Origin of the sequence: Flavobacterium sp. RSP15, from assembly GCF_003968755.1 — a bacterium.
In the GTDB taxonomy this organism is placed as follows: domain Bacteria; phylum Bacteroidota; class Bacteroidia; order Flavobacteriales; family Flavobacteriaceae; genus Flavobacterium.
Window position 1 is genome coordinate 1 of sequence record NZ_RYDL01000007.1, and the last position, 57671, is coordinate 57671.

The window sequence follows — 57671 nt, forward strand, 5'->3', positions numbered from 1 at the left end:
CTGAAAAGACTGGGGTTCTTTTGTTTATAGATACCACGTGTTCGCCATGCGGGCTCGGTTCGTCGCCTTTCTTTATTTGAACCCCAGTCTGAAAAGACTGGGGTTCTTTTGTTTATAGGTTCGACGTGTTCGCCATGCGGGCTCGGTTCGTCGCCTTTCTTTATTTGAACCACAGTCTGAAAAGACTGGGGTTCTAAAAACTCTTTAACGAGTGATCCTTACGATCAAACCCAAAAATCATGCTAACCGTCATAAACTCAAAGCTACCCATGCGCAACAAAGCGATTACAAGGAATTTCTATGTGAACCACTTGGGTTTTCAAGAATTGGGTAGTGCTGACTTTGACGGGTATTGGATGGTGCAAAAAGACACGATTGAAATTCATTTTTTTGAGTTTATAACCATTGATTCTGTTGAAAATTACGCTGGAGTTTACATTCTGGTGCAGGATTTGAAATTGTATATAAAAACTTCTTGAACAATGGCGTTGCCATTCATCCCCAAGGTCCTTTGGAAATCAAACCTTGGAAACATAAGGAATTTTCAATATTGTATCCAGATTATAATTTATTGACTTTTGGGTAAAGTTTGTAGTGAATCTGCAGTCGTAAAAAAGCAATTTAGTATTTTTACACTTGAATTAAGGAAATAAAAAAATGAAAATACTACTCCTCGGCTCAGGCGAATTAGGAAAAGAATTTACAATCGCAGCACAACGCATTGGGCAAATCATAATTGCGGTGGACAGTTACGAAAATGCACCCGCCATGCAAGTTGCCCATGATTTTGAAGTGATCAACATGCTCGACGGAGAAGCCCTAGACCGCATCGTTGCCAAACACCAACCTGATTTCATTGTTCCCGAAATAGAAGCCATCAGAACCGAGCGTTTTTATGACTATGAAAAGCAAGGAATTACCGTAGTTCCTTCGGCGAAAGCGGCAAACTTCACGATGAACCGGAAAGCGATTCGGGAATTAGCATGTAAAGAATTAGGATTAAAAACCGCAAATTACCGCTACGCCACTACTGCCGCGGAATTACGGAAAGGCGTTATAACCGTTGGAATGCCGTGTGTCGTCAAACCATTAATGTCTTCGTCCGGAAAAGGACAATCCACCATAAAAACCGAAGCCGATATCGAAAAAGCATGGAAGTATGCCGTGGAAGGTTCCCGTGGCGATGTCGTAGAAGTGATTGTAGAAGCATTTGTCAAATTCAATTCGGAGATTACTTTATTAACGGTGGTACAAAACAATAATCCGACACTTTTTTGTGCGCCAATTGGCCATAGACAAGAACGTGGCGATTATCAGGAAAGCTGGCAACCCGCCAGAATTTCCGACAAGGATTTGTACGAAGCGCAAGACATGGCCGAAAAAGTAACCGAAGCTTTGGGCGGCGCAGGACTTTTTGGAGTCGAATTTTTCTTGACTGATGACGGCGTTTATTTCTCAGAATTATCGCCTCGACCACATGATACCGGAATGGTAACTTTAGCCGGAACACAAAACTTTAATGAATTTGAATTGCATTTACGCGCTATTTTAAGTTTGCCTATTTTTGAAATCACATTAGAAAAAGTGGGAGCCAGTGCAGTCATTTTAGCTTCGGAAAACTCTACAAACCCAACGTACTCCGGTATCGAAAAAATTGCGGCTTTACCTAAAACGGATTTCAGAATCTTTGGCAAACCAACTTCAAGACCCTACCGCAGAATGGCAGTGGCTTTAGTAAGTGATACCGTAGAAACTCCAATTGAAGAAGTGGTAGAAAAAGCAAAAAATGCAGCAAGGTTGATTACCGTGCATTCGTAATTACATTTAATAAACTTCCAATATTATACCGAAAACAAGATGAAAAAAAATTCGCTAAATCAGTGTTATCAGCGTTCCTTTTTATCATCTTGTGAATTATCACCTAACCATTCGAAAGTTCTTCCGGAACCTTTAAATACCTTTGATAAAAAAATACCGATGTCTAATTCTATCGTAGACATCCTGAATAATGATTACCCACACTGCCTTCAAGGGAAAGTTTGCAAAGGAAAAAAATATTTGCTTACACATAGGATTTCCAAAAATGAATGAATACTGCCTCCATGGTCACAATAAATTCGAGAAAGAACCGGGTTATTTTCATGGTGCAATGTATGTTAATTATTGTCTGGCGGTAGCGCAAAGTATTGCCACATTTGGCCTTGCTCAATTCTTTTTTGCTGAAAGTTTTGATTGACGAATCATTTCAATTATTGCAGTTGTCATTATTGAAATGGCTTCTATTAACATTCCTCTTTCCAGATTAATATGAATTTACATGTTTAAAAATTATTCGATGTAAAAAACGAGTATCTTAGCTAAAGCAAAAAATAATCAATTATGAAAAAGTTATTATACTTAACCCTTTTGTTCGTTGTAACATTAGCAAGTGCTCAGGATAAAGATAAAAAAGAAGAACCAAAACCACAAATTGTTGAGGCTGCTTGTGGTCAATGCCAGTTTGGAATGGAAGGACACGGTTGTGAATTAGCCGTTCGTGTGGATGAAAAATCTTATTTTGTTGATGGTAGTTCAATCGATTCGCACGGAGATGCACACGCCAATGACGGTTTTTGTACAACAATACGAAAAGCCGAAATTGTTGGTAAAATTGTAGACAATCGATTCAAAGTAACTTCTTTTAAATTACTGCCAAAAAAATAAAAAAAGGGCCTTAAACATTTGTTTTAGGCTCTTACTATTTATTTCGATTTCATACTCGATTTTAGATTGACATTCTCAAAACTCGAAATGTCTATTACTTCCTCCAAATCAACATCAAAAGAAATTTTCACACTGTCACCCACAATTGTTACCGGCAATTGATTGGATATTTGTGACGAACCCACAAAAATATTAGGATAATCTTTCACCTTAAAATAATAAAAACTATTACCGTTTTTTACATCATTTTGGTTTCGGGTCACTACGGAATTCAATACTTTTTTATTGGAAACACTATTCGAATTTATTTTATTATCTGCCATATTATATACGTTTTTAAACGAAGTCAAGGTTTCCCGCATTGTATTGCCGACGCCTACAATCGTGTAATCTGAAATAGCCACCATCGCAAACATTTTAACTAATCCGCCATCATCTTTCAGTGTCATCACATAGGTAGGAATGTTATTAATATTGTACGGAATAGACAACGACGCTTTATATCCTTTCTCCTGAACTTTCCCTTGTGCCGAACTTTGAGCAGCAAATTCTGTTGCGCCGCCTTGTTTGTAAAAGGTAGTTTCCTTGGTTCTGGTATCTACCAATACAAAACCTACAGCAGATTCTTCTTTGCCCACCGAAGTCAATCCGGTGTACCAATAAGCTTTGTTGTCTTTTCCATATACCAATGTCATTCCTTCTGTAATTTGCAGTTTATCCTGATTAGAAAAATTCCAATAGCCGTGAACATATTCACCCCAATCATTCAACTGATTTTCTATAAAATCCAAAGGCTGAATTCGATCCACCCATTTTGGCGTTTTAGCAATTGAATATTCATTTATTGCCCCAGATTGTGCATCAACCACAATAACTCCCGTAGCTTCTTTTCCTGAAAAACCAATTTTTTTCACATATTTAGTGACAATCCAAAACGGATTTCCAGCATCATCAATTTCAAAACTAAAATCAGCCAGACCAACAGTAGCATTTCCATTAAAATAAACGTGTCTGTGAATGTCACTTTGAAAGTAAGCGCCTTGCTGGTATTTAATCTTAATGTTCTTCCCTCCTACACTCTGAACTAATTTCACATCACGTTCATTGGTTGCAGAAACCATAACATATCCCGCAGTTCCCTCTTGGTTGTTAAACCATTTCAAAAAACCAGAATGTAATAATGGAGCAACCCAGTACAAGTTATTGTTCACCTTTTGGATACAAAAATCCCCCAATTCTACCTGACTTCCCAAAGCGGGTTGAGAACCTAAAATTTTCTCTCCCAAAAGATGGGCTAGTTCCTCATCGACCACACGGATTTTATCAATTGAAATTGGAGCAATATGATTCGTAATTTTTTGTCCGTTTTTAACCTCGCCTATTAATTTTTGATACGAATCGCTTCGGAACATTTTTAGGCTGGTTATAAAAGGAAGCGCAACACAATACGCTAAAAGCAATCCTACCAAAACAAACAAAATCTTGTTAGGTTTGGAAACAATCTTGACTTGCTTTGTTTGCTGAGAAATAGTCAAACCAACAGAAAATAAGATCCCTATTACTAACAACAGTAATAAAATAAAAGCAAAACCAGTAAATCCATAATTGATTACCGGAAGGTTGCCATAAAACAATAAAAAACTAAAAAGGAGTAAGAAAGCTATTGATAAAATCTTTTTCATAAAACTAAGTTTTAAATATTAGTCTTTAATACTCCTAAATGTTACACTAATAAAAGTGTCAATTTTAAAGAAAACAATAACCCTATTTACAATACCGCAAAAAACAGTATTTTTGCATTCTGATTGGAATTCATTTTTCAGTCTTTAATTTTTTTCAATCTTTAAAATAAAAACATGAAAGCATACGTATTTCCAGGTCAAGGCGCGCAATTCTCAGGAATGGGTAAAGACTTGTATGAAAATTCTGCTCTCGCAAAAGAATTATTCGAAAAAGCCAATGCAATTTTAGGTTTCCGCATCACAGACATCATGTTTGAAGGAACAGCCGAGGAATTGAAAGAAACCAAAGTGACACAACCAGCCGTTTTCCTCCATTCGGTGATTTTAGCAAAAACATTAGGGGAGGATTTCAAACCAGAAATGGTAGCGGGACATTCATTGGGTGAGTTTTCAGCTTTAGTAGCTAGTGGTACTTTATCTTTTGAAGACGGCTTGAAACTGGTTTCTCAAAGAGCTTTAGCTATGCAAAAAGCCTGCGAAATAAAACCATCGACTATGGCGGCCGTTTTAGGATTGGCTGACAACATTGTAGAAGAAGTTTGTGCTTCGATTGACGGAATTGTAGTCCCTGCAAATTACAACTGCCCAGGACAATTAGTGATTTCAGGAGAAACATCAGCAGTGGAAAAAGCGTGTGAAGCGATGAAAGGCGCTGGTGCAAAACGTGCATTATTGTTGCCTGTTGGAGGTGCTTTTCACTCTCCAATGATGGAACCGGCTCGTGAAGAACTGGCCGCAGCTATTGAAGCAACAACGTTCTCAACTCCTATTTGTCCGGTATATCAAAATACAACAGCCAGTGCAGTGTCAGACCCCGCAGAAATTAAGAAAAACCTAATCATTCAATTGACAGCTCCCGTAAAGTGGACACAATCAGTACAGCAAATGATCCAAGACGGAGCAACCTCGTTTACTGAGGTAGGCCCTGGAAAAGTATTAGCAGGATTGATCGGGAAAATTGACAGAGACGCTGTTACCGCTAATGTATAAAATAGTGGTAATTGGTGTCCAATAAACGAAATTTCCCCAGACTTATGTTTGTAGCGATTTTGTTTATCTTTATACGATGAATGTACTCAATTATCAATTTTTTAAAATGAAAATATAATGAAAAAAGCACTTTTAGGATTAGTATTTGTTGCCACTTTAATGACTTCTTGTAAAGAAGAAACAAAAGAGGAAGTGAAAGAAGCTAGAGAGGCCATTAGTAATGAAATGGAAGGAGCTATCGATACTGCGGCGGTAAAAGTTGATGCTGCCGCTGATTCTACCAGAATAAAAGCAGGAGAAATTCTTAAAAAAGGAGCTGACAAAATAAATCAGGCTGCTGAAAAACTGAAGGAATCCGGAAAAGAATAATTCAAAAACAAGGCTGCCCGGAAAGTAATTTCCAGACAGCCTTGTTTCTAAATTGAGTATACAAGCCCTCATCTAGTTGCGTACTGTAAATTAATAAAGAGGTACAACGTTAAATCTTGGAAAACCGGGTTAAATTTCAAGAATTAATTTAAACAAAAATAAGCTTAAATAGTTCATAAAATTACGATTATACCCGAAGTTATCGGGTGCTCAAATTCTTTATCGCGCACAAAATTCAAATAACCAAAGTCATTTAATTTTAGAGGTTAGTTTGGTTCTACAATTGATAACCCTCAATTTTTTTATTCGAATATCTTAAAGTCATATTGAAGAGACTGATATTCATTTGTTTTATCTTTTTTTGTATCTAAAGATATATTGTCGAAATAATCAATCTCTAACCTTAGCTCTTGAACTGTTGATTTGTAAATATTTTTTTGAAACCTAGATAAATAAATGTAGATTAGCTTACTATTGAAGGAGCAAAATTTCCTTTATATTATTTCAAATGAAATGGATTACTAGAGAACGCCCTAAAATTGATAGAATAGCCAGTCCTTGGTTGATCAAAACTTTTGTAGACAAAAACGCTGAATTTATTTATGTCCCATTCAGTGATGTTTTGAATAAAGCAAAAGAATTTGATGCCATTCCTTTTGATATTCCTAATGTAGAATACACACATTATGAAGAGAAAAGCACCTTTGATTATATTGTAAAAAAATATAAAATTAAAGACCCAGCTATTTTAATTATAGCTGATATTGTACGAGGAGCAGACACAGATAGACACGATATTGCAAAAGAATCAGCGGGACTTTTGGCAATTTCAGCGGGACTTTCTTATAATATTACAGATGATTATAAGTTATTAGAAACAGGAATGGTTATTTATGATGGGCTATACAGTTGGGCAACACATTTGTACAAACAAAATCATTTGCAGAATAGTCCTTTTGAAAACCTGCTGCACGAAGTTTACAATAAATTTTTAAAGGAAAAGAAAAAAAACAAAAAGAAAGCTCCGGCTTGGGTCAAAGATTTGAAAAAAATTATTCAGGATCAAATAGACAATCAATTTACTTTTGACCTAAAAAAAATTTCTAGTGACTTGGAGATTAACCCTTCTTATTTATCAAGAGAATTTTCAAAATATTTTGGAGACCTCAATTTTGGAGACTATGTTAGAAAATTACGAATTGAAAAAGCAATCGCCCTTATTCAGAATTCAACGTACTCTCTTACTGAAATAGCTTATATGACCGGCTTTTCAGACCAAAGTCATTTTACGAGGATATTCAAAATACATACAGGGAAAAACCCTTCTTCCTACCGAAAAAAAAAGCAAAAAAGTAATTCAAATACAAAAAGTAAATAGCATTCTATTTATTCCTATTTCTCCCCTGTAATTTTGTAAAAAATACAAACTATTATGATTTTTTTCAAATATTTTCTGCTTGTTGCTATATTAGTGTTTTCTATACCTGCAATTGGGCAAACAACTTATCCGAAAATTACGGGATATTTTGGGATATTGCATCCCATTGTAACGGTAAGTCCGGATGGAACTAATATCAATTTTAGAGATTATTATGCTCTGGGTTTCCCAACTGGAATCAATATTTGGAAAAGTCCAAAAATTGGGTTCTCATTTGAAATTGTACCCAATATAAGAGCAGAAAACGGAATTAGTAAAGTGAATAGTTTATTATTTCATCCTGGCGTACTAGTAGCACTTGGAAACGGATACACCTTTGCAGGCAGAGCGGCATTTGAGACTAATGGTAGGTATGGCATAACTCCAGTATTCAACAAAACGATAATAAAAAACACCAATAGCAGTTATTATGTTGCCATTCCTTTGCCAGTTCGGTTTGGCAATGATCATCCTTCCACTTTTACTGTGGCTATCCAATTTGGTATCGCCTTTTAAAACTACTTAATTTATGAAAGGAAACACTACATATACGTTAAAAATGCTAGCTGGTTATTTTAAAAAAATTAGGTTATTCAGCCTTCAGAGGTCCATTGCCACTAGTCAATTACGTGCACCTGAGATCTAGTCGAAGAAAAAAGAGATTTCGGAAAAATAAATTTAGAGTCATTTCAAAAAAAGGCACAGCATAGTATTACGAACATAACGACGACAATACATGCCGTTTTATCAATACTTGTATTGATCTACATTAAGGAAACACAAGAACGAACCTCATTTTGATTTCCGCAATAATAGGACTAATTTTAAAAATAATTTAAACGCTAAAAAAATGAACAGAAAAGATTTCTTAAAATCGAGTAGCTTGTTTGGAGCAGCAGCATTAGTGCTTCCGACTACAAACACGTTTGCTAAAAATTTAGCAGACAATTCCATTGATAAATTGGTAGATGCCAATGGTAATTATATTCAACAAACGTTGCCTTACAGCGAAAGTTTTTTGGAACCCTACATGGATGCCGAAACCTTGCACCTGCATTATACTTTTCATCACGGTGGCGCAGTAAAGGGTGCTAACAAAGATTTACAAATGATAAAGAAAGCATTGGATGAAAACAATTTGGAAACTGTTGATTTTTGGACAAAAAAGCTCTCCCATCATTTTTCATCTCACATTTTACATTCTATATTTTGGACTAATCTTACCAATAAAAACACATCACCCCAAGGTAATTTGCTAAAACGAATAGAAAAAAGTTTTGGTAGTTTCGATAGATTGAAAGTTCTAATTGCTGCCACCTCAAAAAATGTTGACGGCAACGGTTGGGGAATTCTTGCGTATCAACCTTACAGCGATAGCCTGGTAATTTTACAATGCGAAAACCACGAAAAACTTACGCAGTGGGGAGCCATTCCGATATTGGTTATTGATGTTTGGGAACACGCCTATTATTTAAAATACAAAAATAAACGAACCGATTTCGTAGATGCTTTATTCAATATCATCAATTGGGACAATGTGGCGATGAGATTGAACGATGCAGAAAATTTGATGAAATAAAATAGTAATAAAAACCAACTAAGTAACAATCATTGTATAATATCGTATTTTAAAATTAGATAAAATAACCTAACAGATTGATTTTAAACTACTGTTTACAACATTACTACTTTTTTGATGACGTTTAAAGTTTCGACTTACTTATCCTATACGTTTGGCTACTCGGTTTAAAATAAGTAGAAGTCTTTTAGAAAGATGAAAAAAATATTTTCCTGCCAGTAACCCTTCAAAAAAGAATGGTTAATTAAAATCGAATTAAATTATAAATTGTTATTTCTTCAAATCGTGCATAAAATGGTTAGAAAACAGTTCCTAATCGCCCACAAAAAACTTCATTATTTTTAATGAAGTTTTTTTATGCCTTTTCTTTAATTTACCACCCCTGCGTCAACCCGTTTTTAACAACCTCTTCGTATTTTTCTTTATCAAAACGGTATAAATTAGGGGCTTTGTGGGCTACATTACTTTTCTTCTCGTCCAGCTTATTTAATATCCCAATTGCCATTATCTTACGTAAAAAATTTCTACGGTCGAGTTTTCTGCCTAATATTGTTTCATATAATTTCTGCAACTCGGGAATCGTGAATTTTTCGGGTAATAAATTATAGCCTACCGGCATTAAATTCAATTCCATGCGAAGCGTTTCTAATGCTTTATCTAAAATTTCCTTGTGATCTAAAACCAATTCCGGCACCGCATTATGGTCAATCCATTCCACCGTTTCATTGTTACCCTCAGGTTGCGGAATCATTTTTAAAAAATCAACCAAGGCATAATACCCAACGGTTACAAAACGACTGGCAAACCATTTGCCTTCCGCTAAAGGTATTCCGTAAAAATCTAAAACGGTATTACTGACATCAACATTACACCTTCTGGCTGCTCCAAAAGTTGAAAATTGTCTCAGAAAAATCCCCCTTAGTCCCGTTCTACCATTCAAAACAGTGACGGCAGCCTGATCAATATCTTCGGTTATGGGCACAAAACCACCTGGTAAAGCCCATTTATCACTGTACTTTGTCTTTATCAATAACACTTTTAGCTGATTGTCATGAAATCCAAAAATCACACAATCTATTGATAAGCCGGGCTGATAGTTTTCCTTATTGTCTAAAATATTTTTTAACATGTACTTATTTTCTGATAATTAAAACATAATTTATTAGTGTTGCAATTTAGCTCATTTTTTTAAGAAAATTAAAGAACAACACTTTTTCAAAACTCTCAACGCTGTGTTTTTCTTTTGAAAAGAAAAAACACTGCAATAATAGTACAAATCGATTGTGTAAAAACACACCTATACTAAAAATAGCCTAAAAAAAATTATTAATCAAAAAATTATACAAAATGCATTACGAATCAAATAAATATGCACAATGCTTCAAAATAATAAATTTAATTAACGAACCCAATAATTCAAAAACAACCCAGTAAAAGACGAAAAAAAATGTTTTTATTACTTTTTGGACTGACATTAGTCTCCCAATCGCATGCTCAAGATGTAGATTATCGCGCTAAGGCAAAAAAACTAGTAGCTAAAATGAGTTTAGAAGAAAAGCTTTTTTATGTTCTGGCAAAACCGATTAGTCCACAAAAGCTGTTCAATACTGGATATTCCTACTATTTTTACGACGGATGGACCGCTTGGTTTGCGTAAAGCAGAAGGTTTTGACTTTACTAATAGTGTTCCTTCCATTTGTTTTCCGACTGCATCGGCACTTGCTTCGTCCTGGAATCCAGCATTGGTACAAAAAATGGGTGAAACCCTAGAAATCGAATCTCAGACTAACGATTTTCAAATAGTATTAGACGCCGGAGTAAATATGAAGCGATCGCCTCTTCTCGGAAGAAACTTCGAATATTTTTCTGAATATCCAGTTTTAGCCGGAGAAGTTGCTGTTAGTTTTATTAATGGTCTTCAAAGTCATGGTGTGAGAACTTCCATGAAAAATGCCATCATAACTTTAATATGATGGCATTTTTATTAAAAAAAAATATTTTTTAATTACAAAAAATCTAACGTTCGTTCCAGTGCCATTCCTCTCGATCCTTTTATCAAAATAGTACTATTGTTGAATATTATCATTGGTAAATCATTAGAAAATTCCTCAAATGTACTATAGAACCAAAAGTTGTTGTTTTCAAGTTTATTGGTATAAAATGCTGCACCTATAAAATAACATTTCACTTTATCTTCGTTCAAAAGAAGGTCAACTATTGCTTTATGTTCTTGCTGACTTTCCTGTCCCAACTCAAACATATCTCCCAAAATCATAACCTTATTTAAATCCTCTAACTGTAGAAAATTCTCAATAGCTACAGCCATACTACTCGGATTTGCATTATAGGCATCTAGAATTACTTGATTAGTTCCTTTTGTCAACAACTGTGATCTGTTGTTTTCAGGTACATAGCTTTCTAAAGCTTCTTTTATTGCGATATCATCGATACTAAAATACTTACCAATAGTGAGCGCTGCATTGATGTTATTGGCATTATACAACCCAATCAGGTGGGATTTTATTTCCAATCCGAAATAACATATTTCTACAAAAGGATTTGCCTTAATCGAAGTAATATTAACATCCGCATTTGTTTTATTTATACCAAAAGTAAATGAGTGCAACCTTTTTGATTTTTCAACTTGAATTGTATCTTCCAAATTAACAAAAGCAAGCTTGTCTTTTTTTGAAAGGTATTGATACATTTCGCTTTTGCCTTCAATAACGCCCTCTACACCACCAAAACCTTCTAAATGGGCTTTGCCAAAATTAGTGATATACCCATAATCCGGTGTTGCTAATTCACATAGAAATTCAATTTCTTTTTTGTGATTTGCTCCCATTTCAACTATTCCTATTTCAGTTTCTGAAGTAAAAGAAAGCAATGTCAATGGAACCCCAATATGGTTGTTTAAATTGCCAACGGTTGCTTTGGTTTTAAATTTTTTCGAAAGTACAACCTGAATAAGTTCCTTAGTGGTTGTTTTTCCATTACTTCCCGTAAGCGCAATTATGGGCAATTTCAAATATTCACGATGGTATTTTGCTAATTTTTGCAGCGCGACCAAACTATCTTCAACTAAGATAGTCCTTTGATCAATAAAATAAGATTCATCATCAATTATAACATACGCAGCTCCTTTTTCTAATGCTTCTTTTGCAAAAGTGTTAGCATCAAAACGCTCTCCTTTTACAGCAACAAATAAGGAGTTTGGCTCAATCTTGCGGGTGTCAATTGAAACTGAGTTGCATTGCAAAAACAAACTATGAACGTAATTAATATCCATTTGAAACGATTTAAAAAAACAAAAGCCCTAATCAAAGGGCTTTTGTTTGTATTTATATAAAAATTAATTTCTGGCTGATCTTTTTTTATCTGCTTTTGCTCCTACTCGAGACATCGCACATCTAAAACCAATGTAATCTGTGGCCATGTCCTGCGGAAAATACCTTCTTTGAGCCGGATCTAACCAATAGGCTCTATCCCTCCAGGATCCTCCTTTGTAAACTCTGACATTGTCATTTATCAAAGTTGTTCTTTTGCTTGATTTATCATATTTCCTAACCATGTTCCCTAAACTGTCCGTAGTCACATTGTGTATTGGGGAGTTATACATGTTTTTTTCTTCTTTCGTTTTCTCGTCATCTGATTCTGAATCTCCAAAATTATAATATCTAGTAGATTGTTTATCTCCATCTCTGTAGTTAATATTATCACTTTTATTAAAATTTTGTCTCAGATAAGTCTCTTGTTCGTCAACGGGTACCTGAGCGATTTGACCTGGAAAGTTTCTGGCAATGATTTTTCCATTGCTTAAAGTATCAAATTTCATATTGTCTTTAGTGACAATTTCTACTTTGCCATCTTCACCAATTTTATTTTTAGTGTATTGATTCCCTCTGAAATAATTAAAATCATTTGCTTCATTATCGATAATAGGTCGGTAAACATCTTGAACCCACTCAGCTACGTTTCCGGCCATGTCATACAATCCAAAATCATTTGCAGGATATTTTTTTACTTCATTTGTAATGTCAGCCCCATCATCAGACCAACCTGCAATTCCGCCGTAATCACCATTTCCTTGCTTAAAATTAGCTAATTGATCCCCTTTGCTTTGTCTTTTGCCGGAACGCGTGTACCCGCCTGACCAAGGATATTTTTTTTGCCCTTTGTATATGTTATATTCTCTTTGTCCCACATCGGCTGCAGCTGCATATTCCCATTCCGCCTCTGTAGGAAGTCTGTATTCCGGTAGAAGAATTCCGGAAGAACGCTGCGCATAAACATTCTTTGGTTCTACAACCGTCCCATTTTTTCCAGTTTTAGGAGTTTTTCTGGCTCCTTTTCTTCCTTTTAATACAATATCTTCATTTCCTCCAAAAGCCAAGGTCGGTGAATTTAAATAGGTTTCAGTATCAAAATTGCTGTCTGCAGTCACATCTAGTGTTTTTGCATTCTTTTTAAGGTATCCGTTTTTTTCCAGAAGCGCTTCATTTACACGTTGGGTTCTCCAATTGCTAAATTCGACGGCTTGAATCCAATTTACACCTACAACAGGATATTCTGCATAAGAGGGGTGTCTTAAGTAATTATTGGTCATTGTTTCATTATAGCCCAATCTATTTCTCCAAACTAAAGTGTCTGGCGAGGCGCCTTCATATATATATTTATAATTTTCTTCCGTCGGTGGATAAACATTTTTCAACCAGTCTAAATAATCCAAATACATTGAATTTGTTACCTCCGTTTCATCCATATAAAAAGATTGGACATGTTGTTGCGTTGGGGTGTTATTCCAATCATGCATAACATCATCCTGCACTTTGCCCATGGTAAATGTACCTCCTTCAACAAAAACTAATCCCGGACCCGCTTCTTGTTTTTTATAATTTGAACCTGCTTTTTTACTGTCCATATTCCAGCCAGTTGCTCTTGAAGTATTCTTTGAGCTAGATTTTTTACTGCAACTGGAAAAACCAATAATAAACAGGATTGATATTAACAATCGTAAGCTCATAATTCTGTTTGCTTTCATACTCTTTAGTGGGTAATAATTTTAGTGGCGCAATATAATAATTATCAATTAATCAACATCGATCTTTCTTATTATTTTCAAAAAACCGATTTTAACAACAAATTACATATACGAACGCAAATTTATAATATTTATTATTTACTATAACATGAAATGATTTATTTTTACTGATTTATAATAACTGTCTATTAATTCCGTTGAAAAAATAATGAGAAAAATTATTTTGGCTTATCTAGTACTAATTCCGTTCGTTTCTTTTGCCCAGATCAAAGGTGATGCAACCATCAATTGGTTAGAAAAAAAAGAAATGTCCTATGGTGATTTCAAAGTTACGATCCCTTTTTTTTCAGGAAATAGTTTCCATTATAATGCTGCTGCCAAAACGCTCCTTTTTACTTTAAAAATAAATGAACCAGTCTCTTTTGATGAAGGGAAAATTCAAGTTACAAATATAATTTACGAATCGATTACTGCTGCTGAACTCGGAGATTTAGATATCGAAAACCTTCCTAAAACAGTAAGTTCGTCTTTGCAAATACGTAATTCCAGAGAACTAAAGAATGCCTTTATTGAGCTTACACCAATAATTAAAGATAATTTTGGATTCAAACGAATCAAATCCTTTTCGTATGAAATAGAGCGTAACGCTTCTAGAATTTCACCCTCCGAAAAAACGTTTAATGGCATTTCTAATTCGGTTTTATCGAGCGGCACTTGGTTTCGATTTTATATTGAAAAATCTGGCGTGTATAAAATCTCTAAAAGCTTTCTGCAACAACTCGGACTTGATGTTACATCTGACCCCAGAAAAATAAAAATATACGGCAATGGTGGGCGAATGGCACCATTGTCCAACAAAATTTACTATCCAAATGACTTGATCGAAAATACAATTCAAATAAATGGCGAAGGGGACGGCATTTTCAACAATGAAGATTACATTCTTTTTTATGGTGAAGGCGTTGATACTTGGAATGAGGAAAGCAAAACACACCTTAACTTATATGACACAAAATCGTATTACTACATTACAACACAAGGTGCTGACGGGAAAAGAATGGCGCCTTTAAGTCAGCCTGCAGGAAACAGTACGTTGACTTTAACCTCCTTTGATAATCACCAACACCATGAAGTAGATCTGGTAAACATAGCTCGATTGGGCCGTCAATGGTTTGGCGAATCATTTGAGGTTAAAAACGAACAGGAATTTGACTTTGTCTTCCCTAATTTTGACGCCACATCAACCGTTAAAATTATGCTGACAGCCGCCTCAGCAGCTTTTACACCTACCTCACTTACTGTGACCGCAAACGGAATTTTAGTCGGAAACATCTCGTTTCCTGCGCTGAATAACAATTCAGAAACTGAATTTGTTTTGGGGTTTTTACCCTTTAACGCTTCGTTCAGTGGAGCCGAAACGGTCAAAATAAAGCTCAAATACAACAACAATGGCGTTCCGGGTTCTAAAGGCTTTCTGGATAATATTAGACTAGTTGCCAAGAGAAAACTTCAAGGATACGGAAAACAATTTCATTTTCAATACGATCAATCCAGGACAAAGACCGGAATTGTCAATTATCTTATTTCAAATGCCGCTGGAATCTCTCAAATATGGGATGTTACGGACATCTACAACACAACTAAAATCGAAAATGCAGGTCAAAATACAATCAATTTCAAAGCAGGTTTGGGAGAACTCAGAAAGTACATTGCAGTGGAGGCCTCGGATTATTATATTCCTTTAAAAGAAAGCCGATCAACGGTCCCGAATCAAAACCTAAAAGGAACCTTATTCAAAAATAGTCTGGGTCAATTTCAAGATATTGATTATGTAATTATTTCGCCTTCATTTTTAGTTTCTCAAGCTGAAAAACTAGCTAGTTTTCACCGCAATTATTCTAATTTGAGTGTAAAAGTAATTCCTTTAGAATCGATATATCAAGAATTTTCTTCGGGCAAACAGGATGTAGCTGCTATAAGAAACTGCATTAAGTACATCTATCAAAATGCTTCAACACCACAAAAAAGAATGCAATTCATTAACCTTTTTGGCGATGCTTCCTACGATTTCAAAAACAGAATCATCAACAATACTAACGTTGTTCCTATTTATCACTCTTTAAATAGCAATACATCGGGAGAATCCTCTTTTGCCTCTGATGATTTTTTTGGACTAATGGATCCTTCAGAAGGTAATGTTATTTCCTATTTTGGCGGAATCGATATTGCAGTTGGCAGAATGCTGGTGAACGACTCCAAGCAGGCGGATGAAATGGTGAATAAAGTAATTGAATATCACGACATAAAATCTTACGGAAGCTGGAGAAATAATTTTGTTTTAATTTCTGATGATTCAGATATTGCCTCCGATGCCACTTTGCAAAAAAAACAAAATACGCTTGCAAATACCATTGCTGCCGAAAAACCTTTTTTGAATGTCAATAAAATCCTCTTGGATTCCTACATTCAGGAAGCCGCTGCTGGAGGATCCAGATACCCTAAAGCACGAGCCGATTTCTTTAATGCTTTCGAAAAAGGCGCTTTAGTATTTAATTATTTAGGTCATGGTGGCGAGGACGGTTTGTCAAGCGAGCGGATATGGGAAAAATCAGACGGACAAAATTTAAGCAATCAATTCAGATACCCATTATTCATAACTATTACCTGTGAATTTTCCCGCTTTGACAATCCCTTTAGACCTACAGCTGGGGAATATACGTACTGGAACCCAAAAGGCGGAGCAATAGCCATGATTACAACGATTCGTTCCATTGGTCAGTTTAGTGCCGAAAACTTTAATGATGTTTTTACTAAAAATTTATTATCGTACGGCTCAAACCAATATTCATCTATTGCAGAAGCACTGAGAATTTCGAAAAACAGCAATCCCAATTCAGCAACAAATGTCGTCTTTTACATTGGTGACCCTGCATTAATGCTTGCCATTCCCAAGCCAAAAATTAGATTAACAAAAGTAAATGACATTGCTGTTACCCAAAATATTGAGGACTTCAAATCACTCTCTAAAATCAAGTTGACCGGTGAAGTTACGGATGAGAACAACAATCCTTTGACCAACTATAATGGTGAAGTTTCCACTACTATCTTCGACAAAACCATTTCAAGAGCAACCTATAATAATGACGGAAATAGTCCAGTCATGAATTTTAATGTTTTAGGAGAAACCATATTCCGGGGAAATGCATCGGTTACAAATGGTGAATTTGAATTTAGCTTTGTTGTACCACGAGACATCAGAATCCCTTTAGCAAACGGAAGAATTAGCTTTTATGCCAAAAAAAATCAAGTATTACAAAACGAAACCGGATATGATGCTGCCATAAAAATAGGTGGAATAAACGAAAATGCCGCAACAGACAATATTAGCCCAACTGTGAAGTTATACATGAATGATGAGACTTTTGTTTCTGGCGGAATAACAAATGAATCTCCGTTTCTTGTTGCGTTACTTGAAGATGGAAACGGCATAAATACAGCCAGCGGAATAGGCCATGATATTGTTGCTATTTTAGATGGAGATGTAAGCAATCCCTTTGTATTGAATGACTATTATCAAACAAAACTGGATGATTTCACCAGCGGAACACTTCGGTTTCCGTTGCGCAATTTAGCTCCCGGGCTGCACACCATCACATTCAAAGCTTGGGATGTGTACAACAATCCAGTAACCGCTGAAATCCAGTTTATTGTAGTGGGTGATGATGCCATAACATTGACACATGTATTAAATTACCCCAATCCATTTGTCAGCTATACGGAGTTTTGGTTTACACACAACAGACCATTTGAACCATTAGACGTTCAGGTTCAGGTAATGACGATAACAGGAAAAATAGTTTGGACTAGGAATCAAATCGTCACGACAGATGGTTTTTTATCCAAAGAAATCACTTGGGACGGCAAAGATGATTTTGGAGACCGAATAGGAAAAGGCGTGTATATCTATAAACTCACTGTGAAATCAAGCCTAACCAATAAGAAATCCGAAAAATATGAAAAACTTGTAATCCTTTAATTAAATACTATATTTGTCTAACAAACCTTCTGAAATAATGAAAAAAACAGTATTGATTATTACCCTTATATTTATGATTTCTTTTGCAAAAGCTCAGGATAGAGTCATAAACCCTGGGGTTCCATTTTTATTAGTCGCTGCCGATGCAAGAGCTGCAGGTATGGGTGATATAGGAGTTGCTACATCCGCAGATGCTTTTTCTCAGCAATGGAATCCAGCGAAATATGCATTTGCCACAGATGCACAAGGGTTTTCAATAAGTTACACACCGTACCTCACTGATCTGGTAAATGATATCGCATTAGCGCAACTGACCTACTATCAAAAACTGAATGACCGAAGTGCTTTTGCAGGAAGTATTCGTTATTTTGGATTAGGCGAAATTGAATTACGCAGAACAGGCGAACCTACAGAAGCCTTTCCTACCGTATCGCCTAATGAATTTGCTATTGACGGTTCCTACTCCTTAAAACTAAGCGAGAAATTCTCGATGGCGATTGCAGGACGATTTATAAATTCTAATTTAAAAATTGCTTCCGAAAACAACGATGCCTCCTCTGCCAGTTCATTTGCTGTTGATGTAGCCGGTTTTTACCAATCCGAAGAACTGGCGTACAATGAATTCAACGGGAGATGGAGAGCTGGGTTTAACATTCAAAACTTAGGTCCAAAGATTAGTTATGACAATGATGATTTTAACAATAACTTTTTACCCGCTAATTTAAAAATCGGAACTGGTTTTGATTTTATTTTAGACGATTACAACAAGGTTTCGTTAAATGTTGAATTTAATAAATTATTAGTTCCAACTCCTCAAAATCCAGATTTGAATAATGATGGCACAGTGACTCCCCAAGAACGCAATCAAAACAATGACAATTACCGCTCAATAGGCTGGACATCCGGTGTTTTTAAATCATTTGGTGATGCGCCTGATGGATTTGGAGAAGAGGTGAAAGAAGTAACTTATGCGGTAGGTGCTGAATATTTGTACCAAGATTCCTTTGCCATGCGATTGGGATATTTCCATGAAAGTCCGTTGAAAGGGGCGAGACAATTTTTATCCCTTGGAGCAGGTTTTAAATACAATGTTGTCAAAGTAGATGTTTCGTATTTATTCTCAGCATCAAAAGTAAAAAACCCTTTAGAAAACACCCTTCGTTTTTCACTTACCTTCAATTTTGGAGATAAATACGAAGAATATTAAACATAAATAAAATTCACCAATAATAATCCAAATTTCAGCCCGAACGCTTCGGAATGAAGTTTGGATTTTTTTTCCTTAAATTAGTATGAAAGAAATAATAATTACTACACAATTCAAAGCATTTGATGCCTTTGAAGATTTGCCAAATGACATTCAGAATTTAATGGGACAAGCTGTTGAAATTAGAAAAAAAGCGTACGCCCCGTATTCAAAATTCAGAGTTGGCGCAGCCCTTCTTTTAGATAACGGCAAGATCGTTTTAGGTTCAAACCAAGAAAATGCGGCTTACCCATCCGGGCTTTGTGCGGAGCGGGTGGCTATTTTTCATGCAGGCGCAGTCTATCCAGAGGTTAAAATTTTGAAAATGGCTATCACAGCTGCTTCAGATACTAATACGACTTCGACTCCAATACCGCCCTGTGGTTCTTGCAGACAATCCATAGCCGAATATGAAATTCGGCAAGAGACACCGATTGAAATCTATTTCATGGGAGAGATTGGTACAATTTACAAATCCGAATCTCTAAAAAACCTGCTCCCTTTTATGTTTGACAAAAAATACTTGTAAAAAATCCAAAAACTACCTATTAAATTTTAGTTCTAAGTTGGAATGTCTTATTTTTGCATGCCGACCATTCGGGCGCAAATTTGTGGGAGGAAACTATTTTGCGTTATAGGTACACATTGATAATACAATAACACTTTAGCAAAAGAAAAATTCAGATGAAAGAAGTTACAAAAGAAGTATATTTAAAGTGGTATGAAGACATGCTGCTTTGGAGAAAGTTTGAGGACAAACTTGCAGCATTATACATCCAACAAAAAGTTAGAGGTTTTCTACATTTATACAATGGTCAGGAAGCGGTACTAGCCGGTGCATTGCACGCCATGGACTTGACAAAAGATAAAATGATTACCGCGTACAGAAATCACGTTCAGCCAATAGGAATGGGAGTTGATCCCAGACGTGTGATGGCGGAACTTTTAGGAAAAGTTACCGGAACTTCAAAAGGAATGGGTGGTTCTATGCACATTTTTTCAAAAGAACACCGTTTTTATGGTGGACACGGAATCGTGGGCGGACAAATACCTGTAGGTGCAGGATTGGCTTTTGCAGATAAGTATTTTGAAACTGGGGGTGTTACTATGACCTATTTTGGTGATGGCGCCGCACGCCAAGGATCTTTACACGAAGCCTTCAACATGGCAATGTTATGGAAACTTCCAGTTGTATTTATTGTCGAAAACAATGGATATGCCATGGGAACATCTGTAGGAAGAACAGCGAATCATACTGATATCTGGAAACTAGGACTAGGATATGAAATGCCTTGCGGGCCAGTGGATGGAATGAATCCTGTAAAAGTTGCTGAAGCAATGACAGAGGCAATTGACAGAGCACGTCGTGGTGACGGACCTACTTTTCTTGAAATGAAAACATACCGTTACAGAGGTCATTCGATGTCAGACGCGCAATTGTATCGTTCGAAAGAAGAAGTTGAAGAGTACAAAAAAATCGATCCAATTACACAGGTTTTAGATATAATTAAAGAAAAAGAATACGCTACCGATGAAGAAATTGGGGCAATCGAAAAGAGAGTGAAAAGTTTAGTTGAAGAGTGCGTAAAATTTGCTGAAGAATCTGAATACCCACCTATTCAACAACTTTACGATGTAGTATACGAACAAGAGAACTATCCATTTTTACCTCATAAACTATAAATCAATTATGGCAACAATAATTACAATGCCTCGTTTGAGCGATACGATGACGGAAGGAACGGTAGCGACTTGGCTAAAAAAAGTAGGGGACAAAATCAGCGAAGGCGATATCCTTGCCGAAATTGAAACAGACAAAGCAACAATGGAATTCGAATCCTTCAATGAAGGAACTCTTTTATATATAGGTATTCCGGAAGGAGAAACCGCAGCTGTAGATTCTTTGTTAGCAATTATTGGAGATGAAGGCGAAGATGTTTCTGGTTTAATCGCTGGAAAAACAGCTGATGTGGCTCTAGTTAAAGAAGAGGCAAAAGCTACTACAGAAACAACAGAAGCAACTCCCGATGCTATAAAAGAAGAAACAAAATCTACTACCACTGCTTTACCAGAGGGAGTTATAGTTATTACTATGCCACGTTTAAGTGACACCATGACCGAAGGAACTGTTGCGACTTGGTTGAAAAAAGTAGGCGATACAGTTGCCGAAGGAGACATTCTTGCTGAAATTGAGACAGACAAAGCAACAATGGAATTCGAATCTTTTAACGAAGGATCTTTATTGTATATTGGAATTGAAGAGGGGAATTCAGCACCAGTAGACAGCCTTTTGGCAATCATTGGACCAGCAGGAACGGATATTTCCGGAATTGCAGAAAATCATAAAACTGGCGGAGCACCACAAGCAGCACCCGTAGCTGAAAAAGAGATAGAAAAAGAAGTTGCTTCGACAGAAAAAACTTCAGAACCAGTTGCTCATGAACCAGTTGCTCAAGAAGAAGCATCAACTAACGATCAACGAATTTTAGCATCCCCATTAGCAAAGAAAATTGCAAGTGATAAAGGAATTCAATTGGCACAAGTAAAAGGTTCTGGCGAAAACGGACGTATTGTAAAAAGCGATATTGAAAACTTCACGCCACAAACTGCTGCTCCAGCGCAGACAAATGTTGCGGTTGCACCAGCCAAAACAGAAACTGCCGCTGCGCCTAAAGTATTTGTTCCAGCAGGAGAAATTTTTACAGAAGAAATCAAAAATTCGCAAATGCGAAAAATCATTGCGAAACGTTTAGCAGAATCTTTATTCACCGCGCCACATTACAACTTAGTGATAGAGGTAGCAATGGATGAAGCAATGCAATCAAGAGTAATCATTAACAGTGTTCCAGACACAAAAGTATCGTTTAACGATATGGTGATAAAAGCGTGTGCAATGGCTTTAAAAAAACACCCAAAAGTGAATTCACAATGGAGAGAAGATTCAATTCTTATCAACCATCACGTGAATGTAGGAGTTGCTGTAGCGGTTGAAGACGGATTAGTAGTTCCTGTATTGCGTTTTACAGATGCGATGAGTTTATCACAAATTGGCGGAAGCGTAAGAGATCTTGCAGGAAGAGCTAAAAACAAAAAATTATTACCTACAGAAATGGAAGGAAGTACTTTTACCGTTTCTAATCTTGGAATGTTTGGTATTACTGAATTCAACTCAATCATTAACCAACCCAATTCTGCTATTCTATCCGTAGGAGCTATTGTAGAAAAACCGGTAGTGAAAAATGGTCAGATTGTGGTAGGAAATACAATGATGTTATCTTTAGCTTGCGACCACAGAACAATTGATGGCGCAACTGGAGCTCAATTTTTACAAACATTGAAACAATTTATAGAAAACCCAGTTACGATGCTTGCGTAATAACTCCGTTTTTAAAATACAAATCCCGTCTTGTTTCAAAAACTTGATGGGATTTTTTATTTATTCTTTTCTTCAATCCAGCGCGACATATATTTCGTGCTTTTTAAAGTATGGTGTTGCAACATGGCTCCCATAAAATTACGCAGTCGATGCTCCTTCAAATTAGCACATAAAAATTCTATTTTAATTCTAAAGTTATTTTCGAACAAATATTTTATATATCGCTCATTAATAATTTTCAGTCCATTTTGTTGGGCTTGAAGCCAAATTGCTTTGTCTTGGTATAATTGTACTGCAACATCCGCAAAATCAACAACATCATCCGTGATGTTACCGTTCCAAGATAAATCACCATGCATGGATTCTGAACCAATAGTAGTTGTTACGCTTGGCGTTCCGCATTGCATGGCTTCTAATAATTTACCTTTAATACCCGCGCCAAAACGCAAAGGAGCCAAAACCACTCGTGCTTCCTTCACAACTTCTTCCGCATCAATGGCGCGTCCCAAGATTAAGAAGCCTTCTTTCTTATTATGCAATTGCAGTACCTTTTGAGAAGGATAAGCACCATAAATATTCAAAACTGTTTCTGGCAAACGCATCTTGATTAAGGGCCAAATCGTTTCTTTTAAATACTGAACCGCATTCCAATTGGGCTCATGAAGAAAATTCCCGATAAAAACAAAGTTTTTTCGTTCCTCAAAGAAAGGTAGCTTGTCTATTTGGGCAACAACAATTGGTTCCAATAAAAAAGGCAAATAATACAATAAGGCTTTCTCAATTTTAAATGTAGATTCCAAAAGTTCCACTTCAAATTCAGAAATCATCAAAGACAAATCACAACGTAAAATACTGGCTATTTCACGTTTGGCTACCTCTTCAACAAATAAATCAGAGGTCTTAAAGGAACGATTTTCTTTGAATGCTTTCTGACGAGCCAATCTCAGACAATGTAAATCTTCGGTGTCTAGCAACCGTAACGCATCCGGACAATTTTCGGCAACACGCCAACCAAATTGCTCTTCCATCATAAAACGGTCAAACAAAACCACATCTGGATTCAATTCTTTTATAAAAACATCAAAACTGGAATTATTAAGTTCTATTGCTGTTTTCTCCACTTCGTACTCTTGTAAATCAACCATATAATCACTGTTTTGTGCAGGACTGGCAAACGTAATGCTAAAACCTTGCGCTTTAAAGAGTGAAATCAATTCCATCATCCTTCCTCCCGCTGCAGACGAATTGGGTTCCGGCCAAACAAAACCAATAATTAAAAGCTTTTGAACTTGATTCATAATATTATAAAATTTCAATTGCAAAATAATGCTATTTTGAGTTCAATCCAGTGATTTGAATCAAAAATAGATTATAAAACACTAATTTTACACCAAATAAATTTCATCAGTATGTTAGGATTAAAATTAGCCACAGACCCGCGTTGGGTAAATATAGTTGAATCAAATATAGAAGAAATTCTGACGGATCATGCGTGGTGCGAGCAAAAGGCTGCTTCAAATGCCATCAGTATTGTTACCTATAACTCGGAAATAGAAGAACTAGTAACCGAAATGTTAATAATTGCAAGAGAAGAGTTAGAACATCTGCAAATGGTACATGACTTAATAAAAAGCAAAGGATTAACTTTAGGCAGAGAAAGAAAAGACCATTATGTAAATCAACTTTTCAAATTCATGAAAAAAGATGGCAGCCGAAAAGATGCATTGTGTGACCGATTATTATTTTCAGCAATGATTGAAGCAAGAAGCTGTGAACGATTTAAAGTTTTATCAGAAAACATAAAAGATGTTGAACTGGCTACTTTTTATAGAGATTTAATGATTAGTGAAGCGGGACATTACGCCACATTTTTGAGATTTGCACGGGAATATGCTGATAATGTAGATGTTGACAAAAGATGGGCAGCATGGATCGAATTTGAAGGATCAATTATCACTAATTACGGAAAACAGGAATCGATTCATGGATAATTAATTCTTCGAGTATTTAATAGGTTGTATTAGTGTTTATTCGAGTAACAAAGACATTCTGTGGATGTATTTATTTAGCATTAATGTAAAGTCAAAATAAGCCCTGTCTTCTACAATTATAGTTCCTTTAGGAAAAATCAACTGATCCAAACCATAGTTGCCATGAGTTTTAGTATCTGGAATGTTTACTAAGTCTGGAATTTAAAAATAATCATCCCAACAAGTGTGTATTTTTATGCCGTTTTTAGCTGTCCGAAACTTTGTCCAATCAAACATGTTTAAACATAAGCTGATTGTGATGCTATCTATCAATTTAATGTTTTGGTCTTTGATTTCTTCGATAATCTTACGCTGATTATCATTTTTAGTGTTCTTTTATAATGCTATAAAATCCTTTAATACACCGTTTCATATATTCTCCAATTGCGTTTCTTATTACCATCACTCATGTTGGTGCGTGTTGGATTTTGCAGTAATCCTAAATCCTTAATAAAGGTATTGGTGACTCCGATTCTAGCGAAAATATCGCCTAAAGTATAGCATTTATTCAGCTGTCTGTAAGTTAGAGCTACAAATTGATCATAAGTCTTATCCTTACTGCATACTTTATCGCTTTTGTATTGTTTGGCACAAGATTCAAGGATCCATCGAGGTACAAGGTCAATAATTTGACGAATGACCGGTTTTTTAGTATTTTTATTGCATTTGAAGAGCCAGATTATAAGTGTTATTTATTTTGCAAAAATAAAAACACGAGATTCTCAGACATTTTTTATTTTAGACTTTCGGATGACAGTGAAAAATTACTTGATAAAATCGATGACGTAGAGCATCGCAAAAACAGACGTTATAGTTTAGTTTCACTATCATAAAACGACAAGTCTTCGTGCCACTCCAGGCAAAAAAGTAGGCGAACGACTTGGGCACCAAGGCAATACCTTGGAATTGATTACCAATCCAAATGTTGCCATTGCGCTGAGCATTAACCAGAATTTTTATAACTATTGTGGGGATTTATCTGACCGACCAGTACTATTTATGCTACGCCGACAAGTTGTTGACATTCCCGCCGATTACTGCTGAATTTACTGAGCATCGTATATTTTAAAAAACTTGCCCAAATGGTCATCATACAAAAGCTTTGTTCGCTAGCTGAGTTAACTCGCCGATAAGTTACAGGTGTAATATTCAAGCTACAATTGCTTATATGCATACTAGACAATACTAGCCTTTCGAAAGGATGAGCGAGTTTTTTAACGATGCTTGTAATTTAAAAATGGCATAGGGCACTTTTGTTCCTTATTGAAAGATTTTGCGCAAAAAGCCCAACCTGCCTGCGAATTGATTGCTCAAAAAGTAGGAAACGGAAAAGTGGTCGTAGGTGACTAAACAAGTGCCAAAGTCAATAGAAAGAAGGGATGGTTCTGTACTTTTCAAAGCCAAGGTGCCACTTATATTACATTTTCAAGCAATATAGGAACTACTACTACAGATGGAAATTTCCCCTAACGGTTTTACAAGCTCCATTCTCGTTCATGATTGTTGGCGGAGTTATTTTTAAATAAAAAGTAAAACGCATCAAATATGCATCCCTCATTTACTCCGCGAACGTGTTTTTTTCGAAGAGCGTTGTGGATCTCAATGGACTATATATTTCAAGGAATTGCTATACGAAGTAATAAAGCTTAAACGGAATTTAACATCAATTCAATATCTCAATCCAATATTTCAAAGGAACCTAATCATGGAACAATTATCCGTTTTGCTACTTACTTCTGTTTCCGAAAACAGGAAGGATCTTTATGCATTATGCAAGCGAATAAATATATAAGCAATATGTCTTTACTTTTTTATTCCACAACTAGGGTCCTCCAGACAACAATGCTTCTGAAAGAGCTATCCGTAATGTAAAAGTGAAACAAAAAGTATCCGGATAATTTAAAACCGAAAACGGGGTGCAATTTTATATGATCATTCGTTCGGTAACCGATACTTGTTTCAAAAACGGATAAAATGTATTAGCGTCCTTTAAAACTAGTGCTATATTACAACCTGAATAGTTGCATTTTTTCTATAAAAACATAAAGATTGTAGCGGAAAGCCCGACCCTTGCGGTCAAACCCATATACTACAAAACCCCAAGAAAATCTTGAGGTTTTTTGGGTATATTCGAAGTTGGATTTTGGATTTTCTAACTTTTGATTCTATGAATTTTGACTATAGAGTCACCGCTTCTTTGATTCGGCGTAAGGCCTCAATTAACAATTCTTCACTGGTTGCATAAGAGAAACGGATACAATCCGGGTTTCCAAAAGCGTCACCCGTTACGGTTGCTACATTAGCTTCGCCTAAAAGGTACATTGAGAAATCATTGGCGTCTTTAATAAATGTTCCTCTTAATGTTTTTCCGAAGAAAGAGGAGACGTCCGGGAATACGTAAAATGCACCTTCTGGAACGTTGATTTTTATTCCAGGAATGTCTTTTAATAATCTAACCACTAAATCTCTGCGGCTATGGAAAGCATCCACCATGTGTTTTAATACACTTGGGTCAGCATCTACCGCGGTAATAGTAGCACGTTGTGCAATACTGTTAGCACCACTTGTTACTTGACCTTGAATTTTTGTACACGCTTTTGCAATGAATTCTGGTCCGCCAATGTATCCAATTCTCCAACCTGTCATAGCGAAAGCTTTGGCAACTCCATTTACTGTAATAGTTCTTTCTAGCATTCCCGGGATGGATGCGATGCTGCAAAAAGTTCCTGAAAAATTGATGTGCTCGTAGATTTCGTCAGCGACAATATAAATGTTTGGATATTTCTCCAATACTTTAGCTAAAGCCGTCAATTCTTCTCTATTGTATACAGATCCACTTGGATTACAGGGGGAACTGAACCACATCATTTTTGTTTTTGGAGTTATGGCAGCTTCTAATTGTTCTGGTGTGATTTTGAAATCCGTATCTACAGATGTAGGCACCTCTACTGGAACTCCACCAGATAATTTTACGATTTCGAAATACGAAACCCAGTAGGGAGCGGGTAAAATTACTTCGTCACCGTCGTTTAGCATTACTTGAGCAATGTTGTATAGCGATTGTTTTGCTCCGGTTGACACTACAATTTGAGAGGGTTTGTACTCTAAATTATTGTCTCTTTTGAATTTTCTGCAAATGGCTTCTTTTAATTCTAAATAACCTTCTACTGGAGAATAGGTGCTATAATTTTCGTCTATTGCTTTTTTAGCTGCTTCTTTGATAAAGTCCGGCGTATTGAAATCTGGTTCGCCTAAGCTTAAACTGATAATGTCTCTTCCTTGTGCTTTTAATTCTCTGGCCAAAGCTGCCATTGCTAATGTTTGAGACGTAGATAAATTGTTTATTCTATCGGATAATGGATTCATTGTATTAGGTTGTAGTTAGTTTATTAGTTAGTAGAGATACGCAGCAGTGCATCTCCAGGTATGTTGTGATTATATAAGTTCCGGTTTCATTCCCAATTCTTTCAAATGCTTAAAATGAGCAATAACGGCACTTCGCATTGTTTTGTATTCGTAATATGGCAAGTTGCATTCTTGAGCAGTTTGCTTTACGATACTCGCAATTTTCCCATAATGCACGTGACTGATATTTGGAAAAATATGATGCTCAATTTGGTGATTTAATCCACCGGTGTACCAGTTTACAATTTTGTTCTTTGGGGCAAAATTGGTGGTGGTAAACAGTTGGTGAATCGCCCAGGTATTATCCATTTCCCCTAATTCATTAGGAGAAGGGTTGGTCGTTTCTTCGACAACGTGGGCCAATTGGAATACAACACTTAATATGAGTCCCGCGGTATAATGCATTAGGAAGAATCCAATTAAAACTTTCCACCAACCAATTCCAATAACGATTGGTAAAACGATCCATATGGCGGCATAAATAATTTTTGTTATAATTAAAGTGGTCCAAAGTATTTTTGGACTTTTTGCTTCTCCGTATGACAATTTTCGCTTTAAGTAGCTTTTCATCTGCTTAAAATCAGTTGTAATAGCCCAGTTGAAGGTTAATAATCCATATAAGAATACTGAATAATATTGCTGAAAACGGTGAAAATTATACCATTTTGCTTCTTTCGTAAAACGGATTACGCGCCCGGCATCTAGATCCTCATCATGACCCGGAATGTTTGTGTAGGTATGGTGTAAAACATTGTGTTGTACTTGCCAGTTGTGTACATTTCCCGCCAGTACATAAATAGTTCCCCCCATAAATTTATTGACCCAGTTTTTAGTGGAATATGACCCGTGATTGCCATCATGCATCACATTCATGCCTACTCCTGCCATTCCAATTCCCATAACGATTGTTAATAAAAGGTGTGACCAAAATGGCATGTCAAGTGTCAAGATTAAAAAATAAGGAGCAAGAAAAACCGTAATCAAGATGACAGTTTTCAAATAAAGTTTCCAATTTCCAGTCTTTGGGATGTTGTTTTCTTTAAAGTAGGTGTTTACCCGTGAGTTAAGTGTTCTGAAAAATTTCAGGCTATCTTGTTTTGCAAATGTTGGTGGCGTATTTGTCATAAAAAATTCAATAAAGGTCAAAGGTAATTATTATAAATTTTTGGATATACAAAATTGAGATAAATATTTTAACTCTAAAGTATTACTTTTGTTAAAAAATTAAAAGATGAATGAGATTCTGAAGCATTTTCCTAATTTATCGGATATTCAAAAAGAACAATTTAAAAAATTGGATTTTTTATACCATGATTGGAACGAAAAAATAAATGTTATTTCCAGAAAAGATATTGATGCCTTGTACACCAAGCATATTTTGCATTCGTTAGGTATAGCCAAAATTATACAATTTGAACCCGGAACGTATGTTCTTGATGTGGGAACAGGAGGTGGGTTTCCTGGAATTCCATTGGCGATTCTTTTTCCGGAAACGCATTTTTATTTGATCGATATTATTGCAAAAAAAATAAAAGTGGTTCAGGCTGTTGCTGAGGGATTGGAATTAAAAAATGTTAATGCTGCGCAAATGCGAGCAGAGAATGTAAAAGGAGATTTTGATTTTATTGTGAGTCGTGCCGTGACGAATATGCCGGATTTTGTTTCTTGGGTGAAAACCAAAATCAAAAAGAACAACAAACACGAATTGAAAAACGGAATTCTCTATTTAAAAGGAGGCGATTTAACAGCAGAATTAAAGGGTTTCCCTAAAGCGACTGAATACAATTTAGTTGATTTTTTTGAAGGTAAATTTTTTGAAACAAAGAAAGTAGTCCATGTGCCGTTGAAATTTGTGGGTTAGAAACAAACAATAATTTTGTTTCTAACGGCTTTTTTTCAGGAAAGAGGAATCTCTGATTGTTAAGATTCTTTCTAATTATGTAAGGGAAATCCAAGAGTTACCTTAGTTCCTTTTCCCAATTTACTTTCAAGTTGAATTGTTCCTGAGTTTTTTTCGGTAAATGTTTTTACGATATAAAGACCTAATCCAGTTCCTTGGATTCCATTGGTATTACTGGCCCTAAAAAAAGTATTAAATAACTTTGGTTGATCTTCGGCTGGAATTCCAATTCCAAAATCAATAATCTCTAAACAAATACTTTTTTCGATGACACATAAATTTAGCTCAATATCACCAAAGCCTTCTGAATATTTAAAGGCATTGTTTAGTAAGTTGAAAATAGTATATTCCATCAGTTTTTGATCTGCCATAACCTGAAAATTATCACCTTTGATGGAGGTTTGAACTTTTCTTCCAATTAATTGATCGGGATAACTTATTTCGATCACATCCAGGCAAATTTGTTTTAAATCAAATTCGGTAGGATCGAAATTCGTTTTTCCGGAGTCCTCCTTTGAGATCGTTAGCACAGCATTCATCAATTGAACAATGCGATCAATTTCTTCAATAATACAATCAATTCTTTTTTGCAAACGGGGAGCATTTTCTATTTTTTCATTTTCTAAGTAAAGACTTATTAGTTCGGCACTAGTTCTGATTGTTGTCATGGGCGTTCTGAACTCATGTGATATTGTGGATACTAAATTAGTGCGAAGATCATTTAAATCGCGTTCTTTCAGCAATGCTTTTTCAATTTTTTCTTCGGCTTCTTTTTGGGTGGTAATTTCTCTGTTTGAGGAATGAAAGCTAATTGCAACGCCATTTTCTTTAACTAAATTGGCCTTAATTTCAAACCAAATATAAGTGCCACTTATGTTTCTAAACCGGACCTGAATTGCTATGTCTTCCATTTCTGTTAGAAATCCTATAATGTGACTTTGAAGTTTCTCAATATCATCAGGATGGGCGTAATCTACAGGAAATTTACCTATTAAAGATTGTGGAGTGTATCCTAATAGTTTTTCAATGGAAGGAGAAACGTATTTGAACGAGGTGTCTGTATTATGCAAGCAAACTAAATCAACGGTGTTGTCAGCTAAAAGACGGTATAAATTTTTAGCTTTGTTGAGCTGAATGGTTTTGATCCTGTTATTTTCTTCGGATAATATTTTGTTTTGTTTTTCAATCCTTTTCCGATCCGTTATGTTGATCATCTGGAAAATATGACGTTTCGTTTTGTTTCGACTGCTTTTAATTATTGAAGCAGATATATACATCCAAATAACAGATTCGTTTTTATGAATAAATCTTTTTTCTAAATTGAAATTAGATATTTTTCCGGAATTTAATTGCTCTTTTAAAATAAAATCATTTTTTAAATCTTTTGGATACGTTATTTCTTGAGAGGTTAAAGACGCAAATTCTTTTTTTGAGTAACCTAACATTTCACAAAGTTTTTCATTGACTTCTAGAAAATTATCATCAATGTCTATTAACGCCATTCCTGCTGCCGAATATTCAAAAGCATCTTTAAACTGTTCTTGGCTTTGTTGTAATTCATCTTTGAGTATCTTCTCTTTGGTGATCTCTTGCATTGCACCAATCATTCGTATAGCTTTGCCTTCATTGTTTCGAATGATTATGGCCTTGTCATGAACGAATCCATAGGAAGTAGCTGTTTTTTTATAACGATACTCATGAGACCATACATTAATTTGACTTTTAGTAGCTTCATCTAGACTTGCAAAAACAGCTTTTTTCTCATCCGGATGTAAAAAATTATTAAGCAAACTGGCTGCTAGGACATTTTTCTTAAATGTATAACCAAAAAGCGTTTTAAAACCATCTCCGACATAAATTTTGTCAGTAGTTAAATCCCAATCCCAAATGGCATCAAAAGTAGCCTTGCTAAAATAAGAAAAGCGTTCGTTACTTTCTTTTAAGGCATCCTCTGCTTTTTTCTGTGCCGATATGTCAATAAAGGAACATATTACGAAACGTAATTCATTATGTTTTCCCAGTACGGGTACAGCATCAACTAACAACCACACTAAATTTGTAAGCAAGGGATTATATACCCCCATTACGACATTGTTTACTGGCTTTAGTGTTTGGATAGCTTGAGGGACTGCATGATCCTCCGCTTTAAATAAAGTGCCGTCAAGATGAATTGTCTTCCAATGCTCGTCGTAGGGTGTTTTTCCAAGTAATTGGTCCTCTGTGAGTCCAAGCATTTCGAGGGCTGCTTTGTTGTTTTCTAATATTTCTGAGTCAGGTCCTTGGACTATAATTCCTACAGCTATATTGTAGATTATACTTTTAGTTAGCTGCCGGCTTTTAATAATTTCTTGCTGGGCTTTTTTACTTTCAGTGATATCTACACCAAACCCTACCATCATTTCTAGGGTTTCATCTTCATGAAAAACAGGAGTTAGTTTTCGGGTATGATAGGTCTTTGTGCCATCAAGATGTTCTATGGTATCCTCCCACTCAATTGTATTTCTGGATTTTATAGCTTCTAGAAAATGGATGCGCCTGATTTTTGCAAATGCATCATCTCTGTTTGTATGATTTGCATATTCAAAATCGTTTTTTCCTATAATGAATTTTCGTAGCTCATCATTTTTTATAGCGGCCGGATTTAAATACGTGTAGGTTTGGCTGCTGTCTAAAACGGCAACATCTGTAGGGAGCCTGTCTAATATTTTTTCATAAAATTCTTTTTGTAGGACTAGCTTTTGTTGAATTTCAATATACTCAGTAATGTCTCTACAATTTCCTACATATATTGGCAGACCATTTTTTTGAGATAATTTTAAGCGTGTGGCATGCCAAACATAATAACCTTTCTGATGAAGAATTCTATAGGTAAATTCACCCTCGTTTTTCCCGGTTTCAATTGCTTCACTTAAATAAGTTTTGCAATTTTCTAAATCGTCAGGATGTAAAAACGAAGTGTTACTTTTGCCTAAAATATCCTTACTCTCATATCCTAAGTACTTAGTCCAGTTGTCAGAAGCATAGGTGATTATTCCTTCTATGTTAAGCTCGTAGGTAATTTCTTTTGAATTATCAATAAATTGTTCAAATTGAGTATCCTGTTCTTTTATTGTTTTTTGTAAGCTCTGGTTTTCAATATGTAATTTTAATAAAAATTGGATTTGTAGTATAGTATATTTTAGATGTTTTAACTGCATTACAGAAAGCTCTCTAGGGTTGGTATCCATAATACATAGGGTTCCAATGACTAGATTTTCATTAAAACATATAGGGAACCCTGCAAAAAAAGCTATTAAATTTTCGGGAGGAGCATCAATGTCTTTATTTATGTTTGAAATAATTTTAATTTTATTATTCTGGATGACATTCTCATTAAGTTCGAAAATAATAGGGGAGATGGGAATATAATCAAAACCTATTTTTGTAACTGTGATGGGACTAATAGAGTCTGTTAATGAAATAAATGCAAGAGGCATCGCGCATATCTCGGATGCAAATAATAAAACTGTACTGAATTCTTCTTGAATAGTTCTATTTTGAAATAATTCGTTTATTTTTTTCTTGTCAAATACAGGCATAGGTTCTTGGAGTAATTGATTAATTAACAATTATTTGCCATTTTAATTTGGATTACCACCCATAAAGTAACATTAATTTTATAACAAATAAAAATTTTTAAAAAGTAACAGTTATTTTTTTTTAAATATAATATATTATTAAAATTTAAATAATTGATTTTAAAGGTGTTAAATTACATTAATAATGGGGTATAAAAATTTTTGGGTATAAAAAATCTATTAATTAAAAATAAGATTTGACAAGGTAGTCTAGGATCTTAAATAGTCAAAAACAGCATTTATTTGAAATAGTGCCGGAGCTAAAAATTCGCTAAGCTCTTAAATGAATATTTTAAATCATCCGCATTATTTTTATAACATGAATTTAAATTAGCTTTATTGGATTTTAAAAATTGAATTTTGCTTGCAACTAGATTATTAAAAATTAGAAATTGATTTTGTCCAAATGAAAGATTATAAAAATGCCTTTAATGAAAATTTGTTTGTTTCGATAAATGAAACAAGTGTTGTTTTAGAAAATAAAGGGAAAGAAACAATATTCGATTTCACTGAAATTAAACAGATACAAGTTCGAAAAAGGAAAGTTTTTCGCTATGATTTAATGATATTTAATATTTTGATTGCAGGATTGATTTTCGTATTTGTTGAGCCAAACAGTTTTTATCCCACATGTGTATTAGAGTATCTGTTTTTTATTTTCTTTTTGTTTTTCATTCCGCTTTTAATTAAGCGGTGTTCTTATGATATAACGATCAGAGGTAAAAATTCAAACTCTTTTAAATTTAAAATATTAAAAAAAGATTTGAATGAAGCAGCTTTCTTTGTTGTGTTAGTTAAGAATAAAATGAAGAAATAAATGGATTTGTTTCACTGATGTCAATGCAATAAAAACTGCGTTTAATTTGCATTAATATCTATTATTTTTGGTTAAACTTTGTAACTTTGGATTTCAAAAAATAATTAATTTGATCGCAAAAGCTACTATAGATACTGTTTTCGAAACTGCTCGGGTAGAGGAGGTTATCGGTGATTTTGTGCAATTGAAGCGCGCAGGGAGTAATTTCAAAGGGCTTAGTCCTTTCTCGGAAGAGCGCTCTCCATCGTTTATGGTTTCCCCAGCTAAGGGAATCTGGAAAGATTTTAGTTCTGGAAAAGGAGGAAATTCAGTTGCTTTTTTAATGGAACATTCCCATTTTACTTACCCGGAAGCCATACGATATTTAGCCAAAAAATACAATATAGAAATTGAGGAAACCGAGCAATCGGATCAGGAGAAAGCCATTACAGATGTACGGGAAAGTATGTATTTGGTCTCTGAGTTTGCAAAAAATTATTTTCATAACACTCTTTTTAATTCTGAAGAAGGCAAAGCAATAGGGTATTCTTATTTTAAAGAAAGAGGATTTACTGCGGATACAATTAAGAAATTTAGTTTGGGATATTCCCCTGAAAGTTGGGATGCCTTTACCAAAGAAGCCTTAGGGAAAGGTTATAAATTAGAGTTTCTAGAAAGTACTGGACTCACAATTCCAAGGGATGACAGGCCTTTTGACAGGTTTAAAGGTCGTGTTATGTTTCCTATAGAAAGTATGTCAGGACGAGTACTTGGTTTTGGAGGCAGAATTCTTACCAACGATAAAAAAGCGGCAAAATACTTGAATTCACCGGAGAGTGAAATTTACCATAAAAGTAAAGTGCTGTATGGTATTTTTCAGGCCAAACAATCAATAGCCAAATTAAATAATTGTTATTTAGTCGAAGGATACACTGATGTAATTCAGTTCAACCAATCCGGAATTGAAAATGTCGTTGCTTCCTCAGGCACGGCGCTTACACCGGATCAAATCCGTTTAATAAACAGATTGACAAAAAATATCACAGTGCTTTTTGATGGTGATGCCGCGGGTTTACGGGCTTCTGTGCGTGGAATTGATTTAATTTTAGAGGAAGGGATGAATGTAAAAGTGTGTACGTTTCCTGATGGGGAAGATCCGGACAGTTTTGCAAAAAAAACATCTTATGAAGCGTTAGTTTTATACTTAGAGAATAACGCAAAAGATTTTATTCAGTTCAAAGCCTCTCTTTTGATGAATGAAGCGAAAAATGATCCCGTCAAAAAAGCAGATCTTATACGGGACATGGTCGTCAGTATTTCGAAAATTCCGGACAGGATTCAACGAGAAATTTATATACAGGAATGTTCCAGAATAATGGCTATTTCAGAACAGGTTTTACTGAGCACTTTGGCGCAATTAGTCCAAAAAGATAGTATCGAAATTGAAAAAAAACACAAACAAAAGCAATTGCAGAATGCTTTTGAATATGTTAAAAATGACGACACGCTCCAGACTGATAAAGTAGATTCACTGTATCGATTTGAACGAAAAATAATTGAAATCCTATTGCTTTATGGTAATAAGACTGAGAAATTTGAAGAAGTTCTATTAAAGTCAAATAACGACGGAGAAATTGTGGACGTTATTGAAATAAAAGAATTAAAAGTTTTTCAGAAAATATATTTGAGTTTGCAAGATGATGAAGTAGAATTTGCAAGTCCTATATTTAGAGATATATACAAAAATTTAATCGATTATTATTTGCAAAATGAGGATTCGGGACTTGATAAGTATATAATTCACTATCAGTCAGGTGTTCCGGATGAAGTAACTAATATTATTATGGAAGACGAAAAAAATGTTTTGCACAATTGGACGGGTCAAAATATTTTCCCTAAAAGTAAAGAAGAAATGTTAAATCAGGATGTTTCGGACACATTGCTTACTTTGCGATGGTTTCTGCTTAGTGAGATTATTGAAGAGTTAAAAAACTCCGTTTCTAACGATCCGGAATCAGATAATATGGAGTCATTGTCTTTAGCAATGAGTTATATCGAGTTGCGAGGTAAGTTTTCAAAAAAATTAGGGAGGGTTGTGGTACGATATCATTAAAGACTACATAATCTATAAATCAAAAGCGCGGTATCTCTGAAATTTAATACAGAGATACAGCGCTTTTATTAATAGTAATGAATCACATGCAAACCATTCTTTTTTTTGAAATTGCCTAGACGTGGTTAGGCCTCAATGGTACTAAACGATTTCTAACGTTTTTGCTTTGTTTACTAAATCTACTAGATTAGTGACATTTAGTTTTGTTAACAATCGCAATTTGTACGTACTAATCGTTTTTTCATTTAGTTTAAGAATAGTTGCGATCTCGTGGTTTTTCTTTCCATCACTTAGGTAACGCAAAACCTCCACTTCCCGGTTGGAAAGCTTACGATACAATCTTTCACTCTTGCTTTGTTTTGCAATTAAGGCTAAATTTTTCTTTACAGTCTCATTCATGATTATTTTTCCTTGGTGGACTTTAACAATCGACTGACCTAAGGTTTCTAGTTTTTCAGATTTGTGCACAAAGCCAGATACTCCGGCTTTAATGGCATTTGGCGCATAAATCTGTTCTGAAAGACCACTGAAGATAATGATTTTAGTTTTTGGGAAATTTTTCAAAAGTGCTTTCACTTCAAAAATACTGGAAAGACCTTCCAGTTCCAAGTCTAATATCAATACATCAATGTCTTTTGTTAAAAGTATATCCCGTACCATCAAAAAGTTACCAACATTGGCTACTACTGATATCTCGGCATTGTCTTTAAAGTAAGATTTTACTCCAAAATGCACAACGGGGTAATTGTCGGCTATACATACTTTAATCATGATTTTAGTTTTTTAGAATTATTTGTTATTGGAAATGTAAAATTAATAAATAAATTCTGTAATTAATTGTAAATCAATATAAAATATCATTTCTTTAATCTTTTGGGATAAAACAAACGGGTATTGCGGTCATTTTATGTTGATTATTAGTGTTTAATCGCTTGTAGATTTCAAAAACAATTTTGTCTCTTCCGGTAAAATCTTCGATTGATTTTCCAGTGTGATCTTCTGCCATTGCCCACTCTAGCTCATCATAACTGGCGCCCAATTGATCTTCATCTGTTCTTTCGTCTCCAAATAATCCGTCGGTGGGTGATGCTTTCAAAATAGAATCTGGAATTTTTAAATAGTTGCCTAAAAGATAGACTTCTGACTTCATTAAGTCGGCAATAGGGCTTAAATCTACACCTCCATCGCCATATTTAGTATAAAAACCAACGCCAAAATCCTCTACTTTATTTCCCGTTCCGGCAACTAATAAACAATGAATGCCTGCAAAGTAATACAATGTGGTCATTCTTAAGCGAGCGCGGGTGTTAGCTAAGGATAGGTTTACTTTAGAAAGATCTGAATGATTAGCGGGCACTATTTTTTTGAAATTCTCAAAAACAGATGTTAAATCAGCTTCCGCGCTACTAACGTTAGAGAATCTTTTTTTTAATTGTTCGATGTGTTCACGGCCTCTTGTTACATGGCTTTGCGCTTGATGGATGGGCATTTCAATACATAAAACCTGCAATCCGGTTTGGGCGCATAGTGTAGAGGTTACCGCTGAATCAACTCCCCCTGAAATCCCAATAACAAATCCGTTCACTTTAGCATTTTCAGCATATGTTTTTAACCAATTTACAATATGAGTATTTATTTTTTCGACGGATAGTGTCCTTTTTTTAGTCATAATAGTTTACGTTTTAAAAAGTAGGAATGTATATTTGCACACTAAATTAGTTGTGCGTGGGTTTCCTTAAATTCTTTAGCAACAAATTTAATTAATAATTATGAAAATAGATCTGTTGTCCCTCGTCTTTTGTCTCTTTTTTTTGTCATGTGATAAGAAAAGTAAAGTAGAGAATACTATTGCTGCAATTCCTGTACAAGTAAAATTAGAACGTTTTGATAAAATATTTTTTGAAACGCCACCAAAAGACTTAGAGAAAATAAAAAATGAGTTTCCTTTCTTTTTTCCTCCAGGAAATGACAACAGCGTTTGGCTGAATAAAATGCAGGATCCAATCTGGAGAGAATTATATACGGAAGTCCAAAAAAAATATGCTGATATTGAACCGGTAAAAGAAGAATTAGAAGGGGTGTTTAAGCATATTAAATACTATTTTCCTCAAACAAAAATACCAAAAGTGATTACCGTAATCGCTGAGATGGACTATAATAATAAAGCCATTTATGCAGACAGTCTGGTTATTATCTCACTTGAATTGTATTTAGGGAAAGACCATAAATTTTATCAGTTTCCCAATTATTTAAAACAAAATTTTGAACAAAGACAGATTGCACCAGATGTAGTTTCGAGTTTTTCAACACGTAAAATCCCTCCTGTTTTAGATAAGGATTTGCTGAGTCAGATGATTTATTGTGGCAAACAATTGTATTTAAAAGACTTGCTTTTGCCAAAGTACACAGCGTCCGAAAAAATAGGGTATACGCCAGAGCAATTATTATGGTGTCAAGAAAATGAAAGTTACATGTGGCGTTATTTTATTGAGAAAGAATTACTTTACAGTAACGATCAAAAGTTAATTCCACGATTTATAAATCCAGCACCATTTTCTAAGTTTTATCTGGAAATAGACAATGAATCTCCGGGCCGGGTTGGTGCCTGGATCGGTTGGCAAATAGTGCGATCCTATATGAGCAATAAGAACGCAGGTATTGCTGATCTGTTAAAAAAAGATGCGAAAGAAATATTTAAACAATCAAAATACAAACCTAAAAAGTAATGTCAAATACACACACCTCAGAAATTAAGTTTCTAATCGAGTTAGATGAAAATAAGGTTCCGGAAAAATTAATGTGGACCGCTAAAGATGGCGGAGTAGAGCTGGAGGAAGCCAAAGCAATAATGTTGTCTATATGGGATAGCAAAGCAAAAGAAAGCATGCGCATTGATTTGTGGACAAAAGAAATGCCGGTAGATGAAATGAAAATTTTCTTTCATCAGACTTTAGTAGCAATGTCTGAAACATTTAAACGAGCCACCGATGATGAAAAAATGGCAGATACCATGAAAGATTTTTGTGATTATTTTGCGGAAAAATTAGAACTCACAAAATAAACAAGATATTATTTACTAAAAAATCCCAAGATTTTATTCAATCTTGAGATTTTTTGGTAAAATGATTTTAGATTTTTTTTTCTAAAATTGGCTGTTGTTTTTAAAAACTTCCTGATTTACTTCTTCTATGTAATTCAATACGTCATCTTTTCCGGTAGATTCAGTCGCTGATGTGACAAAGTAAAGGGGCATTTCGGCCCAGTTATTTGCAAACATTTTCTTTTTATAAGCGGCTACGTGAGAGTCTATTTTTACCTTGCTGATTTTGTCTGCTTTCGTGAAAACAATACAAAAAGGAATTTCGCTTTCCCCCATATACGACATGAATTCAATGTCAATAGTTTGCGCTTCGTGGCGAATATCAATCAAAACAAAAGCACAAACAAGTTGTTCTCTGGTCTCAAAATAATCAGTGATAAATTCTTGAAAAATAGATTTTGTTTTCTTAGAAACTTTTGCATAACCATAACCGGGCAGATCGACAAGAAACCAATTGTTGTTAATTAAAAAATGATTGATCAATTGGGTTTTTCCTGGTCTACCGGATGTTTTAGCTAATTTTTTTTGGTTGGTCAGCATATTGATCAAAGAGGATTTTCCTACATTTGATCGGCCTATAAAAGCATATTCCGGTAAAAAGTCTTTTGGACATTTTGTCACATCAGAGTTGCTAATAACAAATTCGGCGGTATTGATTTTCATTTTTGCTAGGTATAAAATTCTCCTTTTACGATTTGTGTACGGATAAATGAGTGCTTGTAAGCCACTCCTCAAGTAAGCGATTGAATTCCTCTGGATGTTCCATCATAGCTGCATGACCACAGTTATTGATCCAATATAAAGTAGAATTAGGTAATAATTTATTGAACTCTTCTGCTACATCTGGAGGGGTGACTTTGTCATTTTTTCCCCAAATAAGACAGGTTTGAACATGCATTTTAGGTAAATCTTTTGCCATATTATGGCGAATGGCACTTTTTGCAATAGTCAGTGTTTTGATCAACTTCATGCGGTCGTTAACAGACTCGTACACTTCGTCTATAAGATCTTTAGTCGCAACTTTTGGATCAAAAAATACATCTTCTGCTTTTTTCTTAATGTATTCGTAGTCCCCCCTTTTTGGGTAGCTATCACCCATAGCGCTTTCGTAAAGACCTGAACTTCCGGTTATTACAAGACCAGCCACTTTTTCAGGATACATTTTAGTGTGATACAATGCAATATGGCCGCCAAGTGAATTTCCTAAAAGGATAACACGATCTAATCCTTTAAATGTGATGAAATCCTTAACATATTTCGCAAAACTTTTTACGTTAGTTTTTAAAATATTTTGAGTATATATCGGTAAATCTGGAATAATTATTTTATATCCTCTTGTAGAAAAGTAGCTCGCAACGGCATCAAAGTTGCTTAGTCCCCCCATAAGTCCGTGTAAGATTACGATTGGAGTTCCTTCACCAGCTTCATAATAGCTGTATCTGCCTTCTTTTTTATAGTGTTTTTCCATTTTTTGTAAATACGGATTTTCAATTTTGACAAATATAGGATTTAATAAATAAAAATGGATTTTTAGAACAATTTTTAATTGTAAAATTATCCTGCTTTAGGTGAAATTCAGTTATTTTTTTTTAGAATTTAGCAACAAATTTCTATGTAAATGCCTTTTATTTTTACATTAAAAAAATCAAATGTCATTGGTTTTGGGAGTCTTTTTTCTATAACGATCTCTTTCTTACAAATTAAGCAGAATGGGTTAATGGCCTGATTGTCCAAAAAGTAAGGTTTTTTGTTTGAAAGTGGTTAAACTTATTAACAAAGTGGGATATAGTGGTATATAGTGGTAATATTTTTTATATTTTTGCTTAACATCATTTAATACTTTTTCTTGGATACAATTATTGGAACATATGAATGTAAAGTTGATGCTAAAGGAAGGGTGCTGTTGCCGGCGCCTTTGAAAAAGCAATTGGCATCTTCACTTCAAAACGGATTTGTTTTGAAGCGTTCCGTTTTTCAGCCCTGTCTGGAGTTATATCCCATGGAGGAGTGGAATGTAATGATGCAAAAAATTAATAAACTCAATCGATTTGTAAAGAAAAACAATGACTTTATCCGCAGGTTTACTGCAGGTGTAAAAGTGGTTGAGATCGATGCATTAGGACGGTTATTGGTGCCTAAAGATTTAGTGATTTTTGCCAGTATTACAAAAGAGGTGGTGTTTTCGTCAGCCGTAAACATTGTGGAAATTTGGGATAAAGAATGGTATGAAAAATCAATAAATGGGGAAGATGTTGATTTTGCAGATTTAGCAGAGGAAGTAATGGGAAATATAAATGACAACGAAAATGGAATATCATAATCCGGTTTTGCTTCAGGCATCAGTAGATGGTTTAAATATTAAGCCAGATGGCATTTATGTTGATGTCACTTTTGGGGGTGGCGGTCATTCAAAAGAAATTTTGAAAAGGTTAGGGCCGGGAGGAAAGTTGTTTGCTTTTGATCAGGACGAAGATGCATTAGCAAATGCTTTGCTGGACGAAAGATTTACGCTGATTAACGAGAATTTTCGTTTTGTAAAGCGGTTCTTGCGTTTTTATGGTGTTAAAAGTGTGGATGGTATCTTAGCAGATTTAGGTGTTTCATCGCATCAGTTTGATGTTCCGGAAAGAGGGTTTTCGACTCGTTTTGATGCCGATCTGGATATGCGAATGAGTAAAAAAAATGATTTGAATGCTCATCGGGTGGTTAATGAATATGATGAAGCAAATCTAAAAAGAGTGTTTTTAGATTATGGCGAATTGAAAAATGCTCCAGTTTTGGCAAGAACAATTGTTGAGGCGAGAGAGTTGCAACCAATCAAAACAACAGATGAGTTGAAAGCCATTTTGGCGCGATATTTACCGGAAAGAGTTCGAAATAAAATATTAGCCCAAATATATCAGGCCATTCGAATTGAGGTAAATCAGGAAATGGATGTTTTGAAAGAGTTTTTGGAGCAATCTCTGGAAATATTGAATCCAGTAGGCAGATTAAGTGTAATATCTTATCATTCCTTAGAAGACAGATTGGTAAAAAGATTTATCAAAAACGGGATGTTTGAAGGAGAGCCGGAAAGAGATTTTTTTGGTAATTTTTCTGTTCCTTTTAAAACCATTGGTAAACTAACAGTTCCGAATACCGAAGAAATAAAAGCAAATAACAGAGCGCGAAGCGCAAAATTAAGAATTGCCGAAAAAATATAATCCCCACCCGGCCTCGCCAAAAGGGAGGAGCCAAAGAGGAAAAATAAATAGTAACTTTTAATATCTCGGCTCCCTCTCCTTTGGAGAGGGTCGGGGAGAGAACAAATGAAAAACGGAGTGTATAGCATATTGAAAGCGAAGTTTCTTATTGATGATGATGCTGTCAAAAACTGGCGGTTCATTGTTTTTATCCTTTTGTTAGCTATTGTTATGATTGCAAATACTCAGCGATTTGAGCAAAAAGTATTTAAAATTACGGAGCTCACCGGACGGGTTAAAGAGTTGCGTTCCGAATTTGTAGATCGGCGGTCTGAGTTAATGAAATTAAAAATGGAATCAACGGTTTCTGAAAAAATGATAGAAAAAGAAATCTTTCCTTCAACAGTTCCGCCAATTAAAATAAAAGTTAAAAAAGAGGAAGATAAAAGCTTCTTTAAAAAATTATGGCAGTAGAAGATAAATACATATCCTACAGAATTTATCTGGTCGCATTTGGAATTTTCCTGATGGCGATCGCGATAGCCGTAAAATTAACAAATATTCAATGGGTAGAGGGTGATTATTATAGAAAATTAGCCAAACAAAGAACCGTTAAAAATTTTATTATTCCGGCCAATAAGGGGAATATTTATTCTGCTGATGGAAGTCTTTTGGCTACATCAATTCCAAATTATGAAATACGCTTTGATGCACTTGCTTCAAAAACAGAATTATTTGAGAAGAATGTGAAACCATTATCAGACTCTTTGGCTCTATTGTTAGGGAAATCAGCAAATTATTTTGAAAATGAATTAAGAAAAGCCCGGGGCAATAAAAACAGATATTATTTAGTGGCCCGAGATTTAAGTTATACAGAATATGTTAGAATCAAAGGGTTTCCTTTATTTAATCTTGGTGCTTATAAAGGAGGAATTATTGTAGAACAGGAAACCATAAGAGAGCATCCTATTGGAAAAATTGCAGAACGTACTGTAGGGTATGAGCGAACATCAAACGGGCAATCGCTGGATGGAAAAGGAATTGAATGGGCTTTTAGGAATTATCTAAATGGTAAAGACGGTAAAATATTAAAACAGAAAATAGCCAAGGGACAGTGGAAGCCCATACGCGATGTTAATGAAGTAGACCCTCAGGATGGCTATGATGTGATATCAACAATTGATGTTTATATTCAGGATATTGCACATCATGCTTTGCTTAAACAGTTGGAATTGTATCAGGCAGATCATGGTTCTGTAGTGGTTATGGAAACTAAAACGGGTCATGTGAAAGCAATTTCTAATTTAGGAAGAGCAAAAGACGGAACGTACTACGAAACCACTAATTACGCAGTAGCGGAGTCTCATGAACCGGGTTCTACCTATAAATTAGCGGATTTGATGGCACTTCTGGAAGATAAAAAAGCGGATACCAGTTCTGTTTATGATAGCAAAGGAGGCGTCGTTGTATATTCAGGTAAAAAAGTGCGTGATTCCCACAAAGGCGGTTATGGAAAAATTTCTTTAGCAAGAGGTTTTGAACTTTCGTCTAATACCATCATGGTTCAGGCGGTGTATGAAGCGTACAAAAATAACCCGTCGCAATTTGTCAATCATCTTAATGATTTTGGATTAAACAAAACTTTAGGACTTTCCATCAAAGGGGAGGGCGTGCCTTATATCCCTCAGCCAGGCGATAAAAACTGGTCAAACATTTCGCTTCCTTGGATGGCTTTTGGATATGGAGTCCACATAACTCCCATGCAGACACTGGCATTTTATAATGCGGTTGCCAATGATGGGGAAATGGTAAAGCCTCAATTTGTTTCTGAAATTAAAGAATGGAATAAAACAATCAAAAAATATGAGAAAGAAGTTTTGAATCCAAGAATTTGTTCCCAAGAAACGATATTGAAATTGCAGGCAGTTCTGGCAAATGTTGTCAAAAAAGGAACGGCTTCTAAATTATATTCAAAAGATTTTTCGATGGCAGGAAAAACAGGAACAGCGGCGGTGAATTACGGAAAGGCTGGAGGAGCTGGAAAATATTATGCGTCGTCTTTTGTGGGTTACTTCCCGGCAGACAAACCAATGTATTCTTGTATAGTTGTGGTGCATAAACCAAGTACAGCGCTAAATAATTATTACGGTGCGGATGTGGCTGGGCCCGTTTTTAAGAGAATCGCACAAAAAATATTTACCGATGCACCTTCGACAAATGAAATTAAAAATTTAGATAGAAAGATACCAAAACAAGAAAATAATTATGATTCTTATTTTGTGAAATCTCAGAACAAACAACAGTTTATACCCAATGTAAAAGGAATGCCAGGTATGGACGCTGTTGCTTTATTAGGAAATTTGGGAGTCAAAGTAAAGGTCGTAGGAGTTGGAAAAGTGAAAAAACAGTCGCTTGAAGCGGGACAAAATATTCTAAAAAACACAACGATACTATTGGAATTATCATGAGTATACTAAAAGATATATTATACAAGGTAGCTATTGAAGGCGTAATAGGTTCGACGGATATTGCTGTAAACAAAATAGATTTCGATTCTAGAAAAATTGGGTCTAACGATGTTTTTGTAGCAATTCGTGGGTCAATATCAAACGGTCATGATTTTATAGGAAAAGCAATTGAATTAGGAGCAGTTGCTGTGATTTGCGACACATTTCCGGAAATTATTGAAAAAGGAATTACGTACGTTCAGGTAAAAGACACGAATTCAGCCTTGGCATTTATGGCCTCTAATTATTTTGGGGATTCTTCTAAGAACCTGAAATTGATTGGAATTACAGGAACAAACGGGAAAACTACCATTGCTTCTTTGTTGTATCAATTATTTAAAAAGGCAGGGCTTAAAGTGGGATTACTCTCGACAGTTAAAATTTTAGTTGATGATATTGAATATAAAGCCACACACACGACTCCGGATTCGATTACTATAAATTACTATTTGAATGAAATGGTGAAAAACGGAGTCGACTATTGTTTTATGGAAGTCAGTTCTCATGGGATTCACCAAAAAAGAACCGAAGCCTTACATTTTGTAGGAGGTATTTTTACTAATTTGTCTCACGATCATTTGGATTATCATCCAACGTTTGCAGAATACAGAGATGTAAAGAAGGCCTTCTTTGATAATTTGCCTAAAACTGCCTTCGCATTATCTAATATTGATGATAAAAATGGGCAAGTAATGTTACAAAATACAGCAGCCAAAAAATGCAGTTATGCCTTAAAATCGTATGCGGATTATAAAGCGCAAATCCTGGAAAATCAATTGTCCGGTTTGATGTTGAAAATAAACGGAAATGAAGTTTGCGTTAAACTGATAGGAACATTTAATGCGTATAATTTAGTAGCTATTTATGGAGCGGCAGTCGAATTAGGAATGGAAAGTCTGGAAGTACTTCGTTTATTGTCGGATTTAGAAAGTGTTTCGGGACGTTTTCAATTTATTGTTTCTGCTTCAAATATTACGGCTATTGTAGATTATGCTCATACGCCGGATGCTTTAGAAAACGTACTAAAAACCATCAATGATATTCGCACCAAAAACGAACAGTTGATCACCGTTGTGGGGTGCGGTGGTAATAGAGACAAAAGCAAGCGCCCTATTATGGCCGGAATTGTTGCTGAATTGAGTGATAAAGCAATTTTCACTTCGGATAATCCAAGAAATGAAAATCCGGAAGTGATTATCACCGAAATGGAACACGGTGTCACCGCTCAAAACTATAAAAAAGTGCTGTCAATTAGTGATAGAAAGCAAGCCATAAAAACCGCATGTCAATTGGCACAGCCCAACGATATTATTTTAATTGCTGGGAAAGGGCATGAGACGTATCAGGAAATAAATGGAATTCGTCTTGATTTTGATGACATGGAAATAGTTAAAGAAATACTAGGCCAACTGGGGTAATAAAAGTTTAACCGGAGTAACTGTTTATTTGTCTATGGGAATATCCAAATAACCGATTAACCAAATAACCAAAAAAAGATAAACCAAATAAACAAAGAGATATGCTATACTATTTATTTGAATATTTAGACAAAACACTTGATGTTCCGGGAACTGGTGTTTTTCAGTACATCACTTTTAGATCTGCACTAGCATTGATGCTATCGTTGTTGTTATCAACAATTTACGGAAAAATTATAATCCGCTTTTTGCAAAGACAGCAAGTAGGTGAAACCGTACGCGAGCTGGGTTTAGCTGGTCAGAACGAAAAAGCGGGGACGCCGACCATGGGTGGATTAATCATTATTTTTGCTACGCTGGTACCGGTATTATTATTTGCAAAATTGCATAATATATACATTGTATTATTGATTGTTACTACGCTTTGGATGGGGACTATTGGTTTTATAGATGATTATATTAAAATTTTCAAAAGAGACAAACAAGGATTAAAAGGAATATTTAAGGTTGTTGGTCAAGTAGGTTTAGGTCTCATTGTGGGAACCGTCTTGTATTTTCATGCCGGGGTTACAGTGAGAACGGATATTGGTAATGCCAATTTTTTCAAGGCTTCTACTGAAAATGTTGGTATCAAAACGCCACTTGAAGAAAAATCAACTGCAACAACGATTCCTTTTTTTAAAAACAATGAATTTGATTATGCAGAACTATTAGCATGGACTGGGGAAGGATATGAAAAATGGGCTTGGTTGATTTTTATTCCGGTTGTTATTTTTATTATTACCGCTGTTTCTAATGGAGCTAATTTGACTGATGGAATAGATGGTTTGGCAGCAGGAACATCCGCAATTTCAGTATTGGCACTGGGAATATTTACGTTTGTTTCGGGAAATATTATTTTCTCTAATTACTTGAACATTATGTATATACCTAGTTCAGGGGAAATGACAGTCTTTATTGCGGCTTTTGTTGGATCCTTAATCGGGTTTCTTTGGTACAATTCGTATCCGGCATCTGTTTTTATGGGTGATACAGGAAGTTTAACAATAGGCGGAATTATTGCAGTTCTGGCAATTGCAGTGCGAAAAGAAATGCTGATTCCTTTATTGTGCGGTATTTTTCTTGTCGAAAATTTATCTGTGGTTCTTCAGGTCGGTTATTTCAAGTATACCAAGAAACGCTTTGGCGAAGGCCGAAGAATATTTTTAATGTCGCCTTTGCATCACCATTATCAGAAAAAGGGCTATCACGAAAGTAAAATTGTGACCCGGTTTTGGATTGTTGCCATCATGCTGGCCATTTTGTCAATCGTTACTTTAAAATTAAGATAACATGAGGCTAGTAGTTTTAGGTGGAGGCGAAAGCGGTGTTGGCACTGCTATTCTGGGTAAGAAAAAAGGATATGATGTTTTTGTGTCTGATTTTGGAAAGATAAAAGAGAATTACAAAGAGGTTCTTCTTATTAATGAAATTGCTTGGGAAGAGCAGGTGCACACGGAAGAATTGATTTTGAATGCTGATGTGGTGATGAAAAGTCCCGGAATTTCGGATAATTCTCCAATTGTAAAAAAATTAAAGGAGAAAGGAATCTCGGTAATTTCTGAAATTGAGTTTGCTGCTCCTTACACTGAGGCTACCATTATAGGGATAACTGGGAGTAACGGAAAGACCACCACTACAATGCTGACGCATCATTTGTTAAAAGCAGCAGGGCTAAATGTAGGATTGGGGGGCAATATAGGAAAGAGTTTTGCCTGGCAAGTTGCTGATAATAAATATGATTTGTATGTGCTTGAATTGAGTAGTTTTCAGCTGGACGGGATTGAAAATTTCAAACCGCATATTGCCATAATTACCAATATAAGCCCGGATCATCTGGATCGATATAATTATAAATATGAAAATTATATTGACGCAAAATTCAGGATTACAATGAATCAGACTCAGGAGGATTACCTCATTTATGATGCGGATGACGAAGCCATCAGTGAATGGTTCAAAACACACACAACAAAGGCGAAATTAATTCCTTTTTCATTGACTAAAACATTCAACGAAGGAGCTTATATACAAAACAACAAAATGGAGATAAAGATTAATCAGGAAGAGTATACAATGGACACCGAATACATTGCTTTAGAAGGGAAACATAACATGAAAAACGCAATGGCAGCAACTTCTGTGGCAAAATTAATGCAAATAAGAAAAGCTACAATTCGGGAGAGTCTTTCTAATTTTCAAGGCGTAGAGCATCGTCTGGAGAAAGTTTTGAAAATCCAAAACGTGCAATACATTAACGATTCTAAAGCAACCAATGTTAACGCGACTTTTTTTGCATTAGATAGCATGAACGCACCTACAGTATGGATTGTGGGCGGGGTAGATAAAGGAAATGATTATAATGAATTGATGTCTTTAGTGCGTGAAAAAGTTAAAGCGATTATCTGTCTTGGTGTAGATAATAAAAAGGTAATTGATGTTTTTGGTAATGTGGTCGATATTATGATCGAGGTGTCTAGTATGGATGATGCTGTGAGAATGGCGCAACGATTAACAGAAAAAGGAGACGCAGTGTTATTGTCTCCGGCATGTGCCAGTTTTGATTTATTTGAAAATTATGAGGACAGAGGAAATCAGTTTAAACAAGCGGTTAAAAATTTATAGAAAAAGGTTTTAGGTTCTAGGTGCTAGGTTTTAGCGCCAAAATCCAAAACCAAAAAAAGCCAAAACCAAAAATGAAGCAACTAATTAACAATTTGAAAGGAGATAAGGTAATTTGGTCATTCGTGGCTTTATTGGCTTTGTTTTCCTTTATGCCTGTTTTTAGTGCGAGTAGTAACTTGGCCTATGTTGGTCGGGGAACCGGAAATACATTGGGCTATTTAGTCAAACATTTGGCTCATATTTGTATTGGTTTTTTAATTATTTACTGGGTTCATAAAGTGCCATATCATTATTTTCGGGCTATTTCTAAAGTAGGATTGCCCGTTGTTTGGGTTTTATTAGCCTATACCTTGATCAAAGGAACAGTTATTGCCGGAGCTAATGCCAGTCGATGGATTCAGGTTCCGTTTATTGGGGTAACGTTCCAAACGTCAACATTGGCCTCAATAGTGTTGTTTATTTTTGTAGCGCGGTACTTGTCTAAAACCAGAGAAGTCCCTATTACTTTTAAGTCTTCTATTTGGGAGCTTTGGACGCCGGTATTCATTACCTTAATGTTTATTTTGCCAGCTAATTTCTCAACAACGGCATTGATTTTTTCGATGGTGTTGATGTTGGTTTTTATCGGAAAATATCCTATCAAATACATTGCAGTCATTCTGGGTTCAGGAATTGTATTTCTGGCCTTTTTTATTCTGCTTTCAAAAGCGTTCCCTGATTCGAAATTTTTTAGTAGGGTAGGAACTTGGGGAAACAGAATTGAAAGTTTTACCACAGATAAACCAGAGGAAGACGATTACCAAATTGAAAAAGCGAAAATCGCAATTGCATCCGGAAAAATATACGGATTAGGTCCGGGGAAAAGCATTCAAAAGAACTTTTTGCCACAATCTTCTTCTGATTTTATTTTTGCAATTATTGTAGAAGAATATGGGCTCATTGGAGGTTTAGGCGTGCTTACACTATACTTATTGTTGTTGTTCCGATTTGTTATTGCCTCACACAAAGCCACCACGCTCTTTGGGAAATTAGTCGTCATAGGCTTGGGTTTTCCAATGATATTCCAGGCGATGGTCAACATGGCTGTTGCTGTAGAATTATTACCGGTCACTGGACAAACATTACCCTTGATTAGCAGCGGAGGAAGTTCTATCTGGATGACGTGTTTTGCCCTTGGAATCATTATTAGTGTGACCAAAAAAGAAGAAGAGATCGTACAAGAATTGAAAGAAGCAGCCAAAAGGGAAGAAGCACTTCAGAAATTAATCGATAGGGAACTAGAAGAAGAAACAGTGGTTGAGGAATCCTATTCTATTGAAGATAAAGCGAAAAATCCATTGCAGGCAGTTTTAAATAAATAAGTTGTTTTATAAAAACACAATAACGCAGTAATTGATTGAAAATGAAACAGTATAAATTCATATTAAGTGGAGGTGGAACGGGTGGGCATATCTATCCGGCAATTGCTATTGCTAATGAATTGAAAACTCGTTTTCCGGACGCTGATTTCCTTTTTGTAGGGGCCAAAGATAAAATGGAAATGCAAAAAGTACCTCAGGCAGGCTACAAAATAATAGGGTTATGGATTGCAGGATTACAAAGACGATTCACCTTTGATAACACTCTTTTTCCGATAAAACTGATTAGTAGTTTATTGAAATCACGTACTATAATCAAACAATTTAAACCAGATGTAGTAATAGGAACAGGTGGTTTTGCCAGTGGACCGTTGTTACAGATAGCAGCGCTTTGCGGAATTCCAACACTGATTCAGGAACAAAATTCCTTTCCAGGAATTACCAATAAATTGTTAAGCAAAAGAGCCAACAAGATTTGTGTGGCTTACGAGAATTTACAGCGATTTTTTCCGAAAGAAAAAATGATTTTGACTGGAAATCCAGTGCGTCAGGATTTAATTGATATAGAGAGTAAAAGAGCGGAAGCAGTTCGCTATTTTGATTTAGATCCCAATAAAAAAACGATTTTGGTATTAGGAGGAAGTCTTGGAGCAAGAAGGATAAATCAGCTGATTGCTAAAGAAATTCTAACTTTTTCAGTCCATAATGTACAAGTGATCTGGCAATGTGGGAAATTGTATTTTGAGGAGTATAAATATTGTCAAGAAAATGAAAACATACAAATTCATTCTTTTATCGACCGGATGGATTTAGTATATGCAGCAGCAGATTTTGTGATTTCCCGGGCAGGAGCATCTTCTGTTTCGGAATTATGCATTGTTGGTAAACCGGTGATTTTTATCCCTTCGCCTAATGTTGCAGAGGATCATCAAACTAAAAATGCGCAAGCTGTAGTAGATAAAAATGGAGCAATTCTGCTTAAAGAAAATCAACTGGACACACAATTTAGTGTTGTTTTTGAGTCCTTGGTCAATGATCCGGAAAAACAGAAAGAACTTAGTGAAAACATAAAGCAGTTGGCTCTGCCAGAGGCAACAAAACAAATTGTAGATGAAATAATTAAATTAGTCCAAATCCGAAAGGCATAAAGTCAAATGACTTTAAAACTTTAAGGCTTTAAGACTTTAAGACATAAAAAAATGAACTTAAATCAAATACATAACGTCTATTTTATAGGGATTGGAGGAATCGGAATGAGTAACTTGGCACGTTATTTTCGCAATTTGGGAAAGCAAGTTTCGGGTTATGATAAAACGCCTTCTATTCTTACTACGGAGTTAATTGAAAGTGGAATTTCAATTCATTTCGAAGACAGTATTGATTTGATTCCAAAAGATTTTTATCCAGACAATACACTGGTAATTATTACTCCGGCTGTTCCTAAGACGCATTCAGAGTGGAATTTTTTTGTAGAAAGAAATTACCAAATCAAAAAAAGAGCCGAAGTTTTAGGGTTAATTACAAAAGACACCTTTTGTTTTGCGGTTGCCGGAACACATGGTAAAACAACTACATCAGGGATTTTAGGCCATCTTTTGTACGAAAGTGGTGCTGATGTTACCGCGTTTATTGGTGGAATAGTCGAAAATTATAATTCAAATTTAATAGGAAGCGGTTCAACCGTGACTGTAGTTGAAGCGGATGAATTTGACCGTTCCTTTTTGCATTTGCATCCTAATATTGCATGTATTACCTCAATGGATGCGGATCATTTAGATATTTATGGAACCAGTGAAGCAATAGAAGCTTCTTTCATTGAATTTGCTTCTAAAATAGAAGATAAAAACAATCTTTTCATAACAAAAGAATTGCCATTAGAAGGCATCACTTGTGCAGTAAACGAAGCGGCTGTTTACAAGGCATTTAATGTTAGAGTAGGAAACGGCAGTTACGTTTTTGATGTGCAAACGCCTACCGAAATAATTAGAGATTTACATTTTGGTTTACCAGGAAGACATAATTTAATGAATGCATTAATGGCTATTGCAATGGCTAACTTATTCGGCACCCCAACCGATGCCATTGCAAAAGGCATTGCATCATTTAAAGGGATAAAAAGAAGATTTTCGTACCAAATAAAAACAGATAGAAAAGTATATATAGATGATTATGCGCATCATCCTACAGAGATAAATGCCGTGCATCAAGCAGTCAGCGAATTGTATCCAAATCAAAAAGTATTGGCTGTTTTTCAACCTCATTTGTTTAGTAGAACCAGAGATTTTGTGGATGATTTTGCTAAAAGTTTATCCGCCTTTGATGAGGTTGTTTTATTAGATATTTATCCGGCTCGTGAATTGCCAATGGAGGGTGTTAACGCCCAATGGTTGATGAGTAAAATGACTAATAACCATAAAAAAATAGTTTCTAAAGAGGATTTAATTCCAACAATTTTAGCAAGCAATGCTACTGTAATAGTAACAATTGGAGCAGGAGATATTGGAGAATTAGTACCAATCATAAAAAAAGCGATACATGAAAGTATTTAATTGGACTAATATTAGATTACTGCTCATGGTTGTGGTAGTGATTTTTCTTTTTTCGTTTACATCAGATCGAAATAAAAACAGAAAATTGACTAAATCTGTTGTTATTTTTGTAGGGGATAACGCTCCTTTTATACGGGAAGAAACGGTTAATAAATTGTTAATAGAAAATAAAAAAGAGGCATCAAGCATTCAAAAAGTTAATTTAGATTTGAATACGTTGGAAGCCACTCTCGATGCACATGCGATGATTGAAAAATCACACGTATTTGTAACCATTGACGGGGTGTTAAAAGCGGTGGTCAAACAAAAAAATCCCATTGCTAGAGTTTTTGGTGAGGAAGGTTCTTTTTACATTGATTACGAAGGGAATAGAATGCCCTTGTCAACTAATTTTACAGCAAGAGTTCCGCTTGTTTCAGGGAGAATAAATAAAAACAACAACGAAGATTTAACTATTTTACTGCGCATGATTTATGAAGATGATTTTTTGAAAAAAAACATCATTGGTGTCCAAATTATGCCAAATGGAAGCTTAAAAATGTCAAACAGAAATTTCGACTATCAAATAGATTTTGGTAAATTGATACATGTAGCGCATAAATTTAAAAATTATAAAGCTTTTTTTCAAAAAGCGGTTTTAGACAGTTCGTTGTATAAATATAAGAAAATTGACCTCCGATTTACGGAACAAGTAGTTTGCACTAAATAATAGATAATGGAAAAAGAGAATATTGCAGTAGGTCTAGATATTGGGACAACTAAAATAGTTGCCATGATAGGCAAGAAGAATGAATATGGCAAACTAGAAATTTTAGGTGTAGGAAAATCTAAAAGTTTAGGTGTAGCAAGAGGCGTGGTAAATAATATTACACAAACCATACAGTCAATACAGCAAGCAATTCAAGAAGCCGAAAATAATTCAGGTTATAAAATAAAAGATGTAGTGGTAGGAATCGCGGGACAACACATCCGCAGTATTCAGCATACTGATTATATCAGCAGAAGCAATCCCGAAGAAGTAATTGGAGGGAATGACATTCAGCTTTTGATTGATCAAGTAAATAAATTGGCCATGTTGCCTGGGGAAGAAATCATACATGTTTTGCCGCAAGAATTTAAAATTGACGGACAATCCGAAATCAAAGAGCCTATAGGAATGTATGGCGGACGATTAGAGTCTAGTTTTCATGTTGTAGTGGGTCAAGCTTCTTCTATACGTAATGTGGGTAGATGCATTCAAAGTTCTGGAATTGAATTGTCAGGTTTAACATTAGAACCATTGGCTTCAGCAGATGCCGTTTTGAGTCAGGAAGAAAAAGAAGCTGGCGTTGCACTGATCGATATTGGTGGAGGAACAACAGATTTAGCTATTTTTAAAGATGGTATTATTCGCCACACAGCGGTAATTCCTTTTGGTGGTAATGTCATTACGGATGATATCAAAGAAGGATGCTCGATCATTGAAAAACAAGCTGAATTGTTGAAAGTTAAATTTGGTTCTGCTTGGCCAGGAGAAAATAGAGACAATGAAATTGTTTCCATTGCGGGATTAAGAGGTAGAGAACCAAAAGAAATTTCATTAAAGAATCTTTCCAAAATAATTCATGCGCGTGTTGTTGAGATTGTAGATCAAGTATTTACGGAGGTAAAAGCATACGGTCATGAAGATCCTCGCAAAAAGTTAATTGCAGGGATAGTGCTGACTGGCGGTGGTGCCCAATTGAAACATATCAAGCAGTTAGTAGAATACATTACTGGGATGGATACCAGAATTGGATATCCAAACGAACATCTGGCAGGGAATTCTGACGAGGAGATTTCAAGTCCTTTGTACGCAACAGCTGTTGGGTTAGTAATGAAAAGTATTGAGAATAAATCACAGAGTGCAGTTCGAAAAGATGCTGTAGAACAGCCTAGAACATCGGCTTACAGGGCAGCCGTAGCTGAAAATTTAGTTTATGAAATGCCTGAAAAAGAGGAAGAAGTTGAGAATTTAAAAGAAAAACATAATTCTACCGTAAACAGAATACAGAAAAATTTCTTTGATCGTTATGTTGATAAGATTAAAGATTTTCTGGATAATGCAGAATAGATAGTAAAAACATTCACAAGAATTAATAATAAATATCAAAAACCAAATAAAATGATGAGCAACTCAGAATTTGGAAGTATTTCATTTGATTTACCAAAAAACCAATCAAATGTAATCAAAGTTATTGGTGTAGGTGGAGGCGGAAGTAACGCCATCAATCACATGTTTAAACAAGGGATCAAAGGCGTAGATTTTATCGTGTGTAATACGGATTCTCAAGCTTTACAGAGTAGTTCTGTGCCTAATAAAATTCAGCTAGGAGTACACTTAACCGAAGGACTTGGTGCAGGAGCAAACCCGGATGTTGGACAGCAATCAGCTATTGAAAGCATTTCCGAGATTGAAAAAATGTTGGATCGCAATACTAAAATGGTATTTATTACAGCCGGAATGGGTGGTGGTACTGGTACGGGTGCTGCACCAGTAATTGCACAATTGGCTAAAGAAAGAGACATTCTTACTGTGGGTATTGTGACTTTACCTTTCTTGTTTGAAGGGAAAGTGCGTCAGGAACAAGCCTTAATTGGTATCGAAAAATTACGCAAACAAGTCGATTCTTTAATTGTTATCAATAATAATAAATTAAGAGAAGTATACGGAAATCTTGGTTTCAAAGCAGGGTTTTCAAAAGCAGATGAAGTTTTGGCGACAGCTTCAAGAGGTATCGCCGAAGTAATTACGCATCACTACACCCAGAATATCGATTTAAGAGACGCGAAAACAGTATTGTTTAATAGTGGAACGGCTATTATGGGATCTTCTGTTTCTTCAGGTGAAAACAGAGCTAAGGAAGCGATTATCGCCGCTTTAGATTCTCCTTTGTTGAATGATAATAAAATTACAGGTGCCAAAAACGTATTGTTGCTTATCGTTTCTGGAACTAATGAAATTACCATTGACGAAATAGGAGAGATTAATGATCACATACAAGTGGAAGCAGGCCATAACGCTAACATTATCATGGGAGTTGGTGAAGATGAATCCCTAGGGGACGCTATTGCTGTGACCATTATTGCCACAGGATTTGATATCGAGCAACAAAACGAAATTGTAAATACAGAACCCAAAAAAATAATACATACACTTGAGGACGAACAGCGAAGTGTTCATAATCTGACCAACAAGACAGTTGCTGCATTTGATTTGAATATGGAATCACCATCGACAAATTCAAATGAGAGGGTTATTTTTGATTTATTAGAAGATACGGTAGCTGCTCCTGAGCCAGTGGTAACGGTGCCAGTCATTAATAACGAAGAACTATTCGTTATGTCTGAATTTATCAAAAATTTAGATGTGACTTTTGAAATTGTTTCTCCAATAACAGATATTGATTTTACAATCACATCACCTGTCGCCGAGGTTAAAGAGCTAAAGACTGTTCAGCCAAAAGCAGCAGAAAGACAGGAACAAACTACATTCTCCTTTGATCTGCCGCTTTTCAAAACAACGCCTGTAGTTCCAGTAGAGGCCAGTAAAGTTTTATTTGAATTGACTCCTGAAACGCGTGATATAAGAGTAAATGAAGCCGTTCAATTTGTTCCGGTAACAGAATTGACAGATAACGGAATCATTAAATATTCTCTTGAAGAATATATGGAGCAAGAAAATGATTTCATGGCAAAACCAGTAGCGAAAACGCCAGAGGTTATAATTCCGGAGGAATTAAATATTACCATGAAACAAGTTGACAGCGCAGCGCATGTCCCAGTTGACTTTCAAGGAATCTCGCCTACTGAAATGACGATCGAAGAATCATTGCGAATGAGAGCAGATGAAAGAAGAAAAAAATTAAAAGAATTCAATTATAAGTTTCATAACAATGTGTCTAAAATTGATGAGTATGAAAAAGAACCGGCTTACAAAAGATTAGGAATAGACATCTCAAACCACCAAACTAATAATACGAATTCTAGAATTTCTGTAGGAACGGATAGTAATAATGATTTGCAGTTGCGTTCGAATAATTCATACTTACACGATAACGTGGATTAATGAACTCAAAATAAACTAAGTAACCCGAAAATTTAATTTAATTTCGGGTTATTTTTTTGTGCAATCTGAACAAGGCAATTTGTTGTTAATTCCAGTAAATTTTTTTAAATTTGTCGGGCATTAAAAAAGCGGTTGTTTGAATTCCCGAAAAAAAAAGCAGGAGCCTTTACTACCCTCTGAACATTCAAAAAAGTAGTGGTTTTATAATGAGCATTTCAATAATCGATTTGATAAATAATCGATTAATAAATAAACACTAAACATTATGAGTTTATCAATACACATCATGGACGAAATTAAAACCGCCATGAGAGCCAAAGACACAGTAGCTCTAGAAGCTTTAAGAGCTATTAAATCTGAAATTCTGCTAGCACAAACCGCTACAGGATCAAAAGAAGAAATCTCAGCGGACGATGAAATAAAATTGCTTCAAAAATTAGTAAAAA

The 57671-nt window shown here is 35.3% G+C and carries 47 protein-coding genes and 1 pseudogene (1 of these 48 running past the window's edge); 35 read left to right on the plus strand and 13 right to left on the minus strand.

Going from position 1 to position 57671, the window contains the following annotated elements:
* Positions 1 to 239: 239 nt before the first annotated feature.
* The 4 genes from EKM00_RS09110 to EKM00_RS09125 all read left to right on the plus strand — a co-directional run bounded on the left by EKM00_RS09110 (position 240) and on the right by EKM00_RS09125 (position 2703).
* A complete protein-coding gene (locus tag EKM00_RS09110) occupies positions 240 to 479 on the plus strand; it encodes a VOC family protein (RefSeq protein WP_370453930.1) in 240 nt (79 codons plus the stop codon).
* A gap of 178 nt (positions 480 to 657) precedes the next feature.
* Positions 658 to 1818 (plus strand): formate-dependent phosphoribosylglycinamide formyltransferase, encoded by a 1161-nt coding sequence (gene purT, locus EKM00_RS09115; protein WP_126515968.1) that lies wholly within the window; start codon positions 658 to 660, stop codon positions 1816 to 1818.
* 190 nt (positions 1819 to 2008) lie between these two features.
* A complete protein-coding gene (locus tag EKM00_RS09120) occupies positions 2009 to 2236 on the plus strand; it encodes a hypothetical protein (protein ID WP_233592270.1) in 228 nt (75 codons plus the stop codon).
* 143 nt (positions 2237 to 2379) lie between these two features.
* Entirely contained in the window at positions 2380 to 2703 is a 324-nt protein-coding gene (locus tag EKM00_RS09125) for a DUF6370 family protein (RefSeq protein ID WP_126515969.1), read from the plus strand.
* Between the two features lie 38 nt (positions 2704 to 2741).
* On the opposite strand, the gene EKM00_RS09130 is transcribed toward EKM00_RS09125, so the two are convergent.
* Positions 2742 to 4385, minus strand: coding sequence for a hypothetical protein (locus EKM00_RS09130; RefSeq protein WP_126515970.1), 1644 nt, complete (start codon positions 4383 to 4385; stop codon positions 2742 to 2744).
* A gap of 174 nt (positions 4386 to 4559) precedes the next feature.
* On the opposite strand from EKM00_RS09130, the gene fabD reads away from it, so the two are divergent.
* The 5 genes from fabD (at position 4560) to EKM00_RS09155 (ending at position 8800) form a co-directional block, all read left to right on the plus strand.
* Positions 4560 to 5435: an ACP S-malonyltransferase gene (gene fabD, locus EKM00_RS09135; RefSeq protein ID WP_126515971.1), complete on the plus strand. Its 876-nt coding sequence runs from the start codon at positions 4560 to 4562 to the stop codon at positions 5433 to 5435.
* A 117-nt stretch (positions 5436 to 5552) separates the two neighbouring features.
* On the plus strand, positions 5553 to 5804 hold the full coding sequence (locus EKM00_RS09140) for a hypothetical protein (RefSeq protein WP_197037213.1): 252 nt from the start codon (positions 5553 to 5555) through the stop codon (positions 5802 to 5804).
* Between the two features lie 508 nt (positions 5805 to 6312).
* On the plus strand, positions 6313 to 7182 hold the full coding sequence (locus EKM00_RS09145; RefSeq protein WP_126515972.1) for a chromate resistance protein ChrB domain-containing protein: 870 nt from the start codon (positions 6313 to 6315) through the stop codon (positions 7180 to 7182).
* Between the two features lie 54 nt (positions 7183 to 7236).
* Positions 7237 to 7737, plus strand: a complete 501-nt coding sequence (locus tag EKM00_RS09150) for a hypothetical protein (RefSeq protein ID WP_126515973.1) — start codon at positions 7237 to 7239, stop codon at positions 7735 to 7737.
* A gap of 334 nt (positions 7738 to 8071) precedes the next feature.
* Positions 8072 to 8800 (plus strand): superoxide dismutase, encoded by a 729-nt coding sequence (locus EKM00_RS09155; RefSeq protein ID WP_126452624.1) that lies wholly within the window; start codon positions 8072 to 8074, stop codon positions 8798 to 8800.
* A 373-nt stretch (positions 8801 to 9173) separates the two neighbouring features.
* On the opposite strand, the gene EKM00_RS09160 is transcribed toward EKM00_RS09155, so the two are convergent.
* Complete coding sequence (locus EKM00_RS09160; RefSeq protein WP_126515974.1) at positions 9174 to 9929, minus strand: NUDIX hydrolase; 756 nt, start codon at positions 9927 to 9929, stop codon at positions 9174 to 9176.
* Between the two features lie 436 nt (positions 9930 to 10365).
* Between EKM00_RS09160 and EKM00_RS09165 the strand changes: the two genes are divergently transcribed.
* Positions 10366 to 10773: a glycoside hydrolase family 3 N-terminal domain-containing protein gene (locus EKM00_RS09165; protein ID WP_126515975.1), complete on the plus strand. Its 408-nt coding sequence runs from the start codon at positions 10366 to 10368 to the stop codon at positions 10771 to 10773.
* Positions 10774 to 10805: 32 nt separating this feature from the next.
* On the opposite strand, the gene EKM00_RS09170 is transcribed toward EKM00_RS09165, so the two are convergent.
* Positions 10806 to 12089 (minus strand): UDP-N-acetylmuramoyl-tripeptide--D-alanyl-D-alanine ligase, encoded by a 1284-nt coding sequence (locus tag EKM00_RS09170; RefSeq protein WP_126515976.1) that lies wholly within the window; start codon positions 12087 to 12089, stop codon positions 10806 to 10808.
* Between the two features lie 63 nt (positions 12090 to 12152).
* Complete coding sequence (gldJ, locus tag EKM00_RS09175; protein ID WP_126452634.1) at positions 12153 to 13841, minus strand: gliding motility lipoprotein GldJ; 1689 nt, start codon at positions 13839 to 13841, stop codon at positions 12153 to 12155.
* A gap of 208 nt (positions 13842 to 14049) precedes the next feature.
* On the opposite strand from gldJ, the gene porU reads away from it, so the two are divergent.
* The 5 genes from porU (at position 14050) to EKM00_RS09200 (ending at position 22499) form a co-directional block, all read left to right on the plus strand.
* Positions 14050 to 17877: a type IX secretion system sortase PorU gene (gene porU / locus EKM00_RS09180; protein ID WP_126515977.1), complete on the plus strand. Its 3828-nt coding sequence runs from the start codon at positions 14050 to 14052 to the stop codon at positions 17875 to 17877.
* A 37-nt stretch (positions 17878 to 17914) separates the two neighbouring features.
* Positions 17915 to 19084 (plus strand): type IX secretion system outer membrane channel protein PorV, encoded by a 1170-nt coding sequence (gene porV, locus EKM00_RS09185; protein WP_126515978.1) that lies wholly within the window; start codon positions 17915 to 17917, stop codon positions 19082 to 19084.
* Between the two features lie 85 nt (positions 19085 to 19169).
* The gene (gene cdd, locus EKM00_RS09190; protein WP_126452640.1) at positions 19170 to 19652 is read left to right on the plus strand and encodes a cytidine deaminase; all 483 of its coding nucleotides are present in this window, start codon (positions 19170 to 19172) and stop codon (positions 19650 to 19652) included.
* A 155-nt stretch (positions 19653 to 19807) separates the two neighbouring features.
* Positions 19808 to 20806, plus strand: a complete 999-nt coding sequence (pdhA, locus tag EKM00_RS09195; RefSeq protein WP_126515979.1) for a pyruvate dehydrogenase (acetyl-transferring) E1 component subunit alpha — start codon at positions 19808 to 19810, stop codon at positions 20804 to 20806.
* 7 nt (positions 20807 to 20813) lie between these two features.
* Positions 20814 to 22499 (plus strand): pyruvate dehydrogenase complex dihydrolipoamide acetyltransferase, encoded by a 1686-nt coding sequence (locus tag EKM00_RS09200; protein ID WP_126515980.1) that lies wholly within the window; start codon positions 20814 to 20816, stop codon positions 22497 to 22499.
* 56 nt (positions 22500 to 22555) lie between these two features.
* Here EKM00_RS09200 and EKM00_RS09205 read toward each other — a convergent pair whose 3' ends face one another.
* Complete coding sequence (locus EKM00_RS09205) at positions 22556 to 23797, minus strand: glycosyltransferase (RefSeq protein WP_126515981.1); 1242 nt, start codon at positions 23795 to 23797, stop codon at positions 22556 to 22558.
* A gap of 111 nt (positions 23798 to 23908) precedes the next feature.
* Between EKM00_RS09205 and EKM00_RS09210 the strand changes: the two genes are divergently transcribed.
* Positions 23909 to 24490 carry a tRNA-(ms[2]io[6]A)-hydroxylase gene (locus tag EKM00_RS09210; protein WP_126515982.1) on the plus strand — a complete coding sequence of 194 codons (582 nt, stop codon included), beginning with the start codon at positions 23909 to 23911 and terminating at the stop codon, positions 24488 to 24490.
* Positions 24491 to 24509: 19 nt separating this feature from the next.
* Here the strand turns inward: EKM00_RS09210 and EKM00_RS14950 are convergent.
* The 3 genes and pseudogenes from EKM00_RS14950 to EKM00_RS09230 all read right to left on the minus strand — a co-directional run.
* Positions 24510 to 25209: pseudogene (locus EKM00_RS14950) on the minus strand (DUF4372 domain-containing protein); the annotation flags it as partial.
* 1498 nt (positions 25210 to 26707) lie between these two features.
* On the minus strand, positions 26708 to 27895 hold the full coding sequence (locus tag EKM00_RS09225; protein ID WP_126452652.1) for a pyridoxal phosphate-dependent aminotransferase: 1188 nt from the start codon (positions 27893 to 27895) through the stop codon (positions 26708 to 26710).
* 69 nt (positions 27896 to 27964) lie between these two features.
* On the minus strand, positions 27965 to 29059 hold the full coding sequence (locus tag EKM00_RS09230) for a fatty acid desaturase family protein (RefSeq protein ID WP_126452654.1): 1095 nt from the start codon (positions 29057 to 29059) through the stop codon (positions 27965 to 27967).
* A gap of 106 nt (positions 29060 to 29165) precedes the next feature.
* Here EKM00_RS09230 and rsmG point away from each other — a divergent pair, with 106 nt between their 5' ends.
* On the plus strand, positions 29166 to 29795 hold the full coding sequence (rsmG, locus tag EKM00_RS09235; protein ID WP_126515983.1) for a 16S rRNA (guanine(527)-N(7))-methyltransferase RsmG: 630 nt from the start codon (positions 29166 to 29168) through the stop codon (positions 29793 to 29795).
* Positions 29796 to 29866: 71 nt separating this feature from the next.
* Here rsmG and EKM00_RS09240 read toward each other — a convergent pair whose 3' ends face one another.
* Positions 29867 to 33442 (minus strand): PAS domain S-box protein, encoded by a 3576-nt coding sequence (locus EKM00_RS09240; protein ID WP_126515984.1) that lies wholly within the window; start codon positions 33440 to 33442, stop codon positions 29867 to 29869.
* Positions 33443 to 33857: 415 nt separating this feature from the next.
* Here EKM00_RS09240 and EKM00_RS09245 point away from each other — a divergent pair, with 415 nt between their 5' ends.
* Positions 33858 to 34268 carry a hypothetical protein gene (locus tag EKM00_RS09245; RefSeq protein ID WP_126515985.1) on the plus strand — a complete coding sequence of 137 codons (411 nt, stop codon included), beginning with the start codon at positions 33858 to 33860 and terminating at the stop codon, positions 34266 to 34268.
* Between the two features lie 109 nt (positions 34269 to 34377).
* Positions 34378 to 36360 (plus strand): DNA primase, encoded by a 1983-nt coding sequence (gene dnaG, locus EKM00_RS09250; protein ID WP_126452662.1) that lies wholly within the window; start codon positions 34378 to 34380, stop codon positions 36358 to 36360.
* Between the two features lie 141 nt (positions 36361 to 36501).
* Here dnaG and EKM00_RS09255 read toward each other — a convergent pair whose 3' ends face one another.
* Complete coding sequence (locus EKM00_RS09255) at positions 36502 to 37131, minus strand: response regulator transcription factor (RefSeq protein WP_126452664.1); 630 nt, start codon at positions 37129 to 37131, stop codon at positions 36502 to 36504.
* 94 nt (positions 37132 to 37225) lie between these two features.
* Positions 37226 to 38029: an NAD(+) synthase gene (gene nadE, locus EKM00_RS09260; protein ID WP_126515986.1), complete on the minus strand. Its 804-nt coding sequence runs from the start codon at positions 38027 to 38029 to the stop codon at positions 37226 to 37228.
* Positions 38030 to 38129: 100 nt separating this feature from the next.
* On the opposite strand from nadE, the gene gldB reads away from it, so the two are divergent.
* Positions 38130 to 39086 carry a gliding motility lipoprotein GldB gene (gldB, locus tag EKM00_RS09265; protein WP_126515987.1) on the plus strand — a complete coding sequence of 319 codons (957 nt, stop codon included), beginning with the start codon at positions 38130 to 38132 and terminating at the stop codon, positions 39084 to 39086.
* Entirely contained in the window at positions 39086 to 39421 is a 336-nt protein-coding gene (gene gldC / locus EKM00_RS09270; protein WP_126452671.1) for a gliding motility protein GldC, read from the plus strand. The genes gldB and gldC overlap by 1 nt, the downstream gene beginning before the upstream one ends.
* Before the next feature lie 81 nt (positions 39422 to 39502).
* Here the strand turns inward: gldC and yihA are convergent, their stop codons facing one another.
* On the minus strand, positions 39503 to 40123 hold the full coding sequence (gene yihA / locus EKM00_RS09275; protein ID WP_126515988.1) for a ribosome biogenesis GTP-binding protein YihA/YsxC: 621 nt from the start codon (positions 40121 to 40123) through the stop codon (positions 39503 to 39505).
* A 25-nt stretch (positions 40124 to 40148) separates the two neighbouring features.
* A complete protein-coding gene (locus EKM00_RS09280) occupies positions 40149 to 40928 on the minus strand; it encodes an alpha/beta fold hydrolase (protein ID WP_126452675.1) in 780 nt (259 codons plus the stop codon).
* A gap of 378 nt (positions 40929 to 41306) precedes the next feature.
* Between EKM00_RS09280 and mraZ the strand changes: the two genes are divergently transcribed.
* The 14 genes from mraZ to EKM00_RS09350 form a co-directional block, all read left to right on the plus strand.
* Entirely contained in the window at positions 41307 to 41780 is a 474-nt protein-coding gene (gene mraZ, locus EKM00_RS09285) for a division/cell wall cluster transcriptional repressor MraZ (protein ID WP_126515989.1), read from the plus strand.
* Positions 41755 to 42663, plus strand: coding sequence for a 16S rRNA (cytosine(1402)-N(4))-methyltransferase RsmH (rsmH, locus tag EKM00_RS09290; protein WP_199734630.1), 909 nt, complete (start codon positions 41755 to 41757; stop codon positions 42661 to 42663). Before mraZ ends, rsmH begins: the two co-directional genes overlap by 26 nt.
* Positions 42664 to 42768: 105 nt before the next feature.
* Positions 42769 to 43116, plus strand: a complete 348-nt coding sequence (locus tag EKM00_RS09295) for an FtsL-like putative cell division protein (RefSeq protein ID WP_126452681.1) — start codon at positions 42769 to 42771, stop codon at positions 43114 to 43116.
* Positions 43107 to 45110: a peptidoglycan D,D-transpeptidase FtsI family protein gene (locus EKM00_RS09300; protein WP_126452683.1), complete on the plus strand. Its 2004-nt coding sequence runs from the start codon at positions 43107 to 43109 to the stop codon at positions 45108 to 45110. The genes EKM00_RS09295 and EKM00_RS09300 overlap by 10 nt, the downstream gene beginning before the upstream one ends.
* Positions 45107 to 46567 (plus strand): UDP-N-acetylmuramoyl-L-alanyl-D-glutamate--2,6-diaminopimelate ligase, encoded by a 1461-nt coding sequence (locus tag EKM00_RS09305; RefSeq protein WP_126515991.1) that lies wholly within the window; start codon positions 45107 to 45109, stop codon positions 46565 to 46567. Before EKM00_RS09300 ends, EKM00_RS09305 begins: the two co-directional genes overlap by 4 nt.
* A 101-nt stretch (positions 46568 to 46668) precedes the next feature.
* Positions 46669 to 47898: a phospho-N-acetylmuramoyl-pentapeptide-transferase gene (gene mraY / locus EKM00_RS09310; protein ID WP_126452687.1), complete on the plus strand. Its 1230-nt coding sequence runs from the start codon at positions 46669 to 46671 to the stop codon at positions 47896 to 47898.
* 1 nt (position 47899) lies between these two features.
* Positions 47900 to 49231 carry a UDP-N-acetylmuramoyl-L-alanine--D-glutamate ligase gene (murD, locus tag EKM00_RS09315; protein WP_126515992.1) on the plus strand — a complete coding sequence of 444 codons (1332 nt, stop codon included), beginning with the start codon at positions 47900 to 47902 and terminating at the stop codon, positions 49229 to 49231.
* A gap of 71 nt (positions 49232 to 49302) precedes the next feature.
* Complete coding sequence (locus EKM00_RS09320; protein WP_126515993.1) at positions 49303 to 50592, plus strand: FtsW/RodA/SpoVE family cell cycle protein; 1290 nt, start codon at positions 49303 to 49305, stop codon at positions 50590 to 50592.
* A gap of 41 nt (positions 50593 to 50633) precedes the next feature.
* On the plus strand, positions 50634 to 51737 hold the full coding sequence (gene murG, locus EKM00_RS09325) for an undecaprenyldiphospho-muramoylpentapeptide beta-N-acetylglucosaminyltransferase (RefSeq protein WP_126515994.1): 1104 nt from the start codon (positions 50634 to 50636) through the stop codon (positions 51735 to 51737).
* A 51-nt stretch (positions 51738 to 51788) separates the two neighbouring features.
* Positions 51789 to 53138, plus strand: a complete 1350-nt coding sequence (murC, locus tag EKM00_RS09330) for a UDP-N-acetylmuramate--L-alanine ligase (RefSeq protein ID WP_126515995.1) — start codon at positions 51789 to 51791, stop codon at positions 53136 to 53138.
* Positions 53125 to 53847 (plus strand): cell division protein FtsQ/DivIB, encoded by a 723-nt coding sequence (locus EKM00_RS09335; protein ID WP_126515996.1) that lies wholly within the window; start codon positions 53125 to 53127, stop codon positions 53845 to 53847. Before murC ends, EKM00_RS09335 begins: the two co-directional genes overlap by 14 nt.
* A 6-nt stretch (positions 53848 to 53853) precedes the next feature.
* Complete coding sequence (gene ftsA / locus EKM00_RS09340) at positions 53854 to 55230, plus strand: cell division protein FtsA (RefSeq protein WP_126515997.1); 1377 nt, start codon at positions 53854 to 53856, stop codon at positions 55228 to 55230.
* A 51-nt stretch (positions 55231 to 55281) separates the two neighbouring features.
* Entirely contained in the window at positions 55282 to 57225 is a 1944-nt protein-coding gene (gene ftsZ, locus EKM00_RS09345; protein WP_126515998.1) for a cell division protein FtsZ, read from the plus strand.
* 265 nt (positions 57226 to 57490) lie between these two features.
* Positions 57491 to 57671 carry the beginning of a GatB/YqeY domain-containing protein gene (locus tag EKM00_RS09350; RefSeq protein WP_126452703.1) on the plus strand. 269 nt of this gene lie beyond the right edge of the window, so 181 of the gene's 450 nt are visible here — the first part of the coding sequence; its start codon is at positions 57491 to 57493; its stop codon lies off the right edge, out of view.

Excerpts from the sequence above, each read along its gene's own strand:
- EKM00_RS09110 (WP_370453930.1), top strand. The coding sequence starts at position 240 with ATGCTAACCGTCATAAACTCAAAGCTACCCATGCGCAACAAAGCGATT.
- purT (WP_126515968.1), top strand. The coding sequence starts at position 658 with ATGAAAATACTACTCCTCGGCTCAGGCGAATTAGGAAAAGAATTTACA.
- EKM00_RS09120 (WP_233592270.1), top strand. The coding sequence starts at position 2,009 with ATGATTACCCACACTGCCTTCAAGGGAAAGTTTGCAAAGGAAAAAAAT.
- EKM00_RS09125 (WP_126515969.1), top strand. The coding sequence starts at position 2,380 with ATGAAAAAGTTATTATACTTAACCCTTTTGTTCGTTGTAACATTAGCA.
- EKM00_RS09130 (WP_126515970.1), bottom strand. The coding sequence starts at position 4,385 with ATGAAAAAGATTTTATCAATAGCTTTCTTACTCCTTTTTAGTTTTTTA.
- fabD (WP_126515971.1), top strand. The coding sequence starts at position 4,560 with ATGAAAGCATACGTATTTCCAGGTCAAGGCGCGCAATTCTCAGGAATG.
- EKM00_RS09140 (WP_197037213.1), top strand. The coding sequence starts at position 5,553 with ATGAAAAAAGCACTTTTAGGATTAGTATTTGTTGCCACTTTAATGACT.
- EKM00_RS09145 (WP_126515972.1), top strand. The coding sequence starts at position 6,313 with ATGAAATGGATTACTAGAGAACGCCCTAAAATTGATAGAATAGCCAGT.
- EKM00_RS09150 (WP_126515973.1), top strand. The coding sequence starts at position 7,237 with ATGATTTTTTTCAAATATTTTCTGCTTGTTGCTATATTAGTGTTTTCT.
- EKM00_RS09155 (WP_126452624.1), top strand. The coding sequence starts at position 8,072 with ATGAACAGAAAAGATTTCTTAAAATCGAGTAGCTTGTTTGGAGCAGCA.
- EKM00_RS09160 (WP_126515974.1), bottom strand. The coding sequence starts at position 9,929 with ATGTTAAAAAATATTTTAGACAATAAGGAAAACTATCAGCCCGGCTTA.
- EKM00_RS09165 (WP_126515975.1), top strand. The coding sequence starts at position 10,366 with ATGTTCTGGCAAAACCGATTAGTCCACAAAAGCTGTTCAATACTGGAT.
- EKM00_RS09170 (WP_126515976.1), bottom strand. The coding sequence starts at position 12,089 with ATGGATATTAATTACGTTCATAGTTTGTTTTTGCAATGCAACTCAGTT.
- gldJ (WP_126452634.1), bottom strand. The coding sequence starts at position 13,841 with ATGAAAGCAAACAGAATTATGAGCTTACGATTGTTAATATCAATCCTG.
- porU (WP_126515977.1), top strand. The coding sequence starts at position 14,050 with ATGAGAAAAATTATTTTGGCTTATCTAGTACTAATTCCGTTCGTTTCT.
- porV (WP_126515978.1), top strand. The coding sequence starts at position 17,915 with ATGAAAAAAACAGTATTGATTATTACCCTTATATTTATGATTTCTTTT.
- cdd (WP_126452640.1), top strand. The coding sequence starts at position 19,170 with ATGAAAGAAATAATAATTACTACACAATTCAAAGCATTTGATGCCTTT.
- pdhA (WP_126515979.1), top strand. The coding sequence starts at position 19,808 with ATGAAAGAAGTTACAAAAGAAGTATATTTAAAGTGGTATGAAGACATG.
- EKM00_RS09200 (WP_126515980.1), top strand. The coding sequence starts at position 20,814 with ATGGCAACAATAATTACAATGCCTCGTTTGAGCGATACGATGACGGAA.
- EKM00_RS09205 (WP_126515981.1), bottom strand. The coding sequence starts at position 23,797 with ATGAATCAAGTTCAAAAGCTTTTAATTATTGGTTTTGTTTGGCCGGAA.
- EKM00_RS09210 (WP_126515982.1), top strand. The coding sequence starts at position 23,909 with ATGTTAGGATTAAAATTAGCCACAGACCCGCGTTGGGTAAATATAGTT.
- EKM00_RS09225 (WP_126452652.1), bottom strand. The coding sequence starts at position 27,895 with ATGAATCCATTATCCGATAGAATAAACAATTTATCTACGTCTCAAACA.
- EKM00_RS09230 (WP_126452654.1), bottom strand. The coding sequence starts at position 29,059 with ATGACAAATACGCCACCAACATTTGCAAAACAAGATAGCCTGAAATTT.
- rsmG (WP_126515983.1), top strand. The coding sequence starts at position 29,166 with ATGAATGAGATTCTGAAGCATTTTCCTAATTTATCGGATATTCAAAAA.
- EKM00_RS09245 (WP_126515985.1), top strand. The coding sequence starts at position 33,858 with ATGAAAGATTATAAAAATGCCTTTAATGAAAATTTGTTTGTTTCGATA.
- EKM00_RS09255 (WP_126452664.1), bottom strand. The coding sequence starts at position 37,131 with ATGATTAAAGTATGTATAGCCGACAATTACCCCGTTGTGCATTTTGGA.
- nadE (WP_126515986.1), bottom strand. The coding sequence starts at position 38,029 with ATGACTAAAAAAAGGACACTATCCGTCGAAAAAATAAATACTCATATT.
- gldB (WP_126515987.1), top strand. The coding sequence starts at position 38,130 with ATGAAAATAGATCTGTTGTCCCTCGTCTTTTGTCTCTTTTTTTTGTCA.
- gldC (WP_126452671.1), top strand. The coding sequence starts at position 39,086 with ATGTCAAATACACACACCTCAGAAATTAAGTTTCTAATCGAGTTAGAT.
- yihA (WP_126515988.1), bottom strand. The coding sequence starts at position 40,123 with ATGAAAATCAATACCGCCGAATTTGTTATTAGCAACTCTGATGTGACA.
- EKM00_RS09280 (WP_126452675.1), bottom strand. The coding sequence starts at position 40,928 with ATGGAAAAACACTATAAAAAAGAAGGCAGATACAGCTATTATGAAGCT.
- rsmH (WP_199734630.1), top strand. The coding sequence starts at position 41,755 with ATGACAACGAAAATGGAATATCATAATCCGGTTTTGCTTCAGGCATCA.
- EKM00_RS09295 (WP_126452681.1), top strand. The coding sequence starts at position 42,769 with ATGAAAAACGGAGTGTATAGCATATTGAAAGCGAAGTTTCTTATTGAT.
- EKM00_RS09300 (WP_126452683.1), top strand. The coding sequence starts at position 43,107 with ATGGCAGTAGAAGATAAATACATATCCTACAGAATTTATCTGGTCGCA.
- EKM00_RS09305 (WP_126515991.1), top strand. The coding sequence starts at position 45,107 with ATGAGTATACTAAAAGATATATTATACAAGGTAGCTATTGAAGGCGTA.
- mraY (WP_126452687.1), top strand. The coding sequence starts at position 46,669 with ATGCTATACTATTTATTTGAATATTTAGACAAAACACTTGATGTTCCG.
- murD (WP_126515992.1), top strand. The coding sequence starts at position 47,900 with ATGAGGCTAGTAGTTTTAGGTGGAGGCGAAAGCGGTGTTGGCACTGCT.
- EKM00_RS09320 (WP_126515993.1), top strand. The coding sequence starts at position 49,303 with ATGAAGCAACTAATTAACAATTTGAAAGGAGATAAGGTAATTTGGTCA.
- murG (WP_126515994.1), top strand. The coding sequence starts at position 50,634 with ATGAAACAGTATAAATTCATATTAAGTGGAGGTGGAACGGGTGGGCAT.
- murC (WP_126515995.1), top strand. The coding sequence starts at position 51,789 with ATGAACTTAAATCAAATACATAACGTCTATTTTATAGGGATTGGAGGA.
- EKM00_RS09335 (WP_126515996.1), top strand. The coding sequence starts at position 53,125 with ATGAAAGTATTTAATTGGACTAATATTAGATTACTGCTCATGGTTGTG.
- ftsA (WP_126515997.1), top strand. The coding sequence starts at position 53,854 with ATGGAAAAAGAGAATATTGCAGTAGGTCTAGATATTGGGACAACTAAA.
- ftsZ (WP_126515998.1), top strand. The coding sequence starts at position 55,282 with ATGATGAGCAACTCAGAATTTGGAAGTATTTCATTTGATTTACCAAAA.